The organism is Siphonobacter sp., from assembly GCF_048595215.1.
Classification (GTDB): Bacteria; Bacteroidota; Bacteroidia; order Cytophagales; family Spirosomataceae; genus Siphonobacter.
The window spans coordinates 1-56,894 of the sequence record NZ_JBMDWJ010000261.1 but is presented as its reverse complement, the minus strand read 5'-3'; the positions used below and the strand labels follow the sequence as shown (position 1 = coordinate 56,894).

Genomic DNA, 56,894 nt, shown 5'->3' with positions numbered 1-56,894 from the left:
CGGGAAAACTTTTCTTCAAATAATTGGCCAGACCTTGCGTAGCCGCCCCTACCGTGTATTTGTTCATCCGGTTTGAGCCTACGCCAATCAAGCCACGTAATCCACCCGTACCGAATTCCAGTTCTTTGTAAAAGGCATCGGTTAATTCCGTATCATTTTCTTCATCCAGCAGTTTCTGAACCGCTGTTTTGGTTGTTTCATCGTAGTTCCCAGAAACCCAATTCTGTACTTTCTGGCGGATAATCGCGTCGAGACCGGTTGACATATAGGTAGTTAAAGTTGATAAATTAAGATGTGCGATGAAACTACAAAAATCTGTGCATCACGGAGTAAAAAAGAATTCTACTACTGAAATGCTTACTAAACAGTGGTACAATCTTACGGGGAATTTTACTTGCGAAACAAGTCTTTGTACATTTCGTCGAAAAAATTTACGGCTTTACAAATCCAGCCATTATTAAAATCTCGTTAATATGAAATGAGAATCGGTTACAAATCAACCCATTACATTAACCACTTATTTACTAAAATGTTAGGGCCTTGTAGCACCAGATTTTAGTAACGTGTAAAAAGCCGGAGTTAATCGTCCTCTTTTTTACGCACGCTTATTTTTTTAGTGAATTTCATTTTTAACCCTTTATCCATCGTAATAGCGTATAACTATGGAGACTACGAATCAAAACAAATCATCTAGCGGAATTTGGGGAGCTGCCTTTGCAGTAATGTTGGCCATTTCAGGCGTATTAGGGTTCTTGTTATTCCAGGAAAAAACGGAAACAGATAAGCAATCGACTGAAATCAGTATTAAGGCCCGCGACTTGGCTATTACGCACAGCCGTCTGGACTCCATCTCTAGAGAATTGGATGCTAAAATTGCTCAAGTACAACAATTAGGTGGCAACATCGAAGAGTTGCAAAAACTCAAAGTTCAACTGGAAGCGGATAATGCTTCATTGTTGAAAACGAAGAATGTCTCAATTGCCAAGTATACGAAGAAGATTAAAGAATATGAGGCAATTCTGACCCAAAAAGATGAAGAAATTGCCCGATTGCAGGAAGAAAATGGTCAATTGACGAATCAGAATCAGCAATTGTCCCAAGAAAATACGACGATCCGTACGGATTTGGATAATACCCGTCGTTCCTACAGTGACTCAGTTAGTACGCTACGTACCAGCAATCAGGAGTTAGCTGATAAAGTAACGATTGGTTCCGCACTTCGGGCTGAGAATGTACGGGTATTGGCCGTTAATAAAAAGGGTAAGACTCGTTCAAATGATGAGAACGAGTACAAAGGCAAACGCGTAGATAAGATTAAAGTAGCCTTTACGCTGGCTCCGAACCCGCTGACGAAAGAGGAATCGAAAGACATTATGATGCGTGTGGTTGATCCCGAAGGTGCTGTATTGTCGGATACCGAAACGGGCTCAGGCATCTTCTCTTTCCAAGGCCGTGACATGCAGTACACCTACAAACAGTCGATTCAGTACTCTAACAATCGGCCCGTTGTTGAAATGCTGTATACGCGTGGTCAGCAGTATAAGAAAGGAAAATATAACGTTGAGCTGTACGCCGAAGGATTCAAAATCGGTCAAGGTGAATTCGTAGTAAGATAATTCGATTATCATAGCTGTAATAAAAAATACCGCTCGGGTTTCGGGCGGTATTTTTTTGTACCTTTTACTCAAACCTTAAGCCACTACGCTAACGGCCGGAATCAGCTCCCCCGTCAAAAACGTCGTTACCGCGGCCGCATTAATCCGGCATTCTTCAATGAGCGGATGTAGAGGCTCGCTTAGCGAGAGTTCCAGATCAGCCATAGAAGGTTTGGCCATGTAGGCCGCATTCAAGATTAGTTTACGACCGTCCGAATGCGTATAAAGAATTTCAGGACGATAGTCCGCTGAAGCCGTTAGGGTATTGTAAAGTTTCTTAGCCAGCTCATACGATTCGTCCGTAGCTTCGAAGGAAATGGTTTGAACCGTACGTTGGGCAAGGCCTGCCGTACGTTGCTCAATGGCTTCGTCGAGGCGAGCTAATTGTTGCCGTAGCAGCGTCGTGAATTTACCCGTACGGATGCGTTCACGCATAGAAAAGCGGATAAAATACGTGAGCGAATCGGTGACATTCAACCCAATTTCGGCCATTTGTTTAAAAATAAACGAACTGGGTGACATACCGGGTAAGGTATTCGGATCGTGCAGCAATACTTCACCTGCCGGGGTTAGAAACCCATCGATGCGGGTACAAACGCCGAAGCCCAACAAGCGGAAGGTTTCTTTTACCATCCGATGTACTTCTTGATTATTTTCCAGACTGGTACGGATGGGCATTCCTTTCCGTACTGTATTAGTCAGGTATTTCGTAGCAAAATCAAAAACAGTATCCTCATCGGCTTTAATTACTTCTGAAGGAGGCAGAGCTAGCGGAGAGCCGTCAAAATCCTGAATGACGCCGCAACTAAACTCCTGTCCGTATACAAAACTTTCGAAGAGTACCGCGTCCTCAGCGTGAATAGAGCTCAGCATAACCGTACAATACTGGGCCGCAAACTGCTCATCAAGGGCTTTCCATAAATCAGCCGGGTGGGCAATGGTGGTTTCGCCATTGAGCGTGAGTGGAAAGGCGATGCCTTCATCAAGGTTTGTAATCCGTTGTAAGAAAGCTCCTTTCTCTTCATCACTTAAATAAACCCATTCATCGGGGCGAATTTCCTGTTGAAAGAAACTTTGCCGTACGCCTTTTTCGAATACTTCCTGGCTGTCTTTACGAATAAAGGATACGCCGATGGACGAGCCCTGGTGCGGAGCTTTGCACACAAAGGGAAATCCTACATTCTGTTTAACCTGCTCAAAAAGTACCTCCCGATCATATTCATCCCATTCTGATTTACTCAGCGAAAAGAGTCGCTTATTCAATCCGACGGTTTGTTGAATGAGTTGATTCTGAGCAATCTTATCAATACCAATTCCTGAGCCCATGAGGCCTGAACCGTAGTAGGGCATTCCGTACCACTCCAGTAAGCCCTGAATAGCTCCGTCTTCGAGTTGGGGACCATGTACGGCCAGGAAAGCAAAATCGAAATACTGCTTAAATTCCTGAGGCAGCAGGCGTTTACCTACCTGACTGATCATATGATCCTCCTGTTCCGGCGTTAACGCTAAAGATTCCTCGTATACACGAAATGGATAGCCTTCCGTACGAGCGAATGACTGGGGCGGGTAGAAATCCCGGATGGAAGTAGCTTCCATGTACTGCGTTTCGAGCAGGATAAAATTCCCCCGACCATCAATGAATACAGGAACGGGCTCGAACAAGTAGCGATCCAGACCCGTATAGGTTGTCTTTCCACCTAAAAATGAAATCTCCCGTTCGCGAGCCGGGCCACCGAAGAAAATGCCAATTCTAAACAAGGTATTCAGTTTTTAAAGGAACAAAAATGGGATTTGACTTAAGAATCGAAAGTTACGGAGCTACGTATAGAATGTTACACGCTCAGGGGTATAAATACAAAAATCACTCAGAAAGTGGTACAAAAAAAGCCTCAGAATTTCTCCTGAGGCTCTTCGTATTATTTTTCAAGTCTTACTAGGGATGACGAACCAATAATTTTTTCGTAATCAATGTTCTTCCTTCCTGAGAAAGCTGATAGAAATAAATGTTGTTGGGCAGGTTTGACGTAGTGATGCGTTGCTTGCGTTCACTCCGATCTAACATGATATCCGCTACTTGCATGCCAAGCGGACTGTAAATGGTAATTTTTGCATCCCCCGCGTGGGCCGCTATCGCGTATTCTACATCTACATGATCGTTAGCCGGGTTCGGATACAGATTGGAAATGGTGATTTTATCACTGATATACAGCTTTTCCGCCGAGGCATTGGTTTCTTCAGAAGCCGGAGTTTCAGTAGCTACGACGGCCAGCGGAGCAAGCGGTTGATCAGTTTTAGGGGAGCCCGACGACTTGGGACGATTCCGTAAAAGCGTACGATAATATTCGTTAACGGCCGTTGAACGATTCAGTTTTACCTCCCGCGACATTTCGGCTTTGGGATAGAAAAAAGAACTCATTTGTTGGGGAACAGCCGCAGATTTTGCCTTTGGTTTAATGTCAAGTCGACTGCGTTTCGGCTCTCCCTGAGCATACGTATCAAGCGTCACTGCTGAAGACAGGACGAGTGAAATGCCGTACAGAAAGAGTAAAAGGTGTTTCATAAATTGTTGTATGAAATGCAATCGCTACTTTTTGCAGGAGCAAATGTAGCCATATACGTTTGATAACCAAGTTTTTAACAAGTATTAACACTAAATAATTTACTTTTGTAAATCACTCAGAGAAAAAGGCATACCAAATATTTTTTGGTCGGCTTTCCCCAAATTTTCTCACTTTTTCAGGGTAGCGGTCGGTTCTATTTTTCTCACCGGGGTGGGCTTCACCTGCTTGACTGGCAAGCGTTTAACCATTTCCCGCGTAGGTCTTTCCTTCTCCCGCCAATTGAATCCATCTAGCTCCCGATTATCCGCCGTTACTTCTTTCGGAGGCCTTAATACACCGTCCGGGCTTCCCACAAAGGCAATGCGTTTCACTTGGTTTTCCTTGAAATGAAGCCGCATCCGTGAAGCTTGGACGTAATTCATGCCTATGGGTTTACTATCATCTTTCTTGGCGAAGTAAATACTTTCTCCATTGCCCTCTACCAGCGTATTATCAAGCTTTGAATCGGCATTGAAGTACGCTGTGATGCGTCGGCCCTTCACCTGATTGTACTGAATCAGCGTATCTCTAGCAATAATAAAAGCTCGTCGGTTGAGATACATCGTCCGCATCTTATTATTTACTAAACGGACAAAAATACTATCGGCTTCCGACTGATTCTGGCCGTTCCAGAGTATCGGCTTTTTATAAAAGGAAATCAGTGAATCGGCCAGGTTATAGACTAGTGAATCACACTTGGCTTGTAAATCACTCCGGAAAATCAATACGTGCCGATCCGCGATTAACCTTCGAGTCGTGTCTTTAACCCCGCGGATCTCCTGCGAAATCAGCGTATCCGCGGAGAGTAATAGGGTATCTCTGGCAAAGAATTTCTGTAACAACGCTTCGCCGTACACCCGCGAAATGCCCGTTTTACCAAAGTACCGCCCTACCTGTCCGGTTAGTATGGCACTGTCTTTCTTGGCCACCATGACTACATTTCCCCTGGCAATACCGATTTGGGTGATGGGGTCGTAAAACAGTGAATCACCGGTTAGATCGTTGTTGGGCATGCGTACCGTCGAACGTCCCCTGAAATTTGAAATCCGCGAATTCAAGTTATACGAACCAGAGGATGTAAAAAGCGTATCATTGGCTGCTTCCTGCTTTTTCTTTTTTGAAATAATCTGCGTAGGAGCGATAAAATAGGCCTCCTTGGAAAGGGTACTGTACCGCAGCGAATCGGCAAACAAATCTGTTTCCGGACTCTTCACTTTTACATTTCGCTTGAATACCGAAAGCTTGGTAGCCGTATTGTAATAGCCCTCTTTACTAACCAGGGTACTGGTTTTATCTACCAGTGACCCCCCCGTATTGTAGCTGGCGATTTTCGAATTCATATCGTAATCGAGCTTACGGGTTTTCAGCGTAGACACCTTATCGTTGAGCGTCACAACGCGGCCCGTAATCTTGGCCTGCCGGGTGTTGCCGAAGTACATCGCCGTATCACCCGTCAGCGTAAGACTGTCGCCTTGGATGATTTTTACATTTCCATACGCTTCGACGACGTTGATGAGGTCATTTTTCTTGGCCAGATGACAGAGCAAGACGACATTCCCCTGCCGCATGCGTACATTTCCCCGCAGAAAGGTATTACCGACCGTCTGGTCCACCCAGAGTGTATCGGAATAATCTACATCTACTACTTTTCCTGCCGGAGCGGGCGTGGGATTCTGAGCCCATCCCCAGAGTGGAAGGAAAAGTAGCAACCCCAAAATATATCTTTGCCAGTGTTTCATTTGCATGGGCAAAATTAACCATTCGCAAGCGTGCTGACCGAATTTTTAGCATTCATTAACGAGCGAAAGTTCTTTTCTCCCCAGGATCGGCTGTTACTGGCCGTCAGCGGAGGACTGGATTCGGTCGTATTAACCCATTTAATTCGAAAAGCTGGCTTCACCTACGGCATTGCTCACGTCAATTTTCAACTCCGGAGAGCCGAATCGGTTCGGGATGAGCTTTTCGTGCAGACGCTTGCCGAGCAGCAGAACGTTCCGTTTTACATCCAACGCTTTGATACGCTAACCATCGCTCGTCAGAAAGGTTTATCCACCCAGCTGGCCGCCCGTCAGTTACGCTACGAATGGTTCGAACGTCTGCGAACGGATCAGGGCTACACCTACATTCTGACGGCTCATCACCTCAATGATTCCCTCGAAACCGTTCTATTAAACTTAGTTCGAGGTACGGGACTTGCGGGGTTTCGCGGTATTCCCGCACAAACGCTTACCCTGATTCGTCCCTTACTGGGCTTCAGCCGTCAGCAACTGGAGGCCTACGCTACTGAACAGGGTTTAGCCTGGGTCGAAGATTCGAGCAATGAGAAAGATACCTATCGTCGCAATCGGCTCCGTCATCAGGTGGTTCCCGTGTTACAGGAGCTAAATCCCAATTTGCTAGGTACCTTTCGTACCACCCTCGACCGCATGGAAGCAGCCGAACGATTTATTACCCAACAATTGCAATCCTGGCAACAGCAGGTGGCTCAAACGCACGAAATTTCGTTTGCCTTGCTGGATGCCTTTCCCGAACCGCTGTTTGTACTGGCCGAAACGCTCAAGGCCTACGACTTTTCCTACCAACAATGTCAGGCGATCTATCAGAACCGACTGGCTCAGCCCGGTACCCGGTATTTCTCTACCCGGTATGAGCTGGTACTCGATCGGCAACGCTGGCTGCTGGAGGTCCGACAAACGTCTCCCCTCTCTGGCTATACTATTTCGGAGCTTCCAGCTGTTATCAATACACCTTTTTTCAGCCTGACGTTGCAACGGCAGGAAAATTTTTCCTGGGAAGCCAATCCTTTCATAGCCTATTTGGATGCAGCGGCACTGATTTTTCCACTTACTCTGCGAATTTGGCAACCGGGGGACTGGTTTTGCCCCCTCGGTTTGGACGGCAAACGACAGAAAGTCAGTGATTTTCTGGTCAATCAGAAAGTGCCCCGTACCGAAAAAGATCGCGTCTACGTACTGGAATCCCAGGGTCAGATTGCCTGGATTGTGGGCCACCGCGTAGACGAGCGATTCAAAATCACCGAAAAAACGCAGACGGCCATACGGGTAGAAATCAACCCAGAGCAGTCTCTTGCAGAAACTACTTTTTCGTAAATGCCTTTGTATCTAACAGAAAGCCGATAGTTTTGCTTTCTATCGATTGGAAAGCGATTTCGTCTGACCATCTTTTCCTAAACCTCGTAACCATGCTTCATTCATTCCTTCGCCTCGGAAGTGTAACCCTGCTCCTGGGACTGGCCTTAGCAGCCTGCCAGTCTTCCGAAAAAACGGCTACCACTACCCAAGATTCTACTACTGCTTCCACTATGTCTGCTTCGATTACGAAAGTTGCCTTTGGCACCCTCAACAATCAGCCCGTCGACCTGTATACCCTGACGAATAATCAGGGTATGGTGGTGAAAATCACCAACTACGGCGGTATCATCACCGAAATCCACGTACCCGATAAAGAAGGCAAGCTCGGTGACATTGTACTGGGCTTTGACTCACTGGCGGGTTACCGCCAACCGAACGTTCCGTACTTCGGAGCCTTGATTGGACGGTACGGGAACCGCATTGCCAAGGGCCAGTTCAATCTGGAAGGAAAAACCTATAAACTGCCCGTCAACAACGGACCAAACTCGCTGCACGGCGGTACGGAAGGCTTTGACAAGAAAGTCTGGACGGCAGAAGAAGTAAAAACGGATTCTACCGTAGGACTAAAGTTAACGCTGGTTAGCCCCGACGGAGATCAGGGGTATCCCGGTACGCTCAACGCCACTGTAACCTACACGCTTAGCGACCATAATGCCCTTCGCCTCGACTATCAGGCGACGACGGATAAACCGACCGTGGTTAACCTGACCAACCACACGTACTTTAACCTAACGGGTGGTACGAGTGATATTCTGGGACACGAAGTACAACTTAAAGCCAGCCGGATTGTCCCCGTAGGTGCCGACCTGATTCCAACGGGTAAGCTCCAAGACGTAAAAGGTACTCCATTTGACTTTACTACGGCCACCGTAGTGGGTCAGCGGATTAACGATACAAAAGACGAACAAATCAAAAACGGCGGTGGCTACGATCATTGCTGGGTGTTCGACGAAGCCGGTACGGGCCTGAAATCGCAGGGAATGGTATACGAGCCGACTACGGGTCGCACCATTGAACTACTTACGACCGAGCCCGCCGTTCAATTCTATTCGGGTAATTTCCTGGATGGAAAACTGACGGGCAAAAACAACGTCAACTACAAAAAGCGGTCTGGCCTTTGCCTGGAGACGGAACATTATCCAGATTCACCCAATCAAGCTACCTTCCCCTCGACGGTACTGAAACCGGGTCAGACGTATGCCTCGACGACGGAATACCGCTTTTCGGTTCGTAAATAAGATTGCCTCATTCCTACGACGCGGAGGGTGCTGAAGTATGATGCTTTAGATACCCTCCGCGTTGTTTCGTTTCTTGGAGTGAGTTTTTTAACGGACTCTACGTTTCATTTGCTACACGATTATGAATCTATACGTTCAACTTCCCGTACGGGCCGAAGAAAAAGAGTATTTTTTATCGAAGCTGCCCCAATCCATTGATGCGGTTTTTGAGATTGATATTACCGAGGCAACGCGGGCAGAAAACATCAAAAAAGCTGAAATCGTCTTTGGAAATCCGCCGGCTGAATGGCTCGAAGCGGCCGATAATCTTCGCTGGATACAGCTTCATTCCGTAGGATTTGATAAGTATCAGAACCTGAAAAGCGAAGCTCAGCTCACGAATATGAAGGGTTTTTACGCCCAACCCTGTGCGGAAACTGCCGTGGGAGGTGTACTGGCTTTTTACCGGAAAATGGACTGGCTGGGTATTCTTCGCAGTCGTAATGAATGGGTAGGCCAATCGCTACGCATGGAGATGAGCCTGCTTCGGCGGAAAAAAGTACTAATCCTGGGGACGGGTAGCATCGCCCAGGCCTGCCGTAAAATCCTCAGTGGCTTTGATTGCGAAATTGCGTTCTTTGGCCGTAGCAACCCGGAAGCCCGTTTCCGTACCCCCGAAGAGATTATCGAAGGCATTGGTGAATTTCAAGTCATCATCAATACCCTACCGGGTACGGAGCAAACGGCCCGTTTTGTTTCGGCAGAAATGATTGCCCGCATGGATACGTCGGCGGTATTTGCCAACGTGGGTCGCGGCTCAACGGTGGACGAACCCGCTTTGGTACAGGCCCTGCTCAACGGTGATATTGCCGGAGCCGTGCTGGATGTAACGGAGCAGGAACCCTTACCCAGCGACCATCCACTTTGGGATTGTCCTAACGTGATTCTTTCCCAGCATTCAGGGGGCGGATACGCCGAGGAATTCAAAGATCTAATCGATGTTTTCCTCAGCAATCTACACAAGTTTCTATCCCATAAGCCCCTCGAAAACGTCATTGATCCGCAGAAAGGCTATTAGAAAAAGGGTGTGATCTAATGGTTAATTTTTTCGGCGTAATGAGCCGCCAAGCCTTCGTTTACAACCGGTTAAGGAAGCCTTTTCGAAAAAAATAGCATTTAGTAGTCTGCCAGAGTGACGAAACGTCTCCTTTTTTCGTTACCAAGTCTCTCCACTCTCTTAAAAACCTACGGAAGCCTTGTTAACTCTAACAGGAAAGACGTATCTTTGCGGACTTATGCAGACTATTCGGTATTTAGTTCTTTTTCTGGGCATTACGCTAGTTTTTAGTTCCTGCGGGAATTTCGAAAAACTTCGTAAAAAGGGTACTGACGAACAGAAATACCAGGCCGCCCTGACGTATTACAAAAAAGGCGATTACGATAAAGCCGTACTACTGTTTGAAGAACTCAAGCCCCTTTTGAAAGGCTCCGATCAGCAGGAATTGGCTACTTTCTACGAAGCCTACTGTAACTATCACCTTCAGCAGTACGAAGTGGCTTCGTTTCAGTTCAAGCGTTTCTACGAAACCTTTGGCCGAAGCGAGAAGGCCGAAGAAGCGTTGTACATGAGTTCGTATGCTTCCTACCGGGCTTCGATGCCGTATTACTTGGATCAGGCCAGTACGCTGACGGCGATGGATGCCATGCAAAGCTTCATCAACACGTATCCGCAGAGTAAATTTGTGGAAGAAGCTTCCAAAATCATTAAAGAATCGCGGAAGAAGCTGGAAAAGAAATCCTACGAACGGGCCAAGCTCTACTATAAAACCAGTCCGACAAACTTGCAGAATTATCGCTCGGCGGTATACGCAGTAAATAACTTCAAAAAGGAATTTCCTGATTCGGATTATAATGAAGAACTGGCGTTTTTACAGGTACAGTCCCAGTATGATTTTGCTCAAAACAGCTTGTATACCAAGCAAAAAGAGCGTTACGACGACGTAGTTAAATACTATCAGGAGTTTGTGGATACGTATCCGAATAGCAAGCTTCTGAAAAAAGCGGAACGTTTCTACGAAGTTTCCGTTAAAAAATCGGCTGATCTAGCCGAACAGGAGCGTTTGGCAAAAGCTGCTCAGAAAGACAAAGAGAAAACCAACCAACCGGCCAACACGGGACGTTTGGGCAGTGGTAGCTCTTCGAATTAATTTCATTACGTAACCATTAAATTAGTAAAGATATGCCCGCGAATCCTTCTATCGTTACTCGCGACACGGACAAACTGGCCGCTAAAACCAACGGCAATATTTACGAGGCAGTAGCCATCATGGCGTCTCGTGCGAAACAATTGTCTGTGAAGCAAAAGGAAGAACTCAATCAAAAGCTTTCTGAATTTGCTTCTACGGTGGATAACCTCGAAGAAATCTTCGAGAACCGCGAACAGATCGAAATTTCCAAACATTACGAGCGTCAGCCCAAGCCCGCTTCTCTGGCTATTGAAGAGTACATTGAAGAACGCGTAAACTGGCGTTACCGGAGTGAATTACCGAGCGAAGACTAATCTTCTTAGCGTTGGGAAAACCTCCGTGCTTGTCTAAGTGCGGAGGTTTTTTATTAGTAGACTTTTTAGCTTATGCTGACGGGAAAACGAATTTTACTGGGCGTCACGGGCAGTATTGCCGCCTACAAAACAGCTTCCTTCGTACGCTTACTGATTAAAGCGGGTGCGGAAGTACAGGTGGTGATGACCCAAGCAGCTCAGGACTTTATTACGCCGCTCACGCTGAGTACGCTTTCCAAACGACCGGTGTATACCACGTTTGTAGCAAACGGTACAACGGGTGTCTGGAATAATCACGTGGAGTTGGGACTTTGGGCGGATCTTATGCTCATCGCTCCGGCGACGGCCCATACGCTGGCGAAAGCAGCTCAGGGTCACTGCGACGATTTGTTGATGGCCGTGTACCTCTCGGCCCGCTGCCCGGTGTATTGGGCTCCGGCGATGGACCTGGATATGTATCACCATCCGGCCACGCGGGAAAATCTGAACCGACTCCAGCAATTTGGCAACACTATTGTTCAGGCAGGCTACGGCGAACTCGCTAGCGGTTTAATCGGCGAAGGACGCATGGCCGAACCCGAAGAACTTTTAGCCGTAGTAGAGAATCACTTTACTGAGACCCCCTGGAAGGATAAAAAAGTACTCATTACGGCTGGTCCTACCCAGGAAGCCCTTGATCCCGTACGCTTTATTTCCAATCATTCATCCGGCAAAATGGGCTACGCACTGGCTGGGCAGCTAGCCGCTCAGGGAGCACAAGTAACGCTGGTCAGCGGCCCCACGGCTCTGGCTTCGCCGCATCCTTCCATAACGTTCCATCCGGTACGCTCGGCTCAGGAAATGTACGAAGCCTGTCAGGAGGTCTTTGCCGACCAGGAAGTAACGATACTAGCGGCAGCCGTAGCGGACTATACCCCCGTTGTCGTAGCGGAGCAAAAAATCAAAAAAACGGAAGCGAGCTTTACCATTGAGCTGCGTAAAACCGTTGATATTGCAGCTACCCTGGGTCAACAAAAACGTTCGGGTCAATTGCTCGTCGGCTTTGCTCTCGAAACGACGAATGAAGTGGCGAATGCCCGGGAAAAATTAACCCGTAAGAATTTTGACTTAATCGTCCTAAATTCGCTAAACCATACGGGTGCCGGCTTTGGTTATGATACCAATCAAATCACGGTTATCGATCGTAACCAGCAACTGACGGAATACCCATTGAAAAGTAAGGCGGAAGTAGCCGATGATATTTTAAAGGCCATTGTCGCGTATTTGTAAGCATCCATCCCCGTGTTTTTTATGAAATATTTGCTTTCCATTGTATGTACGCTAGTCCTGTGGGGTACGGCCTCCGCCCAGGAACTGGCCTGTAACATTACCCTACGGACGGACCAGGTACGCGTAAACCAGCAAGCCAACAACGCTCAGCAGATTTACGGTGAATTGCAGCGGGCCATGACGGACTTTGTGAACGGCCGCCGTTGGACGAATGATCAGTTTCGGCAGGAGGAAAAAATTCACCTGGATATTTCCATCAATCTTCAGAAGGCTACTGCTCAGGGTGATTACGAAGGACAAGCCATTATTCAGGTAAACCGCCCCATTTTTGGTACCAACTACGAAAGTGTACTGCTTCGGTACGTAGATCGGGCGTTTTCTTTTAAATACTTACCCGAAAATCCGCTGAATTTTAACGATAACGTTTTCTCGGATAACCTTACGTCCATGCTAGCCTACTACAGCTACATTGCTCTGGCGCTGGACTATGATTCATTCGGCAAACGCGGTGGTGAAGCCTGGATTCAGCGGGCCTATAACGTAGCCAATCTGGCTTCCAATGGCGGGTTTTCCGGCTGGGATCAGCGGGGCGATCAGCGAAGTCGGTACTGGCTGGTCGAAAATCTGCAGAATCAGCAAATGATTCCTTTTCGGGAAGGGTTGTACACGTATCACCGGCTTTCCATGGATGCTTTCAGCGATCAGCCCGATCAGGCCCGGAAGAATATTCTTGGCGTACTCAACGACATCCGGCAGGTCATCCAGCTGAAACCTACTTCGATTTTGATTAACAGTTTTTTTGACGCCAAGTCCGAAGAAATCGTTCAGGTGTTTTCGCAGGGTACGGCGGCCGAAAAAACGCAGGCGTTTCAGGTCTTATCCCAACTCGATCCAACTAAAACGGATTCGTATCGAAGACTTACCAAGTAAGGATTCTTCGTTCTTCTCCTCCATGATCACGCTTCGCCAGGCTACTACGCAAGACCGAGATTGGGCTTATTTCGTCAAGAAGAAAGCCCTGGGATTGTATGTGGTAGAAACCTGGGGAGCCTGGTACGAGCGGATTCAATGGGAGTTTTTTGAACAGACCTACCAGCAGTCGCTTACGCAGATCATTTGTCAGGACGAAACGCCCGTAGGTACGCTCCGGGTAGAGCGTCGAACGGATGAAATTTTTCTGTCGGAACTGTATTTATTACCTACCTTTCAGAATCAGGGAATTGGTTCGGTTTTATTGGAACAATTAAAGGCTGAAGCCCGGCAACGAGCTTTACCTTTGCAGCTAACCGTCCTGCAGGTCAATGAATCCGCCCGCCGCTTTTACGAACGTCACGGGTTGGTATGTACCGCAGAAATTAAACACCATTACGTAATGACTTACCATGGGTAAACGACTAGTCAGACTACCAGCCACCGACCCCACCCTACCCGGACTTACGGGCAAACACCTTAACGTAGTCTTACGCAATGGCGTTACGTATGCGGGACGACTGTTGGGCCAGGAAAACCAGGAATTGATTCTGGAAGACGGTCTGTTACGCGAACGTCGCTACCCCGTGCGGGACATTGAGGAAATTGTGTACGATAAGACTACCGCCTTTTAGTATTTAACAGCCCACCATCCTTTTGTACCTTTGAAGTTCGAAGGTGATCCTCTTTTGACTCATGCTTTCAAATCTGCTCATACAGAATTATGCTCTGATTGAATCGCTCGAGCTTTCGCCCAATGGCGGACTCAACATCATTACGGGTGAAACAGGAGCGGGTAAATCCATTTTGCTGGGAGCCATTGGTTTATTACGTGGCAACCGTGCTGATACCAAAGTACTCTGGGACCCTTCCAAAAAGTGCATTATTGAAGGGCAATTCGACATTGCGGGCTACTTTATTCAGACCCTTTTCGAAGAGGAGGAAATCGATTACGACACCACGTGTATCATTCGCCGGGAGATTAGTCCTTCGGGAAAATCGCGGGCGTTTGTTAACGATACGCCCGTCAATCTGGAAACCTTACGCCGGGTGGGTTCCGAGCTGATGGACGTGCATTCCCAGCACGATTCTGTACTGCTGGGTTCGCAGGAATACCAGCTCCAGATTGTCGACACGTACGCCCAGAATACGGCCATCCTGGATCGGTATAAAGAACATTTTCGGGAATTCCGTAAAAAGCAGGAAGCCTATGACCGCCTGCAGGCGGAGGCCAAGGAAATCCGTAAAGAGTTCGATTACAATTCCTTCTTACTCGACGAACTCAGTAAAGGTCGCTTTCAGGCCAACGAACAAACCGAGCTGGAACGCGAACTGACGACGTTGGAAAACGCCGAAGAAATCAAGCAACGACTGGTGGCCGCCGTCGGTTATCTCAATGATCCCGAACAAAGCATCCTCGGCTGGATGCAGAGTGTGGTCGGTAACCTGGGAGCGATTAGTACCTATGGAACCGAGTACGCCCAGCTTCGCGACCGGGTACAGAGTTGTTTAATTGAACTCAAAGACGTGGTAGCCGAGCTGGAATCGGAGGGAGAATCCGTAGAGCTGGACGACGAAAAGATTGCGGTCCTCCAGGAACGGCTGAGTCTGCTTTATAATCTCCAGAAAAAGCATAATGTCACCACGATTGCCGAATTACTGCAAATTCAGGCTAATCTGGAACAAAAAGTAGCCAAAGTACTCAATCTCGACGAGGATCTGGCGGCGGCTCAGGCAGCTGCCCACCAGGCCTGGGAGCAACTGGAACACACGGCCCGGGAGCTTTCCGATTCCCGCAAAGTTGTACTCAGTGAAATTGATGATTTGGTGACGGGTTTGCTGGCGGATCTGGGCATTCCCAATGGCCGCCTCGTGGTGGATCATCAACTGGGAAAACCCGGCAGTCAGGGGATCGATACGGTTAGTTTCCTCTTTTCGGCTAACAAAGGCATGCAGCCCCGGCAATTGCGGGAAGTGGCTTCGGGCGGTGAGTTTAGCCGTTTGATGCTGGCCGTCAAGTACATCCTGGCTAACAAGCGTTCCCTGCCTACGATTATTTTTGATGAGATTGATACGGGCATTTCCGGCGAAATTGCCATCAAAGTCGGAAACATGATGCTGGATATGGCCCATGGTCATCAGCTCATTGCCATTACCCACCTCCACCAGATTGCGGCGAAAGGCAATGCCCATTATTTTGTGTACAAAGACCATTCGGCGGATCGTACGGTTTCGCGGATTCGTCAGCTTAGTACGGAAGAACGCGTACAGGAAATTGCTCAGATGATTGGCGGGGCAAAGCCATCCAAAGCCATCGTGGACAACGCCCGTGAGCTGCTGTCGCAAAACATGACCGAACGAACCAATTATAAACTTGATTTGTAGGGAAAGAGCGAGCATCCAGCGGATGAACTCGCTCTTTCCTTTTTATTTTCCCCAACTACAGGCGTATGAAAAAATATCTTTTCCTGGCCCTGGGCGTATCTTTAGCGGCCTGCCAAAATCCCCCCAGCGAAGATTTAAGCAAGTTTCAGAAAGAAGTAGAAGGCATGCATGACAAAATCATGGGTCCGTACATGCAGATTGAAGACCTTCGCGAAGCCATTCGTCAGCAAGTGTCCAAGGATACTACCACGCGTGCCCAAGGAGACAGTTTGATTCTGGCCCTAACGAAGGCCGAAGAAGGCATGAACGACTGGATGGCCCACTACAACGGAGATACCTTACTGGATTTATCCGCTGATCAGGGCCGAGTTTATCTGGAAGCGGAAAAAAAGAAGGTCACTGCCGTTGAAGAACAAACTAACAGCAGCGTAGCCGCCGCTAAAGCGTTTTTGAAAAAGTAGGTTCTTTTCACCTGGAACCGGTTCCCTGATTTTTCTTATGAAAATGTATTCCGTTGCCGTTCTGATGCTGGCAATCAGTTTAGTACTAGCCTGTCAGTCAGAATCGTCGCGTCTACCCATTTTAGGACCACGTAATGGCGTGCAAACCCGCGTAGTCGAAGGTAAAACCGTAACCGATACGGTATACCACCAGATTCCTGATTTTGCTTTTGCCAGTCAGTACGGGGATACGGTTACGGCGAAGAATTTTGCGGGTAAGATTTACATCGCTGATTTCTTTTTTACTACCTGCCCCACCATTTGTCCGAAAATGACGATGGAGATGCGAAAGCTGTATCAAAAGTTCAAAGATGATCCCCAGGTTATGTTTCTCTCCCACTCCATCGATCCCAAACGAGATAGCGTCGGACGTTTGAAAGAATACGCGACGGATCTGGGTGTGTACGGACAGAAACAATGGTACTTCGTGACGGGCGACCGCAAGGAGATTTTCGACATCGGACAAAACGCCTATTTTGTATCGGCCAAAGAAGATTCCGATGAACCCGGCGGATTACTCCATAGCGGTGCCTTCATCGTCATAGATCCCCAGCGACGCATTCGCGGTATTTATGATGGTACCAAAGATGAAGTGGTTGGTGAAGTATCCGAAGCTATTGAATTACTCAAAAAAGAAAAATAACGTTAATCCCCTCATGTCTTCACGTCAGAATATTCTCTCGGGCTCACCCTGGGAAGATCGGGTCGGTTACTGCCGGGCCGTGCGAATCGGTAATCTCATTGAAGTTGCCGGTACCGTAGCCATAGTCGATGGTGAAACCGTACGAGCCGACGATGCGTACGCTCAAACCAAGAATATCATTGAACGTATTGCAAAGGTTCTGGAAGAAGCCGGAGCTAGTCTGAACGACGTCGTACGTACCCGCATGTTTACGACTGATATCAGCAAATTCGACGATATTGGCCGGGCTCACGGTGAGTTTTTCCGGGAGATTAAACCTGTAACGGCCATCTACGAAATTCGGAAACTGGTAGCTCAGGAGTATCTGATTGAAATTGAATTTACGGCAGTAGTGGAATAAGGTTACTACAAAAAAGGCTGACTCTAAGGTCAGCCTTTTTTTATGCTATACGCCGTTCGACTTACGCTTTGTGTTCGTCGCGTAAGAGATCATTTACCGTTTTCACTGGATTAAACGTGATCAGGGGTACTTCTACGAACAGCGTATTCCAGTCCGACATCGAACCGTTCCAAAGTCCGGGTAATTCCTGAGCTTTCAGGTCTTTACCATCCTTGGATTTTTGCGTAATAAAGCCCGTTTGCGGATCGCGGTACTTCAATAGATCAAAGGCTTTTCCCGTGTAATCCGTCCAGGAGCAGACCAGATCTACCGGATTAAAGTGCGTCGCCTTCAGGAATTTATTCTTCTGTTCTTCGTCATCCATGTCCACCTGAGCGGACTCTACCACTTGCAGTTGGCTGGTACCATCGGAGCTTTTGGCCCAGAAAGGTCCACCACCCGGCTCACCTACGTTTTGCACCATGCCGCAAACCCGGATGGGTCGGTTCAGCTTAGTACGGAAATATTCCACTACTTTTTCAACGGGCCACTCGTAGAAGCCTTCTACGGGCTCTACGCACAAGGCCCGACGTAAGAACTCATCGATTTCCGCCATTAATGCCTGACTCGTATCCCCACTATCGAGTCGGTTTAAGTAGCCGAAAATGCGTTCCCGCGTCTGTAATAAGGTACCGGCGATGGCACGCTTGTAGATCGTGGTCGTATTTTTAAGACGATCTGGTACGACGTTATCAATATTCTTGATGAATACCAGATCTGCTTCTACGTCATTCAGATTGGCCAGCAAGGCACCGTGACCCGCTGGACGGAACAACAGCCCGCCGTTTTTATCGACGAAAGGTGTATTATCCAGATTAACCGCAATGGTATCAGTTGAGGCTTTTTGTTCCGAAAAATCAATAACGAAATTTAGATTGTGCCGCTCGGCGTATTCGGGAGCTTTTTCCGAGATCAGTTCCTTGAATTTAGCTTTGTGCTCAGGCGATACCGTGAAATGAATGGCTACTTCGCCTTTCGACCGGGCGTAGCTTGCTCCTTCGACCAGGTGTTCTTCCACCGGGGTACGATTTTCTTCGGCGTACCCGTGAAATTTCAACAATCCTTTGGGCAATGAACCATAATCCAGACCTTTGCCCGTGAGGAAGTATTCCGCAATGGTTTGCTGATCCGCCGTTTCGATGTCAAGACCGTCTTTGGCTAAGGCTGCTTTCAAGTCGTCATAGAAAGCAAACGCTGGTAACCGCTCAAAAAACTGATCGACTGACTTATCCGATTTTCCGCCTTCCAGGAATCCAAACAAGGATTTGAACATCCGGGTGGCAGCTCCTGAAGCGGGTACAAATTTGACAATCCGTAAAGTAGGTACGTACGTTTCGTAGGTATCCAGAGCGGCCTGGATTTGCTCGTCCGATAATTGCAGGATGCCGTCTTTAGGAGTAGCGGCACGGGTTAGATTCATCCAGGGGAATCCATTGACAAAGTATTGAATCTGGCTTTCAACCGTTTGGACTTCAATACCTTTGGCTTCAATTTGCTCTAAATCTTTGGTAGAAAACATGATTACTTAGGAAACGTTGAGGCTGAAAAATAAGACGGTGACTAGAAACAGCTAGGAATTATTCTGGTTAAAAATAGACACTTAAGTACACGAATTAACTGTAAATAATGGTTAAAGTTTTTGAAAAATACCCCAAGGCTATGACTTCTTATCGATTGATTATTTTTTTAGGCTTACTGGTCGGTTTTACCGCTTGTGATCAGCTGTTTCCGGGGCCGTCTGAGAACACCTCTTTTGGTTCCGCGGTGAGTCGAGGGGTTCTCAATAATGCGGATATATACGAGGCTTCTGGCCTGGCGGTCAGTCGGCACCAGCCCAATTTTATCTGGACGCACAACGATTCCGGTGACCCCAACCGCATTTTTCTACTCGATGCGACCAATGCCCAGTGGAAAGCCACCGTCACGGTAGAAAATGCCACTAACCTCGACTGGGAAGATATGGCAGCGGCCGTTCGGGATGGAGTACCCACGCTCTACGTAGGCGATACGGGCGATAACCTCAATCAGTATTCAACCCATGCCATTTACCGTTTTCCGGAACCAAATCCGGCAACGTTGTCGGGAAACGCTTCCGTATCCAACGTTGACCGCATTACCTATCGCTATCCCGATGGTCAATGGGACGCGGAAGCCCTGATGGTGGATCCCCAAACGCTGGATATTTACATCATCTCCAAAGTATCTTCGGGTACGCACCTGTATCGTCTGCCTTATCCACAATCTACGACGGAAGTGATTACTGCGGAAAACGTCGCCAGCCTTTCTCAAACCATGATTACTGCGGCTGATATTTCGCCCGATGGCCAGGAAATTCTCATGAAAGATTACCTCACGGTGTATTACTGGAAACGAAATTCAGGGGAAAGCATCGCTCAGACTATGCAGCGTTCGGCTCGGGTGATGCCCTATTTTCCCGAACCGCAGGGCGAAGCCATCGCCTTTGCTACCGACCGCTCCGGCTACTATACCCTGAGTGAAGATCGAAATAACATTCGGGCTCATTTGTACTTTTATCCCCGCAAATAAAAACGCTTTTCTGTGGCTTTAAGTGATGAATATTTCATGGCGGTAGCGATGCAGCTGGCTCAGGAGGCGGCCGACGCCGGTGAAATTCCAGTGGGGGCCGTAGTCGTTTCTAACCGTCGTATTATTGGAAAAGGCAGTAACCAAACGGAACGCTTGAAAGATGTGACGGCTCACGCGGAAATTATGGCCCTAACCGCCGCTACGCAGCATCTGGGGTCGAAGTTTCTCCGCGACTGTACGCTGTACGTAACCCTCGAACCTTGCGTGATGTGTGCCGGAGCCCTGTACTGGGCCCAATTGGGCAGACTGGTGTACGGAGCTGCTGACGAAAAAAGAGGTTATTCAAAAGCAGGTTCTCTCCTGCATCCCAAGACCCGCGTTACCAGCGGTATTTTGCGGGAAGAAACCGAAGCCCAGCTCGTCGCGTTTTTCCGTAAACTCCGTCAGTTTTAGTGGTTCCCGTAAAATTCCGATAGCCTTGGAACTCTTTAACCCTTGGAATGCCTTTTTAAACCGAATAGACATTTATTCCTATTTTCAATCCTAATTTTCAACCAGCTATGGCTTTTGAACTTGCTCCTCTTCCCTATGCGGCAGACGCGTTAGAGCCCCACTTCGATGCTCAAACCATGACGATTCACCATGATCGTCACCACCAGACGTACGTTACCAACCTTAACAATGCCGTTGCCGGTACGGAACTCGAAGGAAAAACACTGGAAGATCTTCTCAAGAACGTAGGTCAGTTATCCCCCGCTATACGCAACAATGGTGGTGGACACTGGAATCATACATTTTTCTGGAACATTCTTTCTCCCAGCGGCGGCGGTAGCCCCAAGGGTGATTTAGCGAAGGCCATTGATGCCAAATTTGGCTCTTTTGATGCCTTGAAAGAAGAATTCAAAAAAGCCGCTACGGGTCGTTTTGGCTCGGGTTGGGCTTGGTTAATCGTAGGTGAAGACGGTGAACTCGCCGTGACTTCAACGCCTAATCAGGATAACCCGCTGATGGACGTAGCCGAGAAAAAAGGCAAAGCTATCATCGGTTTGGACGTTTGGGAACACGCCTATTACCTGAAATATCAAAATAAACGCCCCGATTACATCGATGCCTTTTGGAATGTGGTAAGTTGGGACGTCGCTGAAACCAACTATCAATCAGCGAAATAAGTCGATACAGGGAAGGTAGAAGGAAGAATTCCAAATTTTTTCTTCCTTCCCTCTACCGCAAGTACTTGCTTTTTAGTTTTTGAATATGCTATATTTGTAGCTCGAAACGGAGGATGTAGCTCAGCTGGTTAGAGCACCAGATTGTGGTTCTGGGGGTCGCGGGTTCGAACCCCGTCTTTCTCCCTCCTGTCAAACCTGATAAGTTTAACTTGTCAGGTTTTTTTATTGCTACCGCCTTCTTCTATGAAAACATGGCTTCCCCTGCTCCGCCCTTATGAAACCATCATTCGGCTGATCCTGGCTTTGATGTACATCACAGGTTTGGCTGGTCTTCACATTTCTGCTAGCGAAGATGTATTCCGGTTGCTGGTTCCTTTTCACTTGATTACTACCGGTGTATTGCTATTGCTTTTTCAGGAATCGCCTACCCGTTCGTTCTGGCTTTTCTGTGTGCTCATCTTTCTGATGGGATACGGCGTGGAAGTGGCTGGTGTACATACGGGGGTAATTTTCGGCGAATATTGGTACGGAGCCACGCTGGGTTTGAAAGTGTTCGAAGTACCCTTAACCATTGGGCTCAACTGGTTGGTTCTGACCATCGGAGCGGGTATGCTATGGCAGAAATGGCCTTTCCCTTTAGTCGTACGGGCTACCTTAGCGGCAGCCTGCATGGTTTTTCTGGATGTGCTCCTGGAGCCCGTAGCTATTCGGTTTGATTTCTGGCACTGGAAAAACGAACAGATTCCGCTCCAGAACTTCCTGGCCTGGGCCCTCGTTGCCTGGGTGTTTTGCCTGCTTTTTCAGTTCGTTCGCTTTCCCAAAATGAACCGCCTGGCGGCTTACCTTTTTGTGCTTCAGGTTCTCTTCTTTGCCACGCACCGTCTGCTGCTACTTCTTCAATAATTTTCTACAAATATTTAATAATCAATTAGTTATTAAAATTTAAAACAATTCTAAGAACCCTGAGGTTTTTAATTAGCAAGCTCAATCTCCGCTAACGAAGAGCTCTTGCAAACATTACCGTTTACGTTCACCAATCAATCCTTACTTGCATTAATCGCTCCGAAGGCATCGTCGGTACTTACGTTTTATGCTCTGTTTGTAAAGTTCCAGCTTTCTGAGGTACATGGCCATGAGCAGTTACTCGATTAAAGACCTTGAGCAGTTATCCGGAATCAAGGCCCATACGCTACGAATCTGGGAACAACGCTACGCTATTATTCAACCCAAACGAACCGATACTAACATTCGAACCTATGCAGAACAGGATTTAAAGCTGGTGCTCAACATCGCCCAGCTTAAGGATCACGGTTATAAGATTTCAGAAATTGCAAAGATGACGACGGAGGCCATCCACCAGAAAGTGATGGACATTTCCGAACGTCAGCTGGCTTATCCCGATCAGATTCACGCCCTTACGCTTTCGATGCTCGATCTGGACGAAGACCAGTTCGAAAAAATCATCAATACCAACATTCTCCGATTTGGGTTTGAAAGCCTGATTATCAACATTATTTATCCCTTTCTTAGCCGGATTAGTACGCTTTGGATGACGAGCAGCATTGGTCCGGCTCAGGAACACTTTATTGTCAACCTGATTCGGCAAAAAATCATCGTTGCCATTGATGGTCAACTGAATAAACAACGCGAAGGAGCCCGGAAATTTCTACTGTTTTTGCCCGAAGGTGAACTTCAGGAGCTGATTCTACTTTTTGCCGATTACGTCGTTCGGTCACGGCACCACAAGGTCGTTTACCTGGGTCAAAGTTTGCCCTTTGAAGAATTGGGTTTCGTGTATACGGTGCACAGCCCCGATTATCTACTAACTATTTTTAAATCCATTCCGCCGAGTTATGAGGAATTTCAGGCGTATTTGGATAAGTTTTCGGCAGCCTTTCCCCGAGCCACGATTTTGATTCTCTGTAATCAGCACTCGCACGGGCCCATTCTGGTTCCGGCCAATATTCGATTTATCCGCGACATTCAGGAGCTCATCCAACTGGCCGATCATTAAAAAAGCCCGGCGTTTTCTTACGGAAACGCCGGGCTCAATCTTTCACTCGAGTTTAAGTTGAACGGTCTTCGGTATCAGTGAAGGAGTTCATCAAAATTCAGACTTACGTAATACATCCCGCCAATCTGCGGGTTACCCCAGGCCGTCGTATACGCTTTATTCAATAAATTACTGGCTCCTATTTTCAAAATTGATTTTACCGACGGAATTTTCAAACTTACCTGAGCATCCAGCGTACCATAGGCCGGAATTAACACCTGCGGGTGGTTTTCCGTCGTACGAGCTCGAGCGGGCAATAACAGTTCCATCCAGTTAAAAGCATCCTGATAGCGATAGGTAACCGCAAATCCCCAGTTCGAACGAGCTGAAATTCGCTTGGCTACCGAGGCATTGTACCGATATTTAGGCGTATTAAAGCCGACCTTGAAACCATCATCGAGTACATTCCGGTTCCGCTTTCCGTCAAAAAGTCCCACGCCCCCGGTATTTAACGTCGTATTCGACACGTTTCCACTAATGATAAAGCCCTTGGGTAGCAGATAATCCAGCCCCAGACCAAAACCCTGGTACCGGATATTCTTTTCGTAGTTGTACGGTGAAGAAACCGTTAACGGTCCGCCCGTACCCAGCGTTTTAGGATTATCCGGGTTAATGAATACGAGTCCTCCGATGTAATTCTGGAAAACGCTATTGTAATAGTAGGCATCGATTAGCAACTTCTCGGCAATCAGACCTTTATAACCGATTTCATAGGTCAGTACGCGTTCGGGCTTGAATTCCGTCAGTCGGATTTTATTCCATTTCGAACGATCGCTGGTATTGGATAGATACGTATCATCGTAGGCATACAGTTGATCGGCGTACGCATTCAGGTTATAGGCATCCCGAACGCCCTGCAAACCACCCAGCAGTAAGGATACGGGTGAAGCCAAGCTAATGTACTGATTTTGAGTGGTGGGGATACGGAAACCCGTCTGGTAGCTGGCCCGGATATTATGGGTTTTCGCCAACGTTAAAACACCCGACAGACGTGGGCTCCATTGTCCTTTGAAGTTTTCATTCTTATCGTACCGAATGGATCCAGTCAATTTAAAAACATCCGCAAACGAACGAACGGCCTGTACATAGCCGCCCCACTCTTTGATGTTGTATTCGCCACCGCCCGGTTTTTGCAGGAAGAGCGTACCACCCGAATTCAAATCATATATGCGATAATTTCCGCCTACCAGGACTTCCGCAATTTTAGGATCGAGCAACTTTTTAAAGTTGTACATCCCTTCCGCGTGGTAGAGATTGGTACGGTCCAAGAAACGGGCTCCCTGCGGAATTGGGTTACCTTTAACCCGATCAGCAACGGCGTTGAACTCAGCCGTGCCGGGTTGCAGACGACCCGCATCAGCCGCGGAACGAGCCAATCCATTCAACAGGCCGGCGTTAGCACTGACCGCACCCTGAGCGGCGGCGTAAGCGGCCTGGGGCGTTTGTCCAGCCGCCAGAGCCGCCTGCAAAGCCTGGTTGAAGAGTTGCAAGGCTCCGCCCCCGTAGGTAAACGCATACTGTGGGTACCAGGAACTCGCCAGAGCGGCCGAGTTAAGACTGGGTTTCCAGGCTTCATTAATATAACTGGCTAAAATACCCGACGCATATGCATCCCCGGATCGTTCCTGGGTAGTATACGCTCGTACGAAAAAATGATCTCCTTTTAATTCCAGTTTATACTGCCCTAGCGTGAAGTCTTTAATGTAGTAACGATCCGAAGACGTATACACCGTCGTACCCAGTCCCCAGTTTGCCTGTACAATCGCTTCTACTTTATCACTCAGGCGGTAGTGCAGAGCACCGCTCACTTTCAGACTTTTCGTACGATAGTCCACCAAGTCCCGTTCAGCGTATCCCGTGCGAGCAACCAGCTGATCGGGCAAAAGAATACCGTTGATAATGGTGCTTGCGGGTAAACCCGTACCGGCCGAAATCGCTTTGATTCCGTTGACAATCTGCGTCAGTCGAGGGTCGATGGCGTTCAGTTGAGCGGCGGGTAATTGCATGAACTGGGCAAATACGGGTCGAAAACTAGCCAGACTCACGTTCGATGAATTCTCATCCCCGTACACGTTTACGCCGTTGTAATTAGGGTTAGTCGCGGGGGTACGGTCAAAGCCCGGATACAGGGGGTTATCGGCCGCTAGCCCAAAGCTTTGATCGCGGGTATCCGTTGCTTGCCAGTCTTTGGCCGCTAAGTAACTTACGTTGAGTTTGAAAGCTACTTTGTTGTTAAAAGCCTTAGCATAACGAATGGAAGCGTCGTAAAAGGGCGTGGTTGCCTCCGAACGGTTACTGGCGTGCATGACGCCACCTTTCACGTAAGCACTTAAGCCCTGGTATTGAAACGGACTCTTACTATTCATCAGTAATAGCCCATTGGTTGCATTGGGACCGTACAGAGCCGAAGCTGCTCCCGGCAGTAACTCCACACTTTCCAAATCGAGTTCGGAAATACCGACAATGTTTCCCACGGCGAAATTGAGGCCGGGAGCCTGATTGTCCATGCCGTCTACCATTTGTACCACCCGGGTATTGCCATTACCCGCAAAGCCCCGGGTATTGACTGAGGTAAACGTCAGCGACTGAGTAGCTACATCTACCCCTTTTAAGTTCCGTAAGGCATCGTAGAAGCTGGCCGCGGGGGTAGACTGGATACTGCGTATATCCATTTTTTCGATGGATACGGGCGACTGAAGTACGTTCTCCTCCACGCGGGAAGCGGATACCACCACTTCTTCACCTAAATAGGCCTGCTCCTGGAGAGCAATGGTCAGATTGGTTTGATTCGCGGAAACATTCAGTACCTGCGTTGCGTATCCAACACTGGAAATACGGATCTGAAGCGGTGGCGTGGCTGACGTATTGAGCGTGAAGTTACCTTTGGCGTCGGTAATAGTACCCGTTACCGTACCAACCAATGAAATACTTACCCCAGCCAGCGGCTGTCGGGTAGCAGCATCGGTAACGTTACCGGCCAGCGAAGTTTGACTGTAAGCCGCTAGGCTTCCTAATCCAAGTAGAACAATCCAAAATAAAGTAAATGTACGATTCATAAGGGAGAGAATTACGTCAATGAACGGGCGAATGTACAACGAAGAATCTGTTAACAAGATGACTATTTTACATTAAAAATATTCAATTAATTATAGAAATATTAAAATAATTCTTTTCAACGAAAGCATTACGAAACACTTTCTTTACTTAGCGTGTTATTCACGTTATGAATTCAATTTTTCGGGTCATTCCTTTGATTTTAGTAGTAATCAGTGGGTGTGCCCGACCTAAACCGTACTTGATTGAGTCAGCGTACCGTATGGATCAACAGCCTCCCGCTCCGGATTATACCAGGCCCGCTCACTGGGCGGCTTTACCTGACCGGAAGGATGCCGCCGATTTAGTTCCTATGCATTCCTCGTTTACGAATCAGCAAGCAACGGCATCCGTAGATGTATTTTTCGTTTATCCAACGATGTACGTGGGTAAACCGCAAGGATCCCAGTCTTGGAATGCGGATGTTAATGACCCCACATTAAACGCCCGCATTGACAGTAGTGCGATTACGAATCAGGCTACGGTTTTTAATGGTTCCTGCAAAGTGTATGCCCCCCGCTATCGCCAAGCCCATTATGCCGTTTTTCTGACGAAAGACACCTCTGCTCAACACCAGGCCCTTGACCTGGCTTATAGGGATGTCCGAACGGCTTTTTTGTATTACCTTAGTCATTACAACCAGGGTCGGCCCCTGATCGTAGCCGGTCATAGTCAGGGCAGTATACACGCCATTCGTCTGTTACAAGAATTTTTCGACGGGAAAGACTTACAGGACCAATTGGTAGCGGCGTATTTGATCGGACGACCCGTAACCCGGCAAACGTTTCAATCCTTACGCCCGATTGAAAAGCCTGGCCAGTCGGGCACTTTTGCGAGCTGGTGTACCTTTGAAAAGAATTTTCACCCAGAACCCGGTTTCTTCCAGGAAGGTCCAGAGGTCATCTGTACCAATCCCCTACTCTGGAATTCATCGGAAACCTACGCGGCTCGTTCGTTACACCAAGGAGGCGTCGGCAGAAATTTCAAATTTCTGCCTAAATTAACCGATGCTCAAACGCACAACGGATTACTCTGGATTTCCAAACCGCACGTACCCGGAGCCTTTTTACTGAATATTAAAAACTGGCACGTTGCCGATATTAATCTATTCTATGGAAATATGCGAGAAAATGTAGCTTTGCAAGTAAACCATTACTTCCAAACTCATTCCGCCAGATAGTTGAAGAAGTGATCCGCTTTGACACCTATCGTAACCCTATCTTTATTGAATGATCGAATGAACTTCCAACACACGTACGTAGTCATCATGGCCGGGGGCGTCGGTACCCGCTTCTGGCCCTTTTCCCGCCAAACCTATCCCAAGCAGTTCCATGACGTCTTAGGCATCGGACGCACCATGCTCCAGATGACCTTCGACCGACTCGCTGAGATCTGCCCGGTTGAAAACGTCTACATCGTTACTTCTCAGGAGTACTATGATTTGACCAAGCAGCAACTACCCGAGCTTTCAGACCATCAGATTCTCTTGGAACCCTCCCGTCGCAATACGGCCCCTTGCATTGGCTACGCCTGCTACAAGATTGCCACCAAAGACCCCGAGGCCAATATCATCGTCACCCCCGCCGATCATTTGATCTTAAAGGAAAAAGAATTCACCGACCGCATCAAAGTAGCTTTGCAGGCGACCGCTGAATCGGACATTTTAGTGACCCTGGGCATTACCCCCACCCGACCCGATACGGGTTATGGCTATATCCAGTTTGATGGACTGACTGACAAGGAAGTCAAGCGGGTGAAGACCTTTACCGAAAAGCCGCATTTGGAACTAGCTCAGGCCTTTCTGGAGAGTGGGGATTACGTCTGGAACGCGGGTATCTTCGTTTGGAATGCCCAATCCATTCGCAAAGCTTTTGAAACGCACCTGCCCGAAATGGATGAAGCCTTCCGGGATATGGCTACTCATTTTTATTCGGATGATGAAGCTACGCAGTTACTGCGAGCGTACCCCCAATGCCGTAGTGTTTCGATTGACAATGGGGTGATGGAGAAGGCCCAGAACGTACACGTGGTGTTGAGTGATATCGGCTGGTCAGATCTGGGCACGTGGAAGTCCCTGTATGAAGTAAGTGAAAAGGATGAGAACGACAACGTGATTGATGGCCACATCGTCACCCACAACACAACGGGTTCGATCATCAAGACGCCCAAAGAGCGGCTGGTGGTGGTGGAAGGGCTATCGGATTATATTGTCGCCGAGTTTGACAACGTGCTTCTCATTTGTCCGAAAGACAAGGAACAGAAGGTGAAAGAGTTTGTCAACGATGCTTCCAAAAGAGGCACTCATTTTGTCTAGTTAATTTTTAGTAGGCATAAAAAAAGGATACGGAAGACAGACTTCCGTATCCTTTTTTTATGCCTATTTCTTTTACTCGCCCTGCTTTTCCCAGCCCTGAGCCGTTAGCGGAATGGCTTCGTTTTGCTTGGTAATCAACAACGCTTCCGTCGGGTCGGCCGAGATGAAGCCAATAAAGCTAATATCCGTCGTCTGATCCAGAATTTTCTGGTAGTCTTCCTGCCGAATGGTAAAGAGTAGTTCGTAGTCTTCTCCCCCATTCAAAGCCGCCGTGAAAGGTCCTAACTTCAACTCAGTAGCTGCCAGGTAAGCTTTCTGATGGATAGGGATTTGTTCTTCGAAAATGCGTACCCCCAGACCCGATTCGGCCGCCAGATGGCGTAACTCAGAAGCTAATCCGTCCGAAACATCAATCATGGAAGTAGGTACAATATTCAACTCCCGTAGTTGCTTGATAATGTCCAGACGAGCTTCGGGTTTGAGTTGCCGCTGTAGTACATACTCATGCCCCGCCAGTATCGGCTGGCTTTCGGGGGCTTCGAGAAAAACTTGTTTTTCCCGCTCTAAAATCTGTAACCCCAGGTAGGCCCCACCCAGGTCGCCACTTACGCAAATAATATCATTAACGGAGGCTCCACGGCGATACGCGATTTGGTCTTTTTCCACCGTACCCAAAGCCGTTACGGAAAGAACCAGTCCTGAACGCGAGGTCGTCGTATCTCCTCCTACTAATTCCACCTCGTAGTCCTCACAAGCCGTTAGAATGCCCGCGTATAATTCATCGACCGCTTCTATGGAAAAACGATTACTTAAAGCCAGACTTACGGTTACCTGCGTCGGTAATCCGTTCATGGCCAGAATATCTGAAATACCCGCCACGATGAGCTTATAGCCTAGGTGCTTGAGCGGGACGTAACTTAAATCAAAGTGGACTCCTTCCACCATCAGTTCGGTTGAAACTAACTGATAGTCCGTATTCCCTTTACTTACCGCCGCATCGTCACCAATGCCCTTGACGGTTCGGGCGTGGGAAAACTGTTGCTGAGAGGCGATGCGATGGATAAGGCCAAACTCGCCTAAAATATTCAATTCCGTACGTTCTTCCATTCTTGTGAAACCTTCCGGCGAAGGCTTTAGTTTCCGGCTAATGAAAAAGCCTCCAGTAATAGGGAGGCCTTACAAAAATAGCTTGAAATTAGATAGGAGTCGCCGAAAAGGTGAAAGCTTCGGCTTAAATCCTAGGGATTGACGAGTTGATACTCGTTGGTCGTATTCCCCGTTTTAGGATCGGGTGTCGTACGCGTGAGATTAAGTTGCGTCTCCGTAGGCGAACCATTGATGTTGAATTCTACCGTACCATTACTACCCGTGGGCTGAGGCTGGAGATTGGTCAGCGTCAGTTTTTTATTGTCGGATGAAATCGTCCAGTTTCCTACAAAGGTTACATCGTCAATGGCCGTCCAACGTACCGTTTGCTGAGCAGCGTTACTTAAATCGAGCTTGAATTTGGAATACGTCGTTTTGATATTGCTGGCCCCACCTTTCGTATAGACCAGCGTATTATTTTCCTTTACCGTATTCACCGTCCATACTTTACGGATAATCTCGGAAACAGGTTTTGAATTTGGCTTCTTACAACTGCTGGCAATCAGGACGGTCAGGGCTAGGAGACTATATGAAAGTAAATATCTTTTCATCTGCATTTCATTTTTGCACTAAAATAGCGGAAATACGAGACTTCCCATCAATCGATACTGAAAACGCAAAAAATTAGCGATTATTGGTCTTTTAAGCAGGATTTAATGGAAACGTATCAAACCTATACTAAGGCCCAACTGGCCCTACGAAATGGGCAGGACCGGGAAGAATTCTGGGTAGCCTTTCAAGGAACGATTTATGAGGTAACTACCTCGCGACTGTGGCGAAACGGTAAACATTACGAACACTGGGCCGGGCAGGATCTGACGGAAGAACTCAGCGATGCCCCCCACACTGAACGGGTTTTTGAACGTTTTAGGGTGATTGGGAAGCTGCGTTTATGATAGAGGTAAAGGTTTGAAAGGGTTTGAAGTTTAAGGTTAAAAAAAGACAGTACGATGGATTCCTTTACCCGATCGTACTGTCTTTTTCAAACCTCAAACTTTTTCAAACGTTAAACTTACTCAAACCTTACATCCAGTCAAACCGCTTATAACTTCACCAATACAGATTCAATCGTAGACCGATGGGGCTCGTATTGAGCGGGTAATTTCAGGTTCTGACCTAATTCTTCCAGCGACTCATCGACCGTGAAACCGGGATTATCCGTAGCAATTTCGAAGAGTACACCACCGGGTTCGCGGAAGTACAAACTGTGGAAATACTGCCGGTCAATTTGCGGCGTAATATTTAGGCCACGACTCTCGATTTTTTCCCGCAAAGCCAGTTGAGCGGCATCGTCTTTCACCCGGAAGGCAGCGTGGTGTACGCTACCGCCCGCTACATGACCGCGACGTTCGCCGGGTACTTCTACCAGATCAATGACGTTCGCCGTCTCGCTATTAGGGTTCACAAAGCGGTACCGATTCACGTGCTCCATTTCCAGCTTGTAATCCAGCAATTCCGTCAGGATTTCGGCCGTTGGCTGAATGTTAGCCAGCGTCAGCGTCGTGCCCGAGAAGCCTTTGATGGCTTGAGCATCGCCAATCTCAGCGGTGGTATTTCCAGAGCGGTTATCTTTCTGAGACGTTACCGTCAATTCTAGTTTTAATCCGTCGGGGTCGAGTACAGTCAGGTATTCTTCGCCAAATTTCGTGGCGGGTTTATTATAGATGACGCCGTGTTGCTCGAGTCTTTTGAGCCAGAAATCCAGGCTTCCTTCGGGTACGGAGAAACCAACTTCCGTGGCTTGACCCGTTCCTCTGCGGCCTTGGGGTACAGCATTTCCCCAAGGGAAAAAAGTCCAGATGGTACCGGGTTCGGCCTGATAGTTTCCATAGTAGAAGTGATACGTTTGTGGATCGTCGAAGTTGACTGTTTTTTTCACAAACCGCATGCCCAGCACTTTGGTATAGAAATCATAATTTTTCTTGGCATCGCCGGCAATCGCCGTTACGTGGTGAAGGCCTATTACGTTGGTTTCCATGATCTTTCGTGTTTATTATTTCGACTGATTTGATGATACAAAGCTCATCAATTGTAGCCTGCGAAGGAATGGCGGAATCGCGGAAAGGCTTGTCGAAATCAGGGGAAGGACGGTACTTCTGAAGATGATTTACCCTTTATCAGTACCAAATTCGAGTATCAGCTTTGTAATTCGAAAGAGCTGCATCCGTAGCGAATGTTACGACTACCCCCCCCCGCAACGTTACTGGGTTTACCTTTGGCCAACAAAAAAGCCCAGAACCAGTAGTTCCAGGCTTATCTAAATATCCACTAAACACCTTAAAACTAGGCACATCTACGTATTGGACGGGCACTAGCTCATTTGGTCAAAATGTTTTTTTAAGTTCTTACACCTGTACAAAGCCTACTCCAACAGTGGCGTGCGAGAACTCGTCCACTAAAATGAAGGCTCCGTTGGCGGGGTTCTCAGCGTAAACGTCCGCAAAAACCGGCTTGGCTACTTTGAGTCGAATCGACCCTATCTCGTTTAATTTAAGTTGACTAGGCGAGGAACTCTTTTCCAGTGACTGTACGTCAATGAGTTCTTCCAAGGCCAGTACTTTGGCTTTCGTATCGTTGATGCCGTGTTGTAATAACAGCGTTTTACCGGGTGTCAACGCTTGATAATCCAGCCAGCAAACCTGAGCCGAAAATTCCCGATGCTGAATGGGTTCTTGCCCCACTTTCACTAGCATATTGCCCCGCGAAACGTCAATATCTTTCTCCAGCGTTAGTACCACCGACTCCCGAGCGTGAGCCTGTTCCAGTTGCTCATCAAAGCGTTCGATGGTAGCAATTTTCGACTGCTGACCCGTGGGCAATACGACTACTTCATCCCCTACCGAAAACGTACCGCTGGCCACTCGACCGGCGTATCCACGATAATCGTGGTATTCTTCCGTTTTGGGACGAACTACGTACTGAACTGGAAAACGAGCGGCCTGCGATGAATCCACTTTTATCTGATCGTCCATGGCCTCTAACGTCTCCAGCAAAGAGGGCCCCATGTACCACGAAATCTCCTCGGATTTCTTCGTAACGTTTACGCCGTACAAAGACGAAATGGGGATGAATTCTATACTTTGTCCATCAAACTGCACCTGGGCAGCAATGGCTTCAAATTCCCGTTTGATTTCCTCAAAACGTTCCTGACTGTAGCCAACTAGGTCCATTTTGTTCACACAGACAATCACTTTCGGTATGCGTAACATCGCCGAAATGAAGAAATGTCGGAACGTTTGTTCCACTACGCCGTGCCGGGCATCCACCAGAATCAGGGAAACTTTAGCATTGGAGGCTCCCGTTACCATGTTCCGCGTGTACTCAAAGTGACCCGGCGTATCGGCAATGATGTATTTACGACGGGGGGTACTGAAATAAATATGAGCTACGTCGATCGTAATGCCCTGCTCGCGTTCGGCAATCAGACCATCCGTCAGCAGTGAAAGATCCAGAAAATCCAGCCCTTTGCGTTTACTAGCCGAATCCAGGGCTTCCAGTTTGTCGCGGGTAATGGATTGCGTTTCGTACAAGAGACGGCCAATCAAGGTACTCTTTCCGTCGTCAACCGAGCCAGCGGTAGCAATGCGTAAAATGTCCATGTATACAAAAGGGGATTACGTAAAGCCCTAGCTCCGACTTGCCCCGTTGAAGATTTTTAATACTAATTTTCTCTGCTAATCGTCCGGTTAACGCTTAGAAATAACCCTGTTGCTTGCGTTTTTCCATGGCCGCTTCCGAGCGTTTATCATCCATACGGGCCCCACGTTCTGAGATTTCAGCGGACAGGATTTCTCCGATAATATCGTCTAGTTCCGTTGCTTCCGACAGGACGGCTGCCGTACAGGTCATATCACCCACGGTACGGAATCGAACCGTCGCTTCGAACGGAATTTCGTCGGTATCTTTATTAATGTATTCGGAATCGGCCCAGAGCATCCCATCCCGCTCGAATACGGGACGCTGGTGCGAGAAATAAATGGAAGGCAGGGGAATACCCTCCTCCTTGATATAATTCCAAACGTCGAGTTCGGTCCAGTTGGAGATGGGGAATACGCGAACGTTTTCGCCCACGGAAATGCGTCCGTTCAGCATATCGAACAACTCGGGGCGTTGCCGCTTGGCATCCCATTGCCCGAAATCGTCGCGTACGCTGAAAATCCGTTCTTTCGCCCGGGCTTTTTCCTCGTCCCGACGAGCCCCACCAATGCAGGCATCGAACTTGAATTCTTCAATGGCGTCGAGCAGCGTTACTGTTTGTAAAGCATTACGGGAAGCGTATTTTCCGGATTCTTCCTGAGCTTTTCCCTGATTAATGGAGTCCTGTACGTAACGAACAATCAGCTCAGCTCCTACTTCCTTCACCAGCCAGTCGCGGTATTCGATGGTTTCCGGAAAGTTATGTCCCGTATCCACGTGCAACAGCGGGAAAGGAATTTTCCCCGGATAAAAAGCTTTCTGAGCCAGTCGTACCAGGGTAATGGAATCCTTTCCTCCCGAAAACAGAATGGCGGGTCGCTCAAACTGAGCGGCTACTTCCCGCATGATGTAAATAGCTTCATCTTCCAGCTCACGGGGGAAAACAGGCTTTTCCAGAGCAGAGGTAGGAATCAAGGATTTATCTCCGAATGAACTCATAGTCAGACTTGTAAAGATTTCCGTGGTTGGTCTTCGAAGGGCCTCCCGGAAATGATCTATTGTTTAGACGATACTTCTACGCTGAGTGTAAGCCACACTCTTTTTTCGATTCTTCCCACCACCAGCGGCCAGCCCGGGGGTGCTCGCCCGGCTCGATAGCCCTAGTACAGCTGGCACAGCCGATACTGATGAAGCCTTTGCGGTGTAATGGATTGTCGGGAACGCGGTATTCCGACAAATGAGCCAGTACCTGATCGTAGGTCCAGTGAATGAGCGGGTTGTATTTGAGTACCTGATTTCCGTTATCCCATTCCAGAACGGGCATGTCGGATCGGTTTTCCGATTGCTCCGCCCGTAGGCCCGTAATCCAGATTTCGGCTCCGGTCAGGGCCCGTTTCAGCGGTTCAATTTTACGGATGAAGCAACATTCTTTCCGATTTTCAACCGAATAATAAAAGCTATTGAATCCTTTTTCTTGAACCAGTGCTTCTACGCGTTGCGTGTTGGGGAAGTACGTTTCCAGGGTCTGGTTGTACTTGGCCCGCGTCGCATCCATCAACTCGTAGGTTTCCTGAAATAAACGACCCGTATCTAAAGTAAAGACCCGTACGGGCAAGTGGTTACGAAAAATAATATCGGTAATGACCTGATCTTCCTGACCTAGCGAGGTTGAAAATACTACTTTTCCGGGAAATCGTTCGGTAAGTAAAGCAATTGCCTCCGCGGGTTCTAGGATTTCCAGCTGGGGTCTTAAGTCCTGTATTAATGCTTCGTTGTTCATACGCTTCACGGGGTTCTTCCGCTGCCGATCCTTCGTTTTTTATATACTATCGACAAAATTAGACAATGTCTATAAATTAGATAGAATGATTAACCGATTTTATCAGGAAAACTGTTCGTTCGGACGCTGCCTTTTAGCAAATTTTATGAAAGCCGAAGCCGTACCAGCTTTACGCCATTCTCCATAAAGTTCTAATAATCAATAGTATTTATTCAAAACAATTCACTTACTTCCTCTTCTATCTAAGCGTATCAACACAAAAATAAGGATAGATTTATCTGATCCGCTTTTCTTCTCCCGTACCGGTTTTTACTGACTTGGACCAAAATAAAAGCCCCGCTCGTCGTAGAGCGGGGCTTTTATGGGTAGCGTATGGAGCGGATCAGCTACCTACAAATTTTTCGGCCTCACGAGCCTTTTCTTCTTCCTGTTGTGAGAGCTCTTTAAACTCTTCATCGTTGTGACGTTTGTGCTCAAGATTTTCTTTTTCCTGGCTTACTTCATTTTCTGCATTCTTTTTTTCTACCTGCTCTAAAAACTTCTCTACGGTAGGTTCTGGCTTTTGCGATTCTTGATTTTCCATACATAGCTGAGTTTAGTAAGTAAGCCTTGTTAAAATTTAATACCGCCCTGCTTTACAGCGTAACGCGTAGGTTTTCCCCAATTTGGGACGGATCAAAGGGTACAGAGAGTGGCATTACTTTTGCCCCTCCTTAGGTTATTTCTATAACTAATATACCTCATCTTATGGAAACGATCCAACCTACGCGTCCGGCTCCCGGAGAAAAATCTTCTGAAATTCATCGGGATACCCCTTCTGAAACAGCTCAGGAATTAGAACTTGAAAAATCCATGGAGGAAAACGAAGGTCCTTTAGGATTAGGTGATGAATCGGCGTATCCGAAAGAAACCCGTCAGCAGGAAGATCGATCGGTACAGAACGTTTTTCCGGGCTCAGTGCCTGAAGTGCCGCCTACCTCACCGCCGACGCCCGAAATCCAGCCGGACTTACCGAATGTTCCCGGTACCTTTCCGGATCTACCTCATGCTCCTGAAGAAACACCAGACGTAGTACCGGAAGCTCCGGATGAAACGCCTCCGATGCCGGACATTCCAGAGCAGGCTCCTATTCGTCCCGATGAAATCGGGGAAGCAGAAAACATTTCTTCTTCCGAAGAGGCCATGCCTGTACCTACGGCTATTTCGGAAGCAGATCAACAAAATCGACTCAATCCAGCTTTGTAAAAATCTGTTTATCAATCAACTACGTACTTATTCATTATCCAATCACACGAAAGTAGTATGGCAACTGAAATGGAAAACCTTATTGATCAGCTGGAATTGCTGGTCAAAATCAATATTGATCGTACCAAAGGCTATTCGGTAGCGGCCCGAGATGTAGAAGACCCGCAGCTAAAAGCATTATTTGAAAAATTGGAAAAGGAAAGCGAAGGCTTCGCGGATGATTTGGGTCAGGTATTGAAAAAGTACAAACAGACACCTCCTGAAACAGGTACAACCGCCGCTCGTTTTCACCAATTCTGGATTGATATTAAAGATAAATTACTCGGCAAAGACCGTGATGCCATTCTAAGTTCTTGCGAGACGGGTGATGAAACGGCTCTTGCCACGTATACAGAAGCGTTAGCTCACGAAAAAATTCAGACGCTGCCCGATATTCAGATTTTACTAGAAGGTCAACAAACGATTATTGCCCAGGATTTAATGCTTATTCAATCCTTACGCAACGAAGAAAAGAATATTTCTCAGGCGTAGAAACATGCTTTGGAATGGTATTAGTGATAGTCTAGGCATAAATGCGGTATCCACCCACGTAAGACGTTGCTCTTCGATTTGTTTTTCAAAAGCCATGTTAAATCAATTACAGAATTTATTTTACCATCCCTGACCATGGAAAGAGCTGACAATCATCGCCTAGACTATTGGCTTAATGCCCTTATACACGCTCATGAAGGACGCGTTCGTGTATATCATACTCTAGTGACCCGCGTAAACTGTTTGTTAGTCAAACCTTTCCTGATGCGAGGAATGACTAGTAGTAGTTTATGCAAGACCCAATTAGTAAACCAATTGTGGAATTATGGGGGAAGAATGTCCTATGATGTGGTATCTGCCCCCCAGTGGAACGACGTTCTTGACCATGATGACTATGAACAAGATTTGCGTAGAAAAGTGGATGAGAATCTGCTAGTACTCTATCGTAATGCGTTACGGGAAGATTTACCCGAAAGCGTACGACAACTCCTCACCAGTCAGTGGAAATTACTCAAGACTTTCACCAATCGACTGGCGGAACTGGAACCAGAACCAACCAATCACTACTTAATGCGAGCTTAGTTTAGTTCAATTTATAAGGGAAGTAAAAAGCGGTAAGAACAGGCAGTTCTTACCGCTTTTTTTATGCATATAGTATCGTGGGTATTGGAATGGATAAAGTCTTTTGCAGGAAGGTAATACGTTAAACCGCTAAAAGGATTTACTGCGTACGCAAGGTATCACTTTCCTGAACGAAAGCTGAATCTTTATCAGTTACTGCTCCGACGCCTTTCGTGCCCGTAGGACTATTGGTGAAGAGACCTCCAACAATGGCCCAGATAGCACAGATAGCTACTACTACACCAATAAATATGAATAGTTTACGAATATTCGGATTCTCGTTCTGCGGAGTATTAATCGGTTGCTGAGCCATAAGGATAGTGGTTTGATTGAAGTATTTCTCGTTACTGATTAATTTAAAATTGTTGTGCCTTTTCTTCTATGAGACCAAAAGCTTTGTTAATGAGATTGTTATAAACGAAAGACCCGCTGAGCGGGTCTTTCGTTACTAGAAAAGTTGTAGACTATTTTTCCCGTCTCAAGCTTCTACGGGCATCTTCAATTTTATCATCCAGATCGTCCATATACTTCGAAACGTCGCGTTTGGCTTTTCTCCATTCCCGACCCGAAGACTGGTTGATACTGTAGTACTTCTCAAAAAGCTCCGAACGACTCTCCTGTAAGTCTTCTCGCATAGCCTCGCGGCGACGGCGTTCGCGACGGGTTTCGCCTTTTTGCTTTTCGTCTAACGACTCAATTCGGTTATTTAACTCATTAATCTGATCGTCGAGTCGTTCGGCTAATTCGCGTTTCTCCCGTTCTTCCCCAGAATCCTGGCGGTTAGAACGACGAGCGTTTCGATCCCAATCCTCATCTCTGTAACGGTCGTCACGATCATCATACCGCCGGCTGTTTCGGTCATCACTGTACCGATCATCGTATCGGCGGCGATCCCGGTCATCGCGATCATCAGTATAACGATCCCGGCGAGAGCGGTCTTCGTAGCGACGATCATCATTCCGATAACGATCTACTTCATCCCGGTCGCGACGTTCACTACGGTAGAAGTTCCGATCATCATCCCGACGGTCCCGGTCATCCCGACGTTCATCCTCTCGGCGTTCATCTGACTTTTTATCTTCGTCTTTCCGGTCTTCATCCCGACGTTCTTCGTATTTTTTATCCTCCTCTTTCCGCTCTTCGTACTTTTTATCGGTATCTCTTCTTTCATCGCGGTACCGATCCATGTCTGATTCATCGCGACGGGCTTCTCTATCGTCCCGTTCTTCCTGACGCCGATCTTTCTCTTTCTCTTCACGTCGCTCCTGTTTTTCCCGATTTTCGCGGTAAGCAGTACGGTTTGAATCACCGCGTTTCAGGCTACTGGAGAAGTTATCCAGTCCAGCACATGAACTTAAGAAAAGTCCAGTAGCCAAAGCTCCTAGTAAAATAATGTGACGTTTCATAGCTATTTCAATTAACGCACTAGCGGTTTCTACGGGTAGTTAGTACAGCTAGTGCAAGGGTAGTTGGTTGGATATTAGAAATTATAACGCAGACCCGCGTTCAACTGAGGGCTCAAGTAAAAGAAAGCCGGAAGCAATTCAGCATACAATCCTCCTTCCACAAACAGGGAATAGGGACTTTTCTTGGAAAGGAACTCGACCCCAGCTACTACGGTAGGTCCAATGCCAATACTTCGATCATGGGCATCGCTAGTAATGTCGGGATAATAGTTCCGAGAAGTTAGCTGAGCCCCAACGCCTCCGTAAAGCGACATTCGCTCGTTTAATGCGGGAGCGTACCAGAGGTAATTGGCATTGATGGCAAAACCAACGCCCTTGAGCCTACCCTTCCGATAGTCGCTCGTACCGCCAAACAAACCTCCATAGGTTCCTATGTTTACATCGAAGGCATTACGGTCGCCGTATTTCCGGATGTTAAGGCCGGTAGGCTGACCAATTTTTAGACCCAAGGCCCAATCTTTAATTTGAGCGTGTACCAGCGTCGTACAGCTCACAAAAAATAGAGAGATAAGAATTTTTTTCATGGGTAGTTCATCTTAACAAGTAATCAACGATTGTACTCATCCTAGTCATCATTGATAAATGAAAATATGCTAGTCATTTACTAGCAATTTCCATGCCGTTGTGCTTTTCTTCTTCTAATTAAAGAAATTCAGGTGCCTACTGCTTTATCTAACGTTTTTGGGGAAATGACTACCCATGCTTTGAACGGGTTTACCCCTTCTCTACCCGGCACAAAACTTTCTTTCATCCTCCCCAAAACCCAAAACAGCTATGAAATCAGAAGAAATGTTAGGAACTCTTTCGCCCACGACTCGGGAGCGTGCCTTACTGATTGCCAAACGTTTAATGCGGGGCGGTAGACGAAGTCCAGCCGAGGCTATCAAAATGGCCAGCGAATTGGCCCGGCGATGGGCCTGGCGTCAAGTGCCCGCTCGCCGTTTGTCAGAAACCTATTATAATTAGCTTTACTATTATCCTACTTACTACTTATGGCTTCCTATCAACGACTCAAAGATTCCGTAGCAATGATTACGGGTGCTAGTTCCGGCATTGGAAAAGCAATCGCTATCGAAATGGCCCGTGAAGGTGCTTCGGTTGTCATCAACTATCATAAAACATCCGAAGGTGCAGAAGATGCCTTAGCTCAGATTGAAGCCTTCGGCGGCAAAGGCATTATCGTGAAAGCGGATGTAAGCAAAGAAGAAGATGTCAAGCAAATGTTTGATCAAACGCTGGAAGCCTTCGGCAAGCTGGATATTCTCGTGAATAACTCAGGTCGTCAGGTAGATGCTCCTTTTCTGGAAATGACCCTTGACCAGTGGGAAGCCGTCATCTCGACTAACCTAACCAGCCAGTTTATCTGCTCAAATCTGGCTGCCCGTCAATTCGTGAAGCAGGCCGAAGCGAATCCTTCCCAAGAGGCAAACGCTATTGGTAAAATCATTTGCATGAGTTCGGTTCATGATATGATCCCCTGGGCTGGACACGTCAACTACGCCGCTTCAAAAGGCGGTGTACTGATGTTCATGAAGTCTATCGCTCAGGAATTGGCTCCTTTGAAAATTCGGGTGAATGCCATCAGCCCAGGAGCCATTAAAACACCCATCAATAAAGACGTATGGAGTGATCCCGAAAAGATGCCTGCTCTGATGGATCTGATTCCGTACAAACGCATCGGTAAACCGGAAGACGTGGCTAAACTAGCTGTATGGCTCTCCTCGGACGAATCGGACTATATCACCGGAGAAGCGATCTATATCGACGGCGGGATGATGCTCTATCCAGAATTTGCCGACAATGGTTAATACGCTTTTATGAGAGAAAAAAAGAAGGGATGCCTGTTTGAGGCATCCCTTCTTTTTTGTCTGGCTATGGATTAGATCAACTGTGAATCGTAAACGACTACTTTACTCCACAAATGTTTGTTCTTATCGATGAAGGCTTTGTGTTCGGGGTGTACCAGGTAGGTCTGCTCGTCTTTAGCGGACGCAAAGACCAGCATAACCGAGAAACTGTAGGTACCATCCGTCACCGCCTTATCGAATTCCGTAACGACGGGTTTACCGATGTGAGCGTGTTTGATCACTGACAGCTTACCCAGACTCTTCAGGGCATTCAGTAACTGATCATGTTCGGCTTTATTTTTCGGATTTTTCAACCAGAAAAATACGTGGTGAACAAAGGTTAGTTTTTCATCGGCATGGGGTACTGCTACTGCACCGGCAGCCGCAACAACGGAGGCATTTTTCACAAATGATCGACGATCCATGGATTGAGGTTATGATAGAATTTAACTGAATTAAGCTATTAATCTAAAGTACGATCCTGTTTTTTGATTTCGCTTCGCTGCATAGAAACGCGAACTTTCTTGATTCGTTTCTGATCAGCGGCGAGTACGCGGAACGTGAATACATCATGCACTACTTCTTCATTTACTTTGGGTAGACGTCCAAATAATTCCAGTAACAATCCACCCAACGATTCGCTATCGCCGCGTACGTTCCCAAAGACGTCGATACCCATGTTCATCACTTTGGTTACATCGTTGAGAGACGTTTTGCCTTCAAACACGTACGTATTTTCATCAATCTTCGTGTACTGAATTTCTTCTTCGTCGTACTCATCACGAATATCCCCTACAATTTCTTCAATGATATCTTCCAGCGTAATCAGCCCTTCGGTTTCGCCGTATTCATTCACGACGATGGCCATATGGACGCGTTTTTCCTGGAAATCATGGAGCAAATCGTCAATCTTTTTGCTTTCGGGAATAAAATAGACGGGTCTTACATTGGCTTGCCATTCGTAATGTTCGTCTTTATCAATGTGGGGCAAGAGATCCTTGATGTACAAAATACCTTCAATCTTGTCGATCGACGTTCGATAAACGGGTACACGCGAGTAACCCGACTTATTGATCTTATCCATCAATTCGTGGAAATCCAGCTCAATATCGAAAGCAGTAATATCCATACGGGACCGCATAATCTGTCGGGCCGAAATACTACTGAAGTTAACGATCCCCCGCAGGATTTCCTTTTGCTCCAAAGACGTATCCTTTCCCGTTGTGATTTCCAGAGCGTGGCTGAGTTCTTCGGCAGTAATGGTATAGCCTTTCCGTTGTACCCGTTTTTCGATAATATTGGAAATACCCATCAACGGTACTGAAATCGGCCGAAAGAGAAACTGAGCGGCCTCAATCACCGGAGCTGTAATCTTCAGAAAGCGAATCGGATTCTGATTGGCCCAGACTTTAGGTATCAATTCACCGAAAAATACAATCAGAAAGGTTACGCCAACGGTTTGAATCACTACGCCTACCCAAGCCGCAACCCCTTCGCCCAGGGCTTCCTTGGTAGCAATGGAGGTCAAGGTGACTAGCGTGATGTCGAGTAAGTTCTTGAAGATAAGAAGCGTCGCCAGTAACAACTGCGGATGATCGAGCAATTTGGCAATCCGGCGTTCGGCGGCGTTGTCACTATCCCGAATTTCGTTACGGGCGTCGAGTGAGAGAGAAAAAAAGCCTACTTCTGAACCGGCGGCTAAAGCCGAGGCGGCTAGTAATAACAACAGTATAAGGCCGTTGCTGATGTAGAATCCGGCACCTACCGCGTTGGCGAGAGGTGCCCACATAGGGAATGGGTCTAAAATATCGCCCAGGGTCAGGGCGGATTCAGTGAGCAAATGTGGCTCCAAGTCAGGAAGCGTTTGGTGAAACGTAAGCCAAGGTAACAAAAAATTGAATCCGTTAACCCCGACCGATTTGCAAAACAATCAGGATTAACGGATATGTACTAATTATCGTCAGCAGATTTAATGCCTAGAAAGGTAAATCGTCTTCGTCGCTACCACTATTGAAAGCAGGAGCCACCGGCGTAGTGGGCCGGGGAGCTGCGGGACTCGCTGCTACCGCAGGAGCTGACGCACTACTCGTCGAAGCCGGTGTGAAACCACCCTCTTCAGTACGGCCACCGCTACCCATCAGGTTAAGTTCCATTACCCGTAAACGTAAAGCTGAACGGGTGTTGCCCTCTTTATCGGTGAACTCTTCCATCCGTAAACGGCCCTCTAAATACACCTGATCTCCTTTTTTCAGATACTGAGAAGCGATGTCGCTCAGGCGTTCCCAGGCTTCTGCCCGGAACCAAGTCGTCTGTTCTACTTTTTCGCCCGTACGGGTCGTGTACGATTCAGTAGTAGCCACACTAAATTCCGTTACTTTAGCTCCGCTGGGAAGCGTCCGCGTCTCGGGATCACGCCCGAGATTACCGATTAAAATTACTTTATTGAACGTCCGTGCCATGTTAAAATAGTCAGTAGGATTGAATGTGAAATTACGAAATTTTCCGGGTAAATCAAAGCGAAATTTCCGGGTACTGCCCTACCGATCAATCAGTTATTTCACTCATCCACTTCGTAATAAATTTGAGTACTAAGACCGATTTAGGCAACTGATCGATGGCTTCTGGGGTATACCAGTGCAGGGGTTCAGGTAAGGCTAGCGGTCGGGATACTTTCAAATGCCAGAAACGCGTTTCAATACGTTGGTGCGAGAGTACATGTGTATACACGGGCGACTCATCCAGCAGTACCAAGTCCGGTAATAAGGGCTTCAAACTAACGTGTTGACTAAGCATTTCCCAATCCAGCAGTTGCTCGTCTTCGATCAACATAAAATCAAACATGTTCGTCCAGACATCTTTCCCGGTACGTTCACGCATGGCCAGTCGACCCTGTTCGTCTTCCAATACTACATAGTGAAAAAAACGATCACGTACTTTCGCCTTCTTCGCTTTGACGGGAAGTTGACTCTGTCGTCCCGTGAGATTCGCTTCACAGACCTGATTAAACGTACAAAACATACATTGGGGTGAAACGGGTACGCACTGCGTCGCACCGAAATCCATGATGGCGTGATTAAACAAGTCCGGATGCTCAGCCGAAATCAGTGAATTGGCCAGTTGAGTAAATTGGGCTTTAGCAGCGTGACTGGTAATATCCGTTTCGATCCCGAATATACGCGAGAGCACCCGGTACACGTTTCCATCCAGTACCGCCACTTTTTCGCGGAAGGCGAAGGAGGCAATGGCGGCGGCTGTATAGGGGCCAATTCCTTTGAGTTTCAGTAGCTCCTGGTACGTAGTGGGGAAAACGCCGCCGTAGTCTTCCACAACGATTTTAGCCGTGCGATGCAAATTTCGAGCTCTGGAGTAATAACCTAGCCCTTGCCAAAGCCGTAGTACCTCCCGTTCGTCGGCACTGGCTAGGTCCGTAATGGTTGGAAACGTTTCGATGAAGCGGTAGTAATAAGGCATTCCCTGCACGACCCGCGTTTGCTGGAGGATGATTTCCGAAAGCCAGATGTGATAAGGATTGGTGGTATGTCGCCAAGGTAAATCGCGGCCATAACGTTCGTACCAAGCCAGTAGTTGGGGAGCAAAAAAATCGTTGGTCATTTCAGGGTGTAAAGCCGAAGAAACTAAAAGAATCAAGCCACTTTACGAGGGCCGACAGACTGGCAGAAGTGAGGTAAAAGTGACAAAAACGAGGAGAAACCAGGCCTTCTACGCACTTAGTTTTCGTCACGAAAAGAGGTATAATTCGCTAAATACGAGTCGGTTACAAAAAAAATATTGACCACATTTCTGAATAATTGTTTTGCAAATGAATTCAAACCCGTACTTTTGTGCCTCTAAAATTTTGAGCCTTAGGCACTTTCTCAATTAAAAATCATTATAAACCTTTTAAAGTTTACCCAAGTGACCAAAGCAGACGTGATCGCAAAAATCGCCGAAAAGACCGGCATTGACAAAGCTGATGTAGCTCAGAGCCTGGAGACATTCTTTGGCGTAGTGAAAGAAGCTCTCGTGGATGGTGAGCCGGTATACGTTCGCGGTTTCGGCAGCTTCGTGAATAAGAAGCGGGCGAAGAAAGTAGCACGGAACATCTCTAAAAACACGACGATGGAAATCCCCGAGCACTACATTCCTAGCTTTAAGCCCGCTAAAGAATTTACAGAATCAGTAAAAACTTCTGAAAAAGCTAGCCAAGCCGTTTAAGCCGCTGGTATAGCTCCGGATATGCAGGGTAGGAAGAAGGCTAACAATCATGCTATACTTTCTTTCTGCCCTCCTGTCCAGATTTTTTAAGTACCCAATGAATTGATTTGCTTTGGTAAGTGTTGAATTTGTGACTTTCTCTATCTGCTGAATCGTATTCGCTAATCGTTAGTCTCAAATTTTTAAAATCATTGCTCCTGTGAAGAAATCATTTATTACCCTTATCGTTGTTGCTGTTGCTTCGATTGGCGGGCTGTATAGTCTGCCGAAAGTAGCCGTGAAGGATGATAAACGAGCCACGGAGAATAAAGTACCAACGCAGTCAGAAGCGTCCAAACCCTCAGCTCCGGCCGCTGAAACCCATCTGCCCCCCGTCCCGGCTGAACAACGCAAAGCCATCGACGGAGCCCGTCAGATTTTTGAAAGTACCAACCACTCCACGAGCGAACGCATTAGGGCCGGCGAGCAATTGTCGGAACTCTTTACTCAAGTGAGCCGGTTTGACAGTGCAGCCTATTTCGCCGGAGAAATGGCTGGACTACAACCGACGGTCGAACGCTACTTGAAAGCGGGCGATCGGTATTACGAAGCCTTTACGTTTGCCCTTGATTCAGATAAAGCGGCAACGCTAGGTCAGCAAACGCGGGATTGGTACCAGAAAGCCCTGGACCAGAATCCGAACCTGCTGCAGGCAAAAGCCAACCTGGCCATGACTTACGTATCCACGGCGAACCCCATGCAGGGTATCGGCATGTTACGCGAGCTTTTGGAACAGGACCCGGACTTTGAACCTGCCTTGTTCAACCTGGGCATTCTTTCCATGCGTTCCAACCAGTACGAGAAAGCGGTTGGACGTTTCGAACGAATCCTGCGGACTCACCCCAACAGTACTCGCACGATGTTTTATCTAGGCATCTGCTACGCTGAAACGGGCCAAAAAGAAAAAGCCAAACCTCTGCTGGAAGAGGTTCGGAAGAAAGAAACTGACCCGTCTATTCAGGCGGGTGTCCGGGAATACCTGGAGCAGTTAAAGTAATTTTTTTAACTCGGTTGCTGGTTTTTGGGTGATCGTATGATCCCTGCAGACCGACAACTTTTAAACTCATTTTCAATTATGCCTTGCGGAAAAAAACGTAAACGCCACAAAATCGCTACTCACAAACGTAAAAAGCGGCTGAGAAAGAACAGACACAAGAAGAAATAACATCGAGTGGAAAGTGAAAGGTGAAAAGTGCAGTTTTTTCACTTTTCACTTTTTGACTTTTCATTTTTCACTCCTTGGGCTGGCCCGATTGGGTTACAGCCTTTTTGTGTATTCACCCAATTCTGTTCGAACCGAGTAAATGAATAAGAAAAGTTAAGTCAGCATCGCTTTCGTGTCGCTGGAAGCGTTTCTTATGGGTTTACTCTAAACCCTCTGAGCATCACCTGTGAGCAATGAATTAGTTATCAATTCGACTCCCAAAGGTGATAGAATCGCTCTTTTGCAGGACAAAAGAATCGTTGAATATCACTTTGAAGAGTCAGAAGAGCACTTCTCTGTGGGCGATATCTACCTGGGAACGGTCAAAAAACTGGTCACCGGGCTCAATGCCGCTTTCATAGATATTGGGTACGAGAAAGATGCCTTTCTTCATTACCTAGACCTGGGGCATAACATCAACTCACTCAACAAGTACACGAAAGATGTAATTGCGAAACGGGTGAATGATGGCATGCTGAATGGGTTCGAAATGGAGCCTGAAATAGACAAGCATGGCAAGATTGATAAAGTCTTAACCAAAAATGCCCCTATTTTAGTCCAGGTTGTTAAGGAACCTATCTCTACGAAAGGTCCTCGACTTTCCTGCGACATTTCCATTGCAGGCCGTTTTCTGGTACTTGTTCCGTTTGGACATTCGATTAACATTTCCAAAAAGATCACCAGCAAACAGGAACGTCAACGCCTTCATCGGCTCGTACAGGGTATCAAACCGCCTAACTTCGGTGTGATTATCCGTACGGTTGCCGAAGGAAAAGAATCGGAGGAAATTGAACTCGACCTGCGAAGCCTTTTGGCCAAGTGGGATGCCGGGATGAAATCCCTCCGGGATGCGAAGCCTCGTGATAAAATCATCGGTGAGATGAGCCGGGCTACGTCGATTATGCGGGATATGCTGAACGATAACTTCGACAGCATTACGCTCGACAATAAGGACATGTACGAAGAGGTTCGTTCGTATGTTACCCAGATTGCTCCCGAAAAGCAGAATATTGTTAAATTCCATCAAGGGAAAAACAAGGTATTCGAACATTTCGGCATTGAAAAGCAGCTTAAGATGCTTTTCGGGCGTTCGGTAAGTTTACCGGGCGGCGGCTATCTGATTATCGACCATACGGAGGCCTTACACGTCATTGATGTAAACTCTGGTAATAAGTCCAATCAGGAAGAAAGCCAGGAAGATACGGCGGTCAATGTAAACATTGAAGCAGCCAAAGAAATTGCCCGTCAGTTGCGGCTTCGGGATATGGGTGGCATCATCGTCATTGATTTTATTGACATGAAAAAGCCCGAGAATAAGAAGCAGATTTACGACGTGATGCGGGAAGAGATGAAGCTCGATCGTTCGAAATTCACCATTCTGCCCCTCACTAAATTTGGTCTTATGCAGATTACCCGGCAACGGGTACGGCCCGAACTCAACATTCAGACTCAGGAAGTTTGTCCAACCTGCGGTGGAACGGGAAAGATTACGGCGAGTATTGCAGTCTCAGACATTGTTGAACAAAATCTGGATTACATACTCAGTAAGCAAAATGAAAAAGGGCTACGGATTATGCTCCACCCCTACCTTTATTCATACTTTATGAGCGGTTTTCCGTCTCGCCGAATGAAGTGGTGGCTGAAATACCGAACCTGGGTAAATTTGGTACAGGACAGTTCGCTGGGAGTTACCGAATTCCATTTTTACAATAAATCCGGTGAGCCGATTGAGGTACACGGATAAATGCATAGAAACAAAAGGCCGGGATCGCTTGATCCCGGCCTTTTGTTTTTTATACATAATTGCGAATCAGATCCTTCAAATGCTCTGGATTTCGGCTACGTTTTAATTCCTCCTGCAATTGCTCAATGGTGGCTTTCAGGCGTTTAATTTCCTGAGCAAACTTGGCATCCATCTGCCGGGGTTCTGCTACAAAGCGGACCTGAAAATCGCTTTTTCGTACTTCGTTCAATTGACTTTGCAACTGATCAGCCTGCTTTTTCAGAGCCTGATTGTACGCGGCCATTTCCTGAAAATCGTCCGTCTGACTAGCCTCGGGTTGTTCACTCTGCAATTTCAGCAAAGCAAACCAGTTACCCTGCTGATAGGCTTCCGTAAGCTCCTGCATCAGCCGGGTTTTATGCTCCCGTTGTACTTCGTCACGCTCGCGATCCGGGTGCAGGCGTTTCACCAGATTCATGTATAGTTTACGCAGCGGGATGAGTTCAGTCGGTACGACTTCGGGTAGCTGTACGGCCTTTTTTTGCTTTCGTTTTTCCTTTTTCTCCGCTCGTTTCTGTCGTTTCTCCTCCTGACGGGCCTGCTGTTTCGCCATTTGCTCGGCTACGTATGCCCTCAACTCTGGCTCGGTCGTGAGGTGAACCCCCTCAAAACGAATGCCGTATTGCTGAGAAAATAGCTCTTTTAGTTCTTCGAGACGGTCCTGGTCGGCTTTTGTTTCCTGGCCCGTATGCTCATTGTAGAGGGCCCGCAGGTCTTCCCGCCCGAATCGTCGAATGAGTACCGCCGATTCCTGAATGATAAAATCCTGTAAAGCCCCTTTTTCTGCTTTTTTGAAGGCTTTAGAATGATAAGCGTCGTTGAAAAGATGTACCCGGCGGACGTGAGCGTCTACTACGGCTTCTTCCAGCGGCAAAATTTCCTGGGTCACCCGTTCGCGGGCTATCACCTCCCAGCTTTCATAATTCTGAAGGTCCTGCCGTAGCTGCTCGATTCGTTGCAGGTACTTCTGAAACGTTTCCTGCACGTCGGATAGCGTCGCTTTTCCAGGGGTCGGTATTAACTTTTCCACGCGTAAATCTGATTAAGCTGCAAAGTACGGGAAGAGTTTACTCCAAAAGAATAGGGCCTACCTAGTGTCCTTTAAAAATCGTAGTCCAATACGTAGGCCTTTTACCGATCGTGCAGGATCACGCTTCACCTTGATAGAATCGTTCGTTTTTATGATAGGATTGAAGATGTAAGGAGTAGAGCTTATGCTTTTTCTTTGAAGAACGATCTATCCTTTCGTTCGCTCGTATTCTTTCATCTATCTAAACACGTTTTCTATGTTACCCCTTACTATGAAAGCGGCGGTTGTCCGTGAATTCGGGAAACCCCTATCCATTGAAGAAATGCCGGTTCGCCGACCCGGTCGTAATGAAATCTTAGTTAAAGTAATCGCTAGTGGCGTTTGTCACACTGATTTGCACGCCGCGGATGGCGACTGGCCGGTGAAACCCAAACTACCGCTCATTCCCGGGCATGAAGGCGTTGGGTATGTTGTAGCCTTAGGACCGGATGTTACCAACGTTAAAGAAGGGGATGCCGTTGGTATACCTTGGCTCTATAGTGCCTGTGGTTGCTGCGATCATTGTATTACTGGCTGGGAAACGCTTTGCGAGAGTCAGCAAAACGGCGGCTACAGTGTAGACGGTGGCTACGCCGAATACGTCATTGCCGATGCCCGATACGTAGGGAAGCTCCCCTCGAATGTCAACTTTATTGAGATGGCTCCCATTCTTTGTGCTGGCGTAACCGTGTACAAAGGGTTAAAAGAAACCGAAACCAAACCCGGTGAGTGGGTGGCTATTTCGGGAATTGGAGGCCTGGGCCACGTAGCCGTACAATATGCGAAAGCCATGGGTATGCACGTCGCGGCTATTGACGTCGCAGACGACAAGTTAGAGTTAGCGAAACGACTGGGAGCCGATTTAGTAGTCAATGCAAAAATGCAGGATCCGGGTGAATACCTGCAAAAGGAAGCGGGGGGCATGCACGGCGTGCTGGTTACGGCCGTTTCACCCATTGCCTTCCGGCAGGGCATCGCAGCCCTTCGCAGAAAAGGAACCATTGCATTAAACGGTTTACCTCCCGGAAGCTTTGATTTACCCATTTTTGAAACCGTTTTGAAACGTATCACCGTTCGCGGTTCGATCGTCGGTACGCGTAAAGATTTGCAGGAAGCGATCGAGTTTGCCGTCGAAGGAAAAGTACGGGCGACGGTACATACTACCCCTTTGGAGTCCATTAATGACGTGTTCGATCAAATGAAAAAAGGAGCGATCGAAGGGCGTATGGTAATGGAAATCGCTTCGGCATAAGCCTAGGCTTATAAGCATACACTTCGTAGCCAGGAGCTAAACTTTTTCGTAAGGTTTAGCTCCTTTTTCATTACGTTAAGTTGAAGCACACTAGCGTAAAACCCTTCAGTCTCAGGATTCACCATTCATCCCAAAACTAGCCCGATTTGAACTATCTCCGCTGGTACGCTTGTTTCAATCCTCAGAACTTGGTTTTAACGCTTCCCTCATGAATAGAAGTCTCACTTTGATCATAACCCTTGCCGTCCTCCTGGTGGTAGACTGGTACGGTTTCCAGGCGGTGAAGGCCGCTACCCAACAGGCTTCACCGGGCTGGCAACGCTTTGCCCGACTGCTGTACTGGAGTTTCCCCGTGGTTGCCTTACTCATGTTTGCTCTCTCCGCTACGCTGGGCAGCGATTTCTGGGGCCGGTTTAAAATTCTACGCGGGTTTCTCTTTAGTTATATTCTGATTGGTTACCTGGGGAAGATCTTCATGGTACCTTTTCTGTTGCTTGACGATCTCAGTCGGGCCTTCCGTTGGGTCATTTCGCATTTTAACTCTTCGTCTACGGTCGATACGCCCATTGTTGCGAACGCTCCTGATGCGGCCGTACCAGCTCCAACGGCCCAACTGCGTGATCCGGATACCATTTCCCGTTCAGAGTTTCTGGCCAAATCTGCTCTGGTCGCTTCCGCGGTTCCGGCCATTGCTTTTACCTATGGCATTGTATCGGGAGCCCACGATTACCGCATCCGCCGCGTACCGCTGGTACTGAAAAACTTGCCCAAGCAATTTGACGGCTTACGGATCGCCCAGATTTCGGATATTCACTCGGGTAGTTTCTTTAATAAAACGGCGGTGAAAGGCGGTATTGAAATGCTACTTCGCGAGAAACCCGATATGGTCTTCTTTACTGGTGATTTAGTGAACGACCGGGCTATCGAGGTAAAAGATTACAAGGATGTGTTCAATAAAGTGAAAGCTCCGCTGGGCGTTTTCTCAACCCTGGGCAACCACGATTACGGTGACTACGCAACCTGGAACAGTGCCCAGGAAAAACGACAGAACCTACTGGATCTCGAACGGGTCCACCGCGAGATGGGGTACGATATCTTGCTCGACGAACACCGCTTCCTGGAAATGGGTGGTGAAAAACTGGCGATCATTGGGATTCAGAACTGGGGTACGGGCGGCTTTGCCCAGTACGGAAATCTGAAAAAAGCGGCGGCCGGGACGGAAGAAGCTCCGGTGAAACTCCTGCTCTCCCACGATCCGAGCCACTGGGATGCTCAGGTTCGTCCGTTGTTCCCGGACATTGATGTACAGTTTGCTGGCCATACCCACGGAATGCAGTTTGGCGTCGAAACCAAGTACTTCCGCTGGAGCCCGGTTCAGTACCGCTACAAACAGTGGGCGGGTTTATACGAAGAAGGCGATCAGAAATTATACGTGAACCGGGGTTACGGCTACATTGGCTACCCGGGTCGCGTCGGGATGCCGCCGGAGATTACGATTTTTGAATTGAAGAAAGGATAGAAAACGAAGTTCATCGTTGTTAGGTACTAGTTGTTAGTTCTTCAATGATTGAATCTTCCATTCCTATTGATAGGATCTTAAAAAGCCACGCAGAAAATTTTCTGCGTGGCTTTAACTTTTTATCGGTTGAAACATCTTTTTCGCAGGCTTGTTTTTACCTTAACTACTGTGTTCACCCGATTCAAATCCCGAATGTTATGAAAAAAATACTCCTTGCTCTTAGTTTGCTTATCAGCGGAACGCTGTCTTACGGTCAAAGCTGCTGTGAAGAAGCTACCGCTGCCTGTCACGAAACGAAGGATCAGGCCAAAGGTCTAGCTCCCGATCCCATGCAGTTGATGGCTTCTACCAAAGAGTTTCAGGCCATGCACGTAGAACCCCTCCCCTTCACCTTCGTTAGCAAGGCCGGTGGCGAAATGATCAAGATGGATGCTCCCGACGGAAAAGCGGCAAATGGCTTTTTTATCAAGGCTAAGAATCCCTCGAACAAATACCTCCTGGTCTATCAGGAATGGTGGGGTCTGAACGATTACGTAAAGCAGGAAGCTGAAAAGTACTACAATGAGCTCGACGGCAAGGTAAACGTACTGGCTCTGGATATGTACGACGGTAACGTGGCTACCACCCGCGAAGACGCCGGAAAATACATGAGTCAGGCGAAACCCGAGCGTTTGGAATCGATCATGAAAGCGGGCATTAACTACGGTGGTCCCAAAGCTGAGTTTGCATCGATTGGCTGGTGCTTTGGTGGCATGCTTTCCCTGAAGTCCGCCCTGCTGGAAGGTTCACAGGCGGTGGGTTGCGTCATGTACTATGGTCGCCCGGAACAGGATATTGATAAACTAAAAGCCCTGAAAACGGACGTGATCGGTTTCTTCGGTAAGAAAGACAAAGGCATTCCTCCAACCGTAGTAGAGCAGTTTGAGAAAAACATGAAAATGGCCGGTAAAAAAATTGAAGTGAAGATGTACGACGCTGACCACGCCTTCGCCAATCCCAGCAACCCGATCTACGATGAAGCCGCTACGAAAGACGCCTTTCAGCATTCGTCGGAATATCTGAAAAAGAAGCTGCTGTAAGTTTATCGTTTGCTGTTTTCAGTGTTCAGGATTTTTGCCACGAAGGTACTAAGCCACGAAGTCTCACGCAGTAATAAGCTCAACGTAAGACTACTTTCTGAAAACAGAAAACCGCTGACTGAAAACTAAACCGCCCGTACTTTGCGTTACTATCCTGTAAACTACATGATCCGATGAAAAAGCTGATATTCACGTTACTGATTGGAGCCATGGTGTTACCTGAGTACGCCTCCGCTTCATCTTCAAGCCCTTCCGCAGGCACCACGGTACAAACCGAACAGGCCCACGCTCGTAAGCGACGTTCGTATCGCAAAAAGAAAGGTTTCATGTGGGGTTTGTTCCGGAAAAAAGACAAAGGCTGCGGCTGTCCCAGTTATAAATAATGGCAAACGTACTTTCTATGTTTAACCTGTCTCACAAGGACAGGTTTTTTCATTCTCGACTGTACCTTTGCTTTTCGTTTTTCAGCAGAGAATTATCTCGATACGTTCTCTGATTTTCATACATGGTCAATGCCCGTAGGTGCGTTGACGACCAACGGTTAATTATTCCCAATGAGCAAATATTTTCATTTAACGGTAAAAGAGGTCGTTCGTGAAACGGAGGATACCGTTACGATTCACTTCTGGCACCCACCCCATGCCACCATTCCCTATAAAGCCGGTCAGTTTCTAACGCTGATTGTAACCGTCGAAGGTAAAAAATTACGTCGGGCGTACTCCATGTCCAGCTCGCCTACTAAAGATGCTTCCATCGCGGTCACGGTCAAACGACTGCCGAATGGCTTAGTCTCTAATTACCTCAACGATCAGGTGAAAGTGGGTGACGTGATTGAAGTGATGGAGCCGATGGGCCATTTTGTGTACGAGCCGCAAGCCCAGAAAACGGGCGGTCTAAGCTTTTTTAAATCCAATAAAGGCCGTCATCTGGTGTTTTTCGGAGCCGGTAGTGGCGTAACGCCGCTGATGTCGATGATCAAAACGGCCCTGCCCGGCGAGCCTCAGTCTAAAGTCACGCTTTTCTACGGCAGTCGCACGGAAACGGGGATCATCTTCCGTGATCAGCTTTCGCAGTTGCAGGACCAGTACGGCGCTCGCCTGGAAGTGGTGCACGTACTGAGCCAGCCCCAAAGCTGGGATGAACGCACGGGTCGGATTAATCAACAGGCCGCCATTCGTTTATTGGACGAATTCGGTGTCAACGCCCGTTCGGCGGAATACTACATCTGCGGGCCCGACGGCATGATGGAAGAGGTACAGAACGCCTTATCTATTCTGGGTGTAGCTAAAGATCAGGTTCACAAAGAAAGCTTTGCTCCTTCGAAAGATACGCACGGGGAAGTCGTAGAAGACGAAGACGATAGTAAACTCAAAACCCGTAGCGTGACCATCATCTACGAAGGGGCTGAGTATAAAGTGGAGGTGAAGCCTCACCAGACGATTCTGGAAGCAGGACTGGAAATGGACATTGATCTGCCCTACTCCTGCCAGGCGGGGATGTGTACGGCCTGCATGGGTCGTTGCAAATCGGGCAAGGTACTCATGGACGAAGAAGATGGCCTTTCCCCACAGGAAATCGACGCTGGCTTCGTACTCACCTGCGTAGCCCACCCGCTGACGGAGGGGGTAGTCGTGGAAATTGAGTAAATGAAGTTTTCAATCTTCGGTTTGTAGTGAATTGCTAGCCTTTGCTCTTGTATCTCCATTTCACTAAAAAGCCAGCCAGATTTATTCTGGCTGGCTTTTTAGTATGAACGCCTGGTTAGTAGTTGTCTACTGAAAACGGTAAACTCAAAAACAGTCCACTCTCCTAATTCCAAGGCTTAATTCCCCAGTAGGGATTGCGTTGAGCCTTGATACTGTCTTTGATGTGCTCTTTGATAATCCGATCGCGTTCGGCCAGATTGATTTTCTTTCCTTTCATTTTTGGTAAGACCAGTTGCTTCGGCTCTACTTTCTTCAGGTCAATTTTTGTAGCCGTTACTACGGTGACTCCATCATTATAATCCAGTTCCAGAATGACTCCCGGTAAGCCAAACAACCGTTCGGGACCCGCCGATACGGGTAAGTCATCGGCAAACCAGGCTACAATTTTCTGCTGGTTAGCCGGATCTTCCATCTCTGCTTTCATGCACACGTGGCCCGCAACGTCTTTGAGCTGATTCAGTATTTTCCATTTGGGAATTTTGAGTGAATCCTGAATCACATAGGTTTTGCCACCCATTTCATGCCATTCCGTAATAGTCTCCTTGTCAAAATCCCGTTGGACCAGGTAGTCGTCCTGCCGCCACGACCAGCGACCATCGTCGGTTTCGCCCTGTTCGCCTTCGTAGGTGTATACACTCTGAGCGGGTGTAAAAACCAGTTTTAGTTTTGTTTTCTCTTCGTCGTCGTTCCCCCACATCATCTTTGCCCGATCCTTTTCTTCCTGACTTAGAAAAGGCAGTTTGGCGATGAGCTTGGTCCAGTACGTTTTCCGTTCGTAATTCACTATTCCTTCAATGTCCTGAGCCTGTACCAGGGGAAGTACCGTTACGAGTAGGATCAGGGTTTGTATGACTTTCTTTTTCATTGATTCGTTGAATACAGTGCTTGACTTAGAACCCACCATTCCGACGCAGATTGGCTTTGATGCCCCGCATGTTGTACGTATAACTGAGCATAAAATACCGGGTAATGGTTTGTACCTGTGTCTGGGTAAAGAAGTTACCCGAGGCTCCCTGGTTGATTCCGAGGTTGCGGCGGAAGACATCGTAGGCCGACAGGCGAACCTCTGATTTTTTGTTTTTACCCAACAATTTATACACGGCCATATTCAAAATAGGGATGTTTTGATCGAGTCCGAAGCGGTCGTTTTTGTAAATGTTGTAATTGAAGGTCGCGTTGAAATACAGCTCCCAGGGGCCTTTCACGTTCATCTGTCCGCTGTAGCTGGAATTCCAGATATTCTGATTTTGTCCCGTGTTGATCGAGTATTTCACTAGGTTATACGACCAGTTCGCATTTCCGTAGAACGTGAAGTTTTCGCTCGGGGTTAGCTCTAGGTTCAATCCCCAGTTGTAGCGATTGTTATTGGTACGGTTCTGAATGTCATTGATGAGCGTATAGCTGCGACCAAAGTTGATATTAGAATTCACCCCAATGTTAGCCTTATTTTTCTTGAGTGGAAAACCAAAGTTTAGATACGTCCCGTAATTCTGTCCACCCGTCAGGTTAATGGGTTTCGTACGGGTAATCAGTAAAGAGTCAATGGTTTGACTATAGACGATTTGATTAACGTTGTACGAGTAATTGATGTTTCCAAAAAACCGCGTGAAGGACGAGGGGTTAAAATACTGAAACCCGGCGTACGCGTTATGACTGACCGTAGGTTTCAGGTCCGGATTTCCCTGCGTAACGTAGAGCGGGTTGGAATAATCAATAATGGGTTGCAGATCACGAACCGAAGGCTGCTGCACGCTACCGGAATAATCCATGTAGAGATAGCGGTTGTTCTTCAGATCGATGTTAACATTGACACCGGGTACAACCACCGTGTAGGATCGATCGACGTTCATGAACTGACTCGCGTTCTGGTCCGTTGCAAATCGTCCCGCGATGTTCATCTGAATACCTGCCAGTCCGGCTCCGATGTTGAGACCTTTGTAGTTGTAACGAAAGCCCGTACCGAGTCGATTGTGCATGATCTGGTTGGTATAGTAGCGGCTCAGTGTATCGTTTCGCCGATTACCTTCCTGCTGGTCATATACATTGCGATCTACTTTATCCTGCCGTACCCCGAAGTTGTAAAAGCTTTCCCAGGCAATGCGTTTGGTCACGGGCTGTGCGTAGAACAAGCTGGTCCTGATCTGATTCTGACGGTTGGTGTTGTCCGTTAGCAGGTTGAGCTGGCGGGGTG

Annotated in this window: 58 protein-coding genes and 1 tRNA gene (1 of these 59 running past the window's edge); 36 read left to right on the top strand and 23 right to left on the bottom strand. The window is 47.5% G+C overall.

Annotated features, from left to right (window positions below):
- Positions 1 to 265, bottom strand: the 5' portion of a protein-coding gene (locus ACOJTG_RS16300; protein WP_420154798.1) for a phospho-sugar mutase. 1,493 nt of this gene lie to the left of the window's left edge; the window shows 265 of its 1,758 coding nt (coding positions 1-265); its start codon is at positions 263 to 265; its stop codon lies beyond the left edge, outside the window.
- Positions 266 to 722: 457 nt separating this feature from the next.
- Between ACOJTG_RS16300 and ACOJTG_RS16295 the strand changes: the two genes are divergently transcribed.
- On the top strand, positions 723 to 1,616 hold the full coding sequence (locus ACOJTG_RS16295) for a hypothetical protein (protein WP_420154797.1): 894 nt from the start codon (positions 723 to 725) through the stop codon (positions 1,614 to 1,616).
- 75 nt (positions 1,617 to 1,691) lie between these two features.
- Here the strand turns inward: ACOJTG_RS16295 and ACOJTG_RS16290 are convergent, their stop codons facing one another.
- From ACOJTG_RS16290 to ACOJTG_RS16280, 3 genes are all read right to left on the bottom strand, one after another.
- Entirely contained in the window at positions 1,692 to 3,413 is a 1,722-nt protein-coding gene (locus ACOJTG_RS16290; RefSeq protein WP_420154796.1) for a D-alanine--D-alanine ligase family protein, read from the bottom strand.
- Positions 3,414 to 3,588: 175 nt separating this feature from the next.
- Positions 3,589 to 4,215, bottom strand: a complete 627-nt coding sequence (locus ACOJTG_RS16285) for a T9SS type A sorting domain-containing protein (protein ID WP_420154795.1) — start codon at positions 4,213 to 4,215, stop codon at positions 3,589 to 3,591.
- A 168-nt stretch (positions 4,216 to 4,383) separates the two neighbouring features.
- Positions 4,384 to 5,964 carry an OstA-like protein gene (locus ACOJTG_RS16280; protein WP_420154794.1) on the bottom strand — a complete coding sequence of 527 codons (1,581 nt, stop codon included), beginning with the start codon at positions 5,962 to 5,964 and terminating at the stop codon, positions 4,384 to 4,386.
- A gap of 60 nt (positions 5,965 to 6,024) precedes the next feature.
- Between ACOJTG_RS16280 and tilS the strand changes: the two genes are divergently transcribed.
- The 13 genes from tilS (at position 6,025) to ACOJTG_RS16215 (ending at position 17,350) form a co-directional block, all read left to right on the top strand.
- On the top strand, positions 6,025 to 7,365 hold the full coding sequence (tilS, locus tag ACOJTG_RS16275) for a tRNA lysidine(34) synthetase TilS (protein WP_420154793.1): 1,341 nt from the start codon (positions 6,025 to 6,027) through the stop codon (positions 7,363 to 7,365).
- Between the two features lie 92 nt (positions 7,366 to 7,457).
- Complete coding sequence (locus ACOJTG_RS16270) at positions 7,458 to 8,645, top strand: aldose epimerase family protein (RefSeq protein WP_420154792.1); 1,188 nt, start codon at positions 7,458 to 7,460, stop codon at positions 8,643 to 8,645.
- 121 nt (positions 8,646 to 8,766) lie between these two features.
- Positions 8,767 to 9,702 carry a D-2-hydroxyacid dehydrogenase gene (locus ACOJTG_RS16265; protein ID WP_420154791.1) on the top strand — a complete coding sequence of 312 codons (936 nt, stop codon included), beginning with the start codon at positions 8,767 to 8,769 and terminating at the stop codon, positions 9,700 to 9,702.
- 217 nt (positions 9,703 to 9,919) lie between these two features.
- Positions 9,920 to 10,831, top strand: coding sequence for an outer membrane protein assembly factor BamD (locus ACOJTG_RS16260; protein ID WP_420154790.1), 912 nt, complete (start codon positions 9,920 to 9,922; stop codon positions 10,829 to 10,831).
- A gap of 32 nt (positions 10,832 to 10,863) precedes the next feature.
- Positions 10,864 to 11,184 (top strand): DNA-directed RNA polymerase subunit omega, encoded by a 321-nt coding sequence (locus ACOJTG_RS16255; protein ID WP_094815014.1) that lies wholly within the window; start codon positions 10,864 to 10,866, stop codon positions 11,182 to 11,184.
- A 72-nt stretch (positions 11,185 to 11,256) separates the two neighbouring features.
- A complete protein-coding gene (gene coaBC / locus ACOJTG_RS16250; protein ID WP_420154789.1) occupies positions 11,257 to 12,453 on the top strand; it encodes a bifunctional phosphopantothenoylcysteine decarboxylase/phosphopantothenate--cysteine ligase CoaBC in 1,197 nt (398 codons plus the stop codon).
- 21 nt (positions 12,454 to 12,474) lie between these two features.
- Positions 12,475 to 13,383, top strand: a complete 909-nt coding sequence (locus ACOJTG_RS16245) for a DUF4835 family protein (RefSeq protein WP_420154788.1) — start codon at positions 12,475 to 12,477, stop codon at positions 13,381 to 13,383.
- A 22-nt stretch (positions 13,384 to 13,405) separates the two neighbouring features.
- Complete coding sequence (locus ACOJTG_RS16240; protein ID WP_420154787.1) at positions 13,406 to 13,843, top strand: GNAT family N-acetyltransferase; 438 nt, start codon at positions 13,406 to 13,408, stop codon at positions 13,841 to 13,843.
- Positions 13,836 to 14,057, top strand: a complete 222-nt coding sequence (locus tag ACOJTG_RS16235) for a hypothetical protein (protein WP_420154786.1) — start codon at positions 13,836 to 13,838, stop codon at positions 14,055 to 14,057. Before ACOJTG_RS16240 ends, ACOJTG_RS16235 begins: the two co-directional genes overlap by 8 nt.
- 61 nt (positions 14,058 to 14,118) lie before the next feature.
- Positions 14,119 to 15,807, top strand: a complete 1,689-nt coding sequence (gene recN / locus ACOJTG_RS16230; RefSeq protein WP_420154785.1) for a DNA repair protein RecN — start codon at positions 14,119 to 14,121, stop codon at positions 15,805 to 15,807.
- A 65-nt stretch (positions 15,808 to 15,872) separates the two neighbouring features.
- Positions 15,873 to 16,268, top strand: a complete 396-nt coding sequence (locus tag ACOJTG_RS16225; protein WP_420154784.1) for a hypothetical protein — start codon at positions 15,873 to 15,875, stop codon at positions 16,266 to 16,268.
- 37 nt (positions 16,269 to 16,305) lie between these two features.
- Positions 16,306 to 16,950: an SCO family protein gene (locus tag ACOJTG_RS16220; RefSeq protein ID WP_420154783.1), complete on the top strand. Its 645-nt coding sequence runs from the start codon at positions 16,306 to 16,308 to the stop codon at positions 16,948 to 16,950.
- A 13-nt stretch (positions 16,951 to 16,963) separates the two neighbouring features.
- Positions 16,964 to 17,350: a RidA family protein gene (locus ACOJTG_RS16215; protein WP_420154782.1), complete on the top strand. Its 387-nt coding sequence runs from the start codon at positions 16,964 to 16,966 to the stop codon at positions 17,348 to 17,350.
- A 61-nt stretch (positions 17,351 to 17,411) separates the two neighbouring features.
- On the opposite strand, the gene ACOJTG_RS16210 is transcribed toward ACOJTG_RS16215, so the two are convergent.
- Entirely contained in the window at positions 17,412 to 18,908 is a 1,497-nt protein-coding gene (locus tag ACOJTG_RS16210) for a DUF4301 family protein (RefSeq protein WP_420154781.1), read from the bottom strand.
- 140 nt (positions 18,909 to 19,048) lie between these two features.
- Between ACOJTG_RS16210 and ACOJTG_RS16205 the strand changes: the two genes are divergently transcribed.
- The 6 genes from ACOJTG_RS16205 to ACOJTG_RS16180 all read left to right on the top strand — a co-directional run bounded on the left by ACOJTG_RS16205 (position 19,049) and on the right by ACOJTG_RS16180 (position 23,119).
- Positions 19,049 to 19,936, top strand: a complete 888-nt coding sequence (locus ACOJTG_RS16205) for a PE-PGRS family protein (RefSeq protein ID WP_420154780.1) — start codon at positions 19,049 to 19,051, stop codon at positions 19,934 to 19,936.
- A gap of 36 nt (positions 19,937 to 19,972) precedes the next feature.
- A complete protein-coding gene (locus ACOJTG_RS16200; protein WP_420154806.1) occupies positions 19,973 to 20,389 on the top strand; it encodes a nucleoside deaminase in 417 nt (138 codons plus the stop codon).
- Between the two features lie 107 nt (positions 20,390 to 20,496).
- Positions 20,497 to 21,105 carry a superoxide dismutase gene (locus ACOJTG_RS16195; RefSeq protein WP_420154779.1) on the top strand — a complete coding sequence of 203 codons (609 nt, stop codon included), beginning with the start codon at positions 20,497 to 20,499 and terminating at the stop codon, positions 21,103 to 21,105.
- A gap of 108 nt (positions 21,106 to 21,213) precedes the next feature.
- Positions 21,214 to 21,289 (top strand) — tRNA-His (locus ACOJTG_RS16190).
- A 59-nt stretch (positions 21,290 to 21,348) separates the two neighbouring features.
- Positions 21,349 to 22,008 carry a carotenoid biosynthesis protein gene (locus ACOJTG_RS16185; protein ID WP_420154778.1) on the top strand — a complete coding sequence of 220 codons (660 nt, stop codon included), beginning with the start codon at positions 21,349 to 21,351 and terminating at the stop codon, positions 22,006 to 22,008.
- Between the two features lie 229 nt (positions 22,009 to 22,237).
- Positions 22,238 to 23,119 carry a MerR family transcriptional regulator gene (locus ACOJTG_RS16180; protein WP_420154805.1) on the top strand — a complete coding sequence of 294 codons (882 nt, stop codon included), beginning with the start codon at positions 22,238 to 22,240 and terminating at the stop codon, positions 23,117 to 23,119.
- A 74-nt stretch (positions 23,120 to 23,193) separates the two neighbouring features.
- Here ACOJTG_RS16180 and ACOJTG_RS16175 read toward each other — a convergent pair whose 3' ends face one another.
- Complete coding sequence (locus ACOJTG_RS16175) at positions 23,194 to 26,214, bottom strand: TonB-dependent receptor (RefSeq protein ID WP_420154777.1); 3,021 nt, start codon at positions 26,212 to 26,214, stop codon at positions 23,194 to 23,196.
- A 167-nt stretch (positions 26,215 to 26,381) separates the two neighbouring features.
- Here ACOJTG_RS16175 and ACOJTG_RS16170 point away from each other — a divergent pair, with 167 nt between their 5' ends.
- Positions 26,382 to 27,431 carry a DUF3089 domain-containing protein gene (locus tag ACOJTG_RS16170; RefSeq protein ID WP_420154776.1) on the top strand — a complete coding sequence of 350 codons (1,050 nt, stop codon included), beginning with the start codon at positions 26,382 to 26,384 and terminating at the stop codon, positions 27,429 to 27,431.
- 57 nt (positions 27,432 to 27,488) lie between these two features.
- Positions 27,489 to 28,565: a mannose-1-phosphate guanylyltransferase gene (locus tag ACOJTG_RS16165; protein WP_420154775.1), complete on the top strand. Its 1,077-nt coding sequence runs from the start codon at positions 27,489 to 27,491 to the stop codon at positions 28,563 to 28,565.
- A 72-nt stretch (positions 28,566 to 28,637) separates the two neighbouring features.
- Here ACOJTG_RS16165 and thiL read toward each other — a convergent pair whose 3' ends face one another.
- Complete coding sequence (gene thiL, locus ACOJTG_RS16160; protein ID WP_420154774.1) at positions 28,638 to 29,672, bottom strand: thiamine-phosphate kinase; 1,035 nt, start codon at positions 29,670 to 29,672, stop codon at positions 28,638 to 28,640.
- 131 nt (positions 29,673 to 29,803) lie between these two features.
- Positions 29,804 to 30,262, bottom strand: a complete 459-nt coding sequence (locus ACOJTG_RS16155) for a hypothetical protein (RefSeq protein ID WP_420154773.1) — start codon at positions 30,260 to 30,262, stop codon at positions 29,804 to 29,806.
- Between the two features lie 105 nt (positions 30,263 to 30,367).
- Here ACOJTG_RS16155 and ACOJTG_RS16150 point away from each other — a divergent pair, with 105 nt between their 5' ends.
- Entirely contained in the window at positions 30,368 to 30,607 is a 240-nt protein-coding gene (locus tag ACOJTG_RS16150) for a cytochrome b5 domain-containing protein (protein WP_420154772.1), read from the top strand.
- A gap of 146 nt (positions 30,608 to 30,753) precedes the next feature.
- Here ACOJTG_RS16150 and ACOJTG_RS16145 read toward each other — a convergent pair whose 3' ends face one another.
- The 5 genes from ACOJTG_RS16145 to ACOJTG_RS16125 form a co-directional block, all read right to left on the bottom strand.
- The gene (locus tag ACOJTG_RS16145) at positions 30,754 to 31,689 is read right to left on the bottom strand and encodes a ring-cleaving dioxygenase (protein ID WP_420154771.1); all 936 of its coding nucleotides are present in this window, start codon (positions 31,687 to 31,689) and stop codon (positions 30,754 to 30,756) included.
- Between the two features lie 367 nt (positions 31,690 to 32,056).
- Positions 32,057 to 33,310, bottom strand: a complete 1,254-nt coding sequence (locus ACOJTG_RS16140; protein ID WP_420154770.1) for a sulfate adenylyltransferase subunit 1 — start codon at positions 33,308 to 33,310, stop codon at positions 32,057 to 32,059.
- Between the two features lie 94 nt (positions 33,311 to 33,404).
- Positions 33,405 to 34,346 carry a sulfate adenylyltransferase subunit CysD gene (cysD, locus tag ACOJTG_RS16135; protein WP_104714721.1) on the bottom strand — a complete coding sequence of 314 codons (942 nt, stop codon included), beginning with the start codon at positions 34,344 to 34,346 and terminating at the stop codon, positions 33,405 to 33,407.
- A 76-nt stretch (positions 34,347 to 34,422) separates the two neighbouring features.
- Complete coding sequence (locus ACOJTG_RS16130; RefSeq protein WP_420154769.1) at positions 34,423 to 35,127, bottom strand: phosphoadenylyl-sulfate reductase; 705 nt, start codon at positions 35,125 to 35,127, stop codon at positions 34,423 to 34,425.
- Between the two features lie 382 nt (positions 35,128 to 35,509).
- A complete protein-coding gene (locus ACOJTG_RS16125) occupies positions 35,510 to 35,710 on the bottom strand; it encodes a hypothetical protein (RefSeq protein WP_420154768.1) in 201 nt (66 codons plus the stop codon).
- A gap of 164 nt (positions 35,711 to 35,874) precedes the next feature.
- Between ACOJTG_RS16125 and ACOJTG_RS16120 the strand changes: the two genes are divergently transcribed.
- From ACOJTG_RS16120 to ACOJTG_RS16110, 3 genes are all read left to right on the top strand, one after another.
- The gene (locus tag ACOJTG_RS16120; RefSeq protein WP_420154767.1) at positions 35,875 to 36,372 is read left to right on the top strand and encodes a hypothetical protein; all 498 of its coding nucleotides are present in this window, start codon (positions 35,875 to 35,877) and stop codon (positions 36,370 to 36,372) included.
- Positions 36,373 to 36,441: 69 nt separating this feature from the next.
- Entirely contained in the window at positions 36,442 to 36,903 is a 462-nt protein-coding gene (locus ACOJTG_RS16115; protein ID WP_420154766.1) for a ferritin-like domain-containing protein, read from the top strand.
- A 348-nt stretch (positions 36,904 to 37,251) separates the two neighbouring features.
- Entirely contained in the window at positions 37,252 to 37,485 is a 234-nt protein-coding gene (locus tag ACOJTG_RS16110; RefSeq protein WP_420154765.1) for a hypothetical protein, read from the top strand.
- A gap of 139 nt (positions 37,486 to 37,624) precedes the next feature.
- Here the strand turns inward: ACOJTG_RS16110 and ACOJTG_RS16105 are convergent, their stop codons facing one another.
- From ACOJTG_RS16105 to ACOJTG_RS16095, 3 genes are all read right to left on the bottom strand, one after another.
- Positions 37,625 to 37,837, bottom strand: a complete 213-nt coding sequence (locus ACOJTG_RS16105) for a hypothetical protein (RefSeq protein ID WP_104714715.1) — start codon at positions 37,835 to 37,837, stop codon at positions 37,625 to 37,627.
- A 151-nt stretch (positions 37,838 to 37,988) separates the two neighbouring features.
- A complete protein-coding gene (locus ACOJTG_RS16100) occupies positions 37,989 to 38,930 on the bottom strand; it encodes a hypothetical protein (protein WP_420154764.1) in 942 nt (313 codons plus the stop codon).
- A 74-nt stretch (positions 38,931 to 39,004) separates the two neighbouring features.
- Complete coding sequence (locus tag ACOJTG_RS16095) at positions 39,005 to 39,514, bottom strand: hypothetical protein (protein WP_420154763.1); 510 nt, start codon at positions 39,512 to 39,514, stop codon at positions 39,005 to 39,007.
- 250 nt (positions 39,515 to 39,764) lie between these two features.
- Here ACOJTG_RS16095 and ACOJTG_RS16090 point away from each other — a divergent pair, with 250 nt between their 5' ends.
- Both ACOJTG_RS16090 and ACOJTG_RS16085 read left to right on the top strand, forming a co-directional pair.
- Positions 39,765 to 39,956: a hypothetical protein gene (locus ACOJTG_RS16090; RefSeq protein WP_420154762.1), complete on the top strand. Its 192-nt coding sequence runs from the start codon at positions 39,765 to 39,767 to the stop codon at positions 39,954 to 39,956.
- Between the two features lie 26 nt (positions 39,957 to 39,982).
- Positions 39,983 to 40,798 carry a glucose 1-dehydrogenase gene (locus tag ACOJTG_RS16085; protein WP_420154761.1) on the top strand — a complete coding sequence of 272 codons (816 nt, stop codon included), beginning with the start codon at positions 39,983 to 39,985 and terminating at the stop codon, positions 40,796 to 40,798.
- 71 nt (positions 40,799 to 40,869) lie between these two features.
- Here the strand turns inward: ACOJTG_RS16085 and ACOJTG_RS16080 are convergent, their stop codons facing one another.
- The 4 genes from ACOJTG_RS16080 to mutY all read right to left on the bottom strand — a co-directional run bounded on the left by ACOJTG_RS16080 (position 40,870) and on the right by mutY (position 44,449).
- Positions 40,870 to 41,262, bottom strand: coding sequence for a Dabb family protein (locus tag ACOJTG_RS16080; protein ID WP_420154760.1), 393 nt, complete (start codon positions 41,260 to 41,262; stop codon positions 40,870 to 40,872).
- A gap of 38 nt (positions 41,263 to 41,300) precedes the next feature.
- The gene (gldE, locus tag ACOJTG_RS16075; RefSeq protein ID WP_420154759.1) at positions 41,301 to 42,626 is read right to left on the bottom strand and encodes a gliding motility-associated protein GldE; all 1,326 of its coding nucleotides are present in this window, start codon (positions 42,624 to 42,626) and stop codon (positions 41,301 to 41,303) included.
- A 187-nt stretch (positions 42,627 to 42,813) separates the two neighbouring features.
- A complete protein-coding gene (locus tag ACOJTG_RS16070; RefSeq protein ID WP_420154758.1) occupies positions 42,814 to 43,296 on the bottom strand; it encodes a single-stranded DNA-binding protein in 483 nt (160 codons plus the stop codon).
- Between the two features lie 85 nt (positions 43,297 to 43,381).
- Complete coding sequence (gene mutY / locus ACOJTG_RS16065; RefSeq protein ID WP_420154757.1) at positions 43,382 to 44,449, bottom strand: A/G-specific adenine glycosylase; 1,068 nt, start codon at positions 44,447 to 44,449, stop codon at positions 43,382 to 43,384.
- Between the two features lie 279 nt (positions 44,450 to 44,728).
- Between mutY and ACOJTG_RS16060 the strand changes: the two genes are divergently transcribed.
- The 3 genes from ACOJTG_RS16060 (at position 44,729) to ACOJTG_RS16050 (ending at position 48,039) form a co-directional block, all read left to right on the top strand.
- Positions 44,729 to 45,052 (top strand): HU family DNA-binding protein, encoded by a 324-nt coding sequence (locus ACOJTG_RS16060; RefSeq protein WP_255157790.1) that lies wholly within the window; start codon positions 44,729 to 44,731, stop codon positions 45,050 to 45,052.
- A gap of 199 nt (positions 45,053 to 45,251) precedes the next feature.
- A complete protein-coding gene (locus ACOJTG_RS16055; RefSeq protein ID WP_420154756.1) occupies positions 45,252 to 46,088 on the top strand; it encodes a tetratricopeptide repeat protein in 837 nt (278 codons plus the stop codon).
- Positions 46,089 to 46,482: 394 nt separating this feature from the next.
- Complete coding sequence (locus ACOJTG_RS16050) at positions 46,483 to 48,039, top strand: Rne/Rng family ribonuclease (protein WP_420154755.1); 1,557 nt, start codon at positions 46,483 to 46,485, stop codon at positions 48,037 to 48,039.
- Between the two features lie 49 nt (positions 48,040 to 48,088).
- Here ACOJTG_RS16050 and ACOJTG_RS16045 read toward each other — a convergent pair whose 3' ends face one another.
- Positions 48,089 to 49,108, bottom strand: coding sequence for a J domain-containing protein (locus ACOJTG_RS16045; protein ID WP_420154754.1), 1,020 nt, complete (start codon positions 49,106 to 49,108; stop codon positions 48,089 to 48,091).
- Positions 49,109 to 49,364: 256 nt separating this feature from the next.
- On the opposite strand from ACOJTG_RS16045, the gene adhP reads away from it, so the two are divergent.
- From adhP to ACOJTG_RS16020, 5 genes are all read left to right on the top strand, one after another.
- Complete coding sequence (gene adhP / locus ACOJTG_RS16040; protein WP_420154753.1) at positions 49,365 to 50,399, top strand: alcohol dehydrogenase AdhP; 1,035 nt, start codon at positions 49,365 to 49,367, stop codon at positions 50,397 to 50,399.
- Positions 50,400 to 50,607: 208 nt separating this feature from the next.
- A complete protein-coding gene (locus ACOJTG_RS16035; RefSeq protein ID WP_420154752.1) occupies positions 50,608 to 51,918 on the top strand; it encodes a metallophosphoesterase in 1,311 nt (436 codons plus the stop codon).
- Positions 51,919 to 52,115: 197 nt separating this feature from the next.
- Positions 52,116 to 52,997, top strand: a complete 882-nt coding sequence (locus tag ACOJTG_RS16030) for a dienelactone hydrolase family protein (protein WP_420154751.1) — start codon at positions 52,116 to 52,118, stop codon at positions 52,995 to 52,997.
- A gap of 173 nt (positions 52,998 to 53,170) precedes the next feature.
- Entirely contained in the window at positions 53,171 to 53,380 is a 210-nt protein-coding gene (locus tag ACOJTG_RS16025) for a hypothetical protein (RefSeq protein ID WP_420154750.1), read from the top strand.
- Between the two features lie 171 nt (positions 53,381 to 53,551).
- Complete coding sequence (locus tag ACOJTG_RS16020) at positions 53,552 to 54,643, top strand: FAD-binding oxidoreductase (protein ID WP_420154749.1); 1,092 nt, start codon at positions 53,552 to 53,554, stop codon at positions 54,641 to 54,643.
- A 163-nt stretch (positions 54,644 to 54,806) separates the two neighbouring features.
- Here the strand turns inward: ACOJTG_RS16020 and ACOJTG_RS16015 are convergent, their stop codons facing one another.
- Both ACOJTG_RS16015 and ACOJTG_RS16010 read right to left on the bottom strand, forming a co-directional pair.
- On the bottom strand, positions 54,807 to 55,568 hold the full coding sequence (locus tag ACOJTG_RS16015) for a GLPGLI family protein (protein ID WP_420154748.1): 762 nt from the start codon (positions 55,566 to 55,568) through the stop codon (positions 54,807 to 54,809).
- A 25-nt stretch (positions 55,569 to 55,593) separates the two neighbouring features.
- Positions 55,594 to 56,894: outer membrane beta-barrel protein (locus ACOJTG_RS16010; RefSeq protein ID WP_420154747.1), on the bottom strand; the 1,301-nt coding region annotated here is incomplete at its 5' end.

Excerpts from the sequence above, each read along its gene's own strand:
- ACOJTG_RS16240 (WP_420154787.1), top strand. The coding sequence starts at position 13,406 with ATGATCACGCTTCGCCAGGCTACTACGCAAGACCGAGATTGGGCTTAT.
- ACOJTG_RS16205 (WP_420154780.1), top strand. The coding sequence starts at position 19,049 with ATGACTTCTTATCGATTGATTATTTTTTTAGGCTTACTGGTCGGTTTT.
- ACOJTG_RS16270 (WP_420154792.1), top strand. The coding sequence starts at position 7,458 with ATGCTTCATTCATTCCTTCGCCTCGGAAGTGTAACCCTGCTCCTGGGA.
- ACOJTG_RS16150 (WP_420154772.1), top strand. The coding sequence starts at position 30,368 with ATGGAAACGTATCAAACCTATACTAAGGCCCAACTGGCCCTACGAAAT.
- ACOJTG_RS16285 (WP_420154795.1), bottom strand. The coding sequence starts at position 4,215 with ATGAAACACCTTTTACTCTTTCTGTACGGCATTTCACTCGTCCTGTCT.
- ACOJTG_RS16020 (WP_420154749.1), top strand. The coding sequence starts at position 53,552 with ATGAGCAAATATTTTCATTTAACGGTAAAAGAGGTCGTTCGTGAAACG.
- ACOJTG_RS16035 (WP_420154752.1), top strand. The coding sequence starts at position 50,608 with ATGAATAGAAGTCTCACTTTGATCATAACCCTTGCCGTCCTCCTGGTG.
- ACOJTG_RS16255 (WP_094815014.1), top strand. The coding sequence starts at position 10,864 with ATGCCCGCGAATCCTTCTATCGTTACTCGCGACACGGACAAACTGGCC.
- ACOJTG_RS16030 (WP_420154751.1), top strand. The coding sequence starts at position 52,116 with ATGAAAAAAATACTCCTTGCTCTTAGTTTGCTTATCAGCGGAACGCTG.
- ACOJTG_RS16145 (WP_420154771.1), bottom strand. The coding sequence starts at position 31,689 with ATGGAAACCAACGTAATAGGCCTTCACCACGTAACGGCGATTGCCGGC.
- ACOJTG_RS16265 (WP_420154791.1), top strand. The coding sequence starts at position 8,767 with ATGAATCTATACGTTCAACTTCCCGTACGGGCCGAAGAAAAAGAGTAT.
- ACOJTG_RS16115 (WP_420154766.1), top strand. The coding sequence starts at position 36,442 with ATGGAAAACCTTATTGATCAGCTGGAATTGCTGGTCAAAATCAATATT.
- ACOJTG_RS16130 (WP_420154769.1), bottom strand. The coding sequence starts at position 35,127 with ATGAACAACGAAGCATTAATACAGGACTTAAGACCCCAGCTGGAAATC.
- coaBC (WP_420154789.1), top strand. The coding sequence starts at position 11,257 with ATGCTGACGGGAAAACGAATTTTACTGGGCGTCACGGGCAGTATTGCC.
- ACOJTG_RS16220 (WP_420154783.1), top strand. The coding sequence starts at position 16,306 with ATGAAAATGTATTCCGTTGCCGTTCTGATGCTGGCAATCAGTTTAGTA.
- ACOJTG_RS16140 (WP_420154770.1), bottom strand. The coding sequence starts at position 33,310 with ATGGACATTTTACGCATTGCTACCGCTGGCTCGGTTGACGACGGAAAG.
- ACOJTG_RS16295 (WP_420154797.1), top strand. The coding sequence starts at position 723 with ATGTTGGCCATTTCAGGCGTATTAGGGTTCTTGTTATTCCAGGAAAAA.
- ACOJTG_RS16185 (WP_420154778.1), top strand. The coding sequence starts at position 21,349 with ATGAAAACATGGCTTCCCCTGCTCCGCCCTTATGAAACCATCATTCGG.
- ACOJTG_RS16260 (WP_420154790.1), top strand. The coding sequence starts at position 9,920 with ATGCAGACTATTCGGTATTTAGTTCTTTTTCTGGGCATTACGCTAGTT.
- ACOJTG_RS16025 (WP_420154750.1), top strand. The coding sequence starts at position 53,171 with ATGAAAAAGCTGATATTCACGTTACTGATTGGAGCCATGGTGTTACCT.
- ACOJTG_RS16125 (WP_420154768.1), bottom strand. The coding sequence starts at position 35,710 with ATGGAAAATCAAGAATCGCAAAAGCCAGAACCTACCGTAGAGAAGTTT.
- ACOJTG_RS16155 (WP_420154773.1), bottom strand. The coding sequence starts at position 30,262 with ATGAAAAGATATTTACTTTCATATAGTCTCCTAGCCCTGACCGTCCTG.
- ACOJTG_RS16200 (WP_420154806.1), top strand. The coding sequence starts at position 19,973 with ATGGCGGTAGCGATGCAGCTGGCTCAGGAGGCGGCCGACGCCGGTGAA.
- ACOJTG_RS16225 (WP_420154784.1), top strand. The coding sequence starts at position 15,873 with ATGAAAAAATATCTTTTCCTGGCCCTGGGCGTATCTTTAGCGGCCTGC.
- recN (WP_420154785.1), top strand. The coding sequence starts at position 14,119 with ATGCTTTCAAATCTGCTCATACAGAATTATGCTCTGATTGAATCGCTC.
- ACOJTG_RS16210 (WP_420154781.1), bottom strand. The coding sequence starts at position 18,908 with ATGTTTTCTACCAAAGATTTAGAGCAAATTGAAGCCAAAGGTATTGAA.
- cysD (WP_104714721.1), bottom strand. The coding sequence starts at position 34,346 with ATGAGTTCATTCGGAGATAAATCCTTGATTCCTACCTCTGCTCTGGAA.
- ACOJTG_RS16165 (WP_420154775.1), top strand. The coding sequence starts at position 27,489 with ATGAACTTCCAACACACGTACGTAGTCATCATGGCCGGGGGCGTCGGT.
- ACOJTG_RS16175 (WP_420154777.1), bottom strand. The coding sequence starts at position 26,214 with ATGAATCGTACATTTACTTTATTTTGGATTGTTCTACTTGGATTAGGA.
- ACOJTG_RS16195 (WP_420154779.1), top strand. The coding sequence starts at position 20,497 with ATGGCTTTTGAACTTGCTCCTCTTCCCTATGCGGCAGACGCGTTAGAG.
- mutY (WP_420154757.1), bottom strand. The coding sequence starts at position 44,449 with ATGACCAACGATTTTTTTGCTCCCCAACTACTGGCTTGGTACGAACGT.
- ACOJTG_RS16215 (WP_420154782.1), top strand. The coding sequence starts at position 16,964 with ATGTCTTCACGTCAGAATATTCTCTCGGGCTCACCCTGGGAAGATCGG.
- ACOJTG_RS16015 (WP_420154748.1), bottom strand. The coding sequence starts at position 55,568 with ATGAAAAAGAAAGTCATACAAACCCTGATCCTACTCGTAACGGTACTT.
- ACOJTG_RS16100 (WP_420154764.1), bottom strand. The coding sequence starts at position 38,930 with ATGAAACGTCACATTATTTTACTAGGAGCTTTGGCTACTGGACTTTTC.
- ACOJTG_RS16120 (WP_420154767.1), top strand. The coding sequence starts at position 35,875 with ATGGAAACGATCCAACCTACGCGTCCGGCTCCCGGAGAAAAATCTTCT.
- ACOJTG_RS16180 (WP_420154805.1), top strand. The coding sequence starts at position 22,238 with ATGAGCAGTTACTCGATTAAAGACCTTGAGCAGTTATCCGGAATCAAG.
- ACOJTG_RS16095 (WP_420154763.1), bottom strand. The coding sequence starts at position 39,514 with ATGAAAAAAATTCTTATCTCTCTATTTTTTGTGAGCTGTACGACGCTG.
- ACOJTG_RS16245 (WP_420154788.1), top strand. The coding sequence starts at position 12,475 with ATGAAATATTTGCTTTCCATTGTATGTACGCTAGTCCTGTGGGGTACG.
- ACOJTG_RS16235 (WP_420154786.1), top strand. The coding sequence starts at position 13,836 with ATGGGTAAACGACTAGTCAGACTACCAGCCACCGACCCCACCCTACCC.
- ACOJTG_RS16090 (WP_420154762.1), top strand. The coding sequence starts at position 39,765 with ATGAAATCAGAAGAAATGTTAGGAACTCTTTCGCCCACGACTCGGGAG.
- ACOJTG_RS16105 (WP_104714715.1), bottom strand. The coding sequence starts at position 37,837 with ATGGCTCAGCAACCGATTAATACTCCGCAGAACGAGAATCCGAATATT.
- ACOJTG_RS16080 (WP_420154760.1), bottom strand. The coding sequence starts at position 41,262 with ATGGATCGTCGATCATTTGTGAAAAATGCCTCCGTTGTTGCGGCTGCC.
- ACOJTG_RS16070 (WP_420154758.1), bottom strand. The coding sequence starts at position 43,296 with ATGGCACGGACGTTCAATAAAGTAATTTTAATCGGTAATCTCGGGCGT.
- ACOJTG_RS16170 (WP_420154776.1), top strand. The coding sequence starts at position 26,382 with ATGAATTCAATTTTTCGGGTCATTCCTTTGATTTTAGTAGTAATCAGT.
- thiL (WP_420154774.1), bottom strand. The coding sequence starts at position 29,672 with ATGGAAGAACGTACGGAATTGAATATTTTAGGCGAGTTTGGCCTTATC.
- adhP (WP_420154753.1), top strand. The coding sequence starts at position 49,365 with ATGTTACCCCTTACTATGAAAGCGGCGGTTGTCCGTGAATTCGGGAAA.
- gldE (WP_420154759.1), bottom strand. The coding sequence starts at position 42,626 with ATGTGGGCACCTCTCGCCAACGCGGTAGGTGCCGGATTCTACATCAGC.
- ACOJTG_RS16085 (WP_420154761.1), top strand. The coding sequence starts at position 39,983 with ATGGCTTCCTATCAACGACTCAAAGATTCCGTAGCAATGATTACGGGT.